We start from the raw sequence: 44,515 nt of genomic DNA on the forward strand, positions 1-44,515 counted from the left end.
TCGCTCTAGCCTTTGCTTATCATTGGCTGAAGCTTTGAATGTTCAACAGAACCTAGTCTTTATAAATACTATTTACAGGTATTTCTGATAGAAAATAGATACTAGGCATAACGCTGTAATGATAAGCCGTCAATGCGAATGTCAGGCGTTTTGCCGAGCACCAAATCGCTGATTAATTTGCCAGAGCCACACGCCATTGTCCAACCCAATGTGCCATGTCCTGTGTTCAAAAATAAATTGCGATACCGAGTCGCGCCAATGATGGGGGTGCTATCGGGGGTCATCGGACGTAGCCCTGTCCAAAAACTTGCGTTTGGCAAATCACCACCTGCGAATAAGTCCTGCGTGACCATTTCGAGTGTAGCACGGCGCTGGGGGTTTAGCGTTATATCAAAACCACTTAATTCTGCCATACCGCCCACGCGAATACGGTTGTCAAAGCGAGTAATGGCGATTTTATAGGTTTCATCCAGCACCGTTGATTGGGGCGCTAAATCAGCATTGATAATCGGCACAGTCAGTGAATAGCCTTTGACAGGGTATACAGGCAGATTAAGCTGTAGCGGTTGCAAAAGCGCCCGCGAATAACTGCCCAACGCCAATACATACTGGTCTGCCGTTAATAACTCACCATTTACCATCACCCCTTTAATTGCTCCAGCGTCGACTACCAGTTTTTTGATGGTTTGATTGTATAAAAATTTTACCCCCAGCGCTTTGGCTTGTTGCTCTAATGCTTGGCAAAACAAAAAGCAATCGCCTGTTTCATCATGCGGTAAATGCAATCCGCCAACCAGCTTATCAGTGGCATTTGCCAACGCGGGCTCAATATCAGCCAATGCCTTGCTGTTGTCAATCAGCTTAAAAGGCACGCCTGAATCCTGCAACACCTTAATATCTTGCTGTACAGCATCTAATTGGGCGGGTTTACGAAAAACTTGTAAGGTGCCTTGTGAGCGGTTTTCGTAGTGAATGCCGGTGTCTTGACGCAGCTGCTGCAGACAGTCGCGGCTGTATTCTGCCACTCGTACCATACGCTCTTTGTTGATGGCATAGCGCTTGGTATTGCAGTTTTTGAGCATTTGTAGCATCCATTGTAACTGCCACAGACTACCATCTAATTTGATGGCTAAAGGGGCGTGTTGTTGAAATAACCATTTAACCGCCTTCAATGGAATACCAGGGGCTGCCCAAGGGGTAGAGTAGCCCGGGGAGATTTGCCCAGCATTGCCAAAACTTGTTTCTTGTGCGGCACCCGCTTGGCGGTCAATCACCGTGACTTCTACCCCTTGCTTGGCTAAATAATAGGCACTTGTCACCCCAATCACGCCACTACCCAGTACCAATACGCGCATACCTACCCCCAAATATCTGCCTAATTATCAGTTAATTTTGCTAGTATAAGCAAAGTTTTGCAGTGAATTTTGCTGTTTTTATGCTAAAATTTTGCTGATATTATCGGTTTTATCATATCAATCATCAAAAAACAGGGTTTTCATTTTGCTATGCGTACTTTAGACCGTACCGACCGTTTAATCCTTGAAATCTTGCAACAGCAAGCCCGAATTTCTATCAGCGAATTGGCCGCCAGAGTTAACCTATCAACCACGCCTTGCTCAGACCGAGTTAAGCGCTTGGAGCGTGAAGGTATTATCACAGGTTATCATGCGCGGTTAAATCCCAATTTGGTCAATAAAAGCTTGTTGGTATTTTTAGAGATAAAGCTATCTACCAAGTCGGGCGATGTCTTTGAGCAAGTGAGCAAAAAACTGTCAGAAATTCCAGAGATACTGGAATGTCATTTGATTTCGGGTGAGTTTGATTTTTTGGTCAAAGCGCGGCTAAAAGAGATGAGTTCTTACCGCAAGTTACTGGGCAATATCTTAAAACAATTGCCAGCGGCGGTAGAAACCCACAGTTTGATTGTGATGGAAGAGATTAAAGAAAGCTTGCATTTGGATGTGACAATGACATAACTGTCATGCAAGCTTTACGATATCTGCTTTGCAATACATAATTTGCGACAGATAAAAAAAAGACTGCCAAATCGCAGTCTTTTTATGCTGACCCGCCTTAGAATTTTGGAAATTAGAGTTTTGGAAACTCTAGCGACCAGTGGTTGACGAGTGGATAGCGACGCTCACGCCCAAAGGCGCGGTGAGTAATCTTGGTGCCAATCGCCGCTTGACGACGTTTGTATTCATTGCGGTCTACCATGCTGAGTACTTTTTTCACCACGTCTTTATCATAACCGGCTTCTACTATCGCATCATACCCAAAGTCGCGATCGATATACAGCTCCAGCATTTTATCGAGGGTATCATAATCAGGCAGACTGTCTTGGTCTTTTTGGTCAGGTCGAAGCTCGGCAGAAGGCGGACGCGTAATCACACGCTCAGGAATCACCGGCGTTTCTTCTAGTCGGTTGCGATAGTTGGCGAGGGCATATACTTGGGTTTTATACACATCTTTTAAGACATCAAATCCGCCTGCCATATCCCCATACAATGTCGCATAGCCCACGGCCATCTCTGATTTGTTGCCAGTGGTGATGACTAGATGACCAAATTTGTTGGACAACGCCATCAAAATCATGCCACGCGCACGGGCTTGGATATTTTCTTCCGTGGTGTCGGCGGTGGTGTTGCTAAACATCGGCTCTAGCGTATGACGCATGCCTTCAACAGCGGCATGAATCGGGCACACGGTATAAGACACGTTGAGTCGGTGTGCCTGCGCCTGCGCATCTTGCAGGCTGATTTGCGAGGTGTACTCATAGGGCATCATGACCGCATAAACTTTATCTGCACCGAGCGCATCAACGGCGATACATAGCGTGAGTGCGGAGTCTATACCGCCTGACAATCCAACCAATACGCCTTTAAAGCCAGAATGATTGACATAATCACGCAAGCCGACAACCAGCGCTTGATAAGTTTCAGCGATTTGGCTGAGCGCAAGCGGTGATTTGCGCTGTTCTGATAATATCACTTGACCGCTTTGGGCATCGTGACGAGCAACCACATACAGGGTATGCTGCAAAAATCTTGGCGCTTCTTGCACGATTTTACCTTGAGCGTTGACGACCATCGAGCCGCCATCAAACACCAAGTCATCTTGACCGCCCACGCTATTGGCATACACAATCGGGATATTGTGCTCAGTGGCACGGCTTTTTAATAAAGCCTTACGTTGTTCTTGCTTGTTTTGCTCAAAGGGTGAGGCATTGAGGCTGATGATGATTTCCGCACCTTTTTCTTTGAGTGCGCGAATGGGAGCGTCTTGCCATAAGTCTTCACAGATAAGTAGTCCAATGGTCAGCCCTTGATAGTCAAACAACACTTGGTTGTGACCGGTATTAAAATAGCGGCGTTCATCAAACACCCCATAGTTTGGCAAGCATTGTTTATGATAAAAACCTTTTTGCTGACCATTGTGAATGATAGCCACTGAGTTAAACGTGCCATTGGGGTCAATGTGCGGATAACCCACTAGCATCACGATGTCTTTGACTGTGTAGAGCAATTCAAAAGCAAGTTTCACACGTGAGGCAAGACTTGGACGTAGTAACAAATCTTCAGGCGGATAACCCAGCAGTGATAACTCAGGAAAGACAATGATATTAGCCCCCTTATCACGGGCGTCTTTAGCCAGCTCTACCATTTTTTTGGCATTGTTGATGACATCACCTACAATAAATTGCTGCTGTGCCACCGCAATTTTTAGCCCCACCATAGAATCTGCTTGGCTAATTGGTTGGCTAGTCGATTGGTTTGATGGCTGAGAGGTTGACTGAGAAACTGATTGAGAAGTTGGCTGAGCAGGTTTTTGAGAAACTGGCTGTGGGTTTGCTGTTTGGTTTGGCGTAGTAGCTTCGGCGGTCATTGACTCACTCGGCAGCTGCGTTGGTACGCTATCATCTGGGGTTAAATCGAGGTGTGACATGAAAAATCCTTCAGTAAAAATTTGTTATGGGGTCGTCCCTTTAGTCATAGCCGTCTAGAACGGTAGGCAAGCATGATGCCGCTATTATAATTATTGGTGGCAACGGCGATGGCATTACAAGATAAAATTATTCTACATTATATCGCTTTATGATATGTTTACAATTGCAATCTTTAGATGCTACAACCGAAAAATGCTACAACTGGTAAAATTAGCCTAAACATAGCACGAATAACCCATCAATGCGCGATTTTTTGCAGTATAATCAAACCTTACAATGCTAATTAACAGGCAGTCATAACGCTTAATTAGCAACGATGATTCGTTCATTAGGCAATGAGGTGAAGCGATGTTTACCGCAATTTTTGTGGTTTTGGTGATTATGGGGCTTAGCTGGGTTGGGATGAAATGGATGTATCCGCGACCACCACAAGGCTATTTACAGCCGCAGCCAGGCGAGAGTACCGAGCTGCGATCGTGTGATTTTTGCCATCATACGTTAGCAGAGTGGCGAGGGATTATAGAAGGGGATAAGTTTTTTTGTAATCAAGAACACCAAGCGGATTTTCATGCTGGCAAGCACTACCAGCGCGCTCAAAATTAGTCGAATTTTATTTTACACTAAATACGTTAGGCAAAACGCGCAACGTCTTCTAACATTTTACCCACCAGGTCTTGCGCTTGGCTTTCGTTTTCTTGATAGCGTTGTAAGTTTTCTGATTTTTCAAACAACGTCAACGCGCACAGTACCAATAATTCTTCTTGGGGTAGCTGAGGCGCTTGGCGGCGTACGTCTTGCATAAACTGGTTAATATAGCTTGCCGCACGCTGCAACGCAGGCTCTTCCGATTCTGGGCAGTTGATGGTATAGCTACGACCATTGATCAGGATATCAACTTTTTTAATGCTTTGGGCAGATGCCATAAGATTTTCCTAACGTATTCAAATGTTTTAAACATCACTAAGGCTGGCTTAAATAAGGACGGGTTAGTTTTCGCTGTCAATTTTTGCCAAGCGCTCTAACACAAGCTTGGTATGCTCTGCTGCAACGCGATTTTTTTCAATCAGTTTTTGATTTTGTGCGGTAAAAATCTGTAATTGGTTTTGGGTTTGTTCGTATTCGGTACTTAGCATGTTGTGAGATTCGGCAAGTGACTGATAGCGCTGCTCGAGTGCTTGATACTCTTCGGCTTGTCTAGCAAGTTGTTGTTCCAAATTTTGCTGCAGTTCTTTGCTGGCATTGAGCTCAGCTTGTACCGCTTGCAATTGGTCTGCGGTAATGGTTGGCTGTGCTTTAATACGGGTTAACTCGCTACTGGCGAATTGATATTTATCGCGAAGCTTAGTCAATGCGGTTTGTAGCTGGGTCAGTTGGTCAATTAGGGTGCTCATGATATGATGTCTAGTCAGTAATCGAGTGAATAATCAAGTAAATCATCAAGAGCGACGTGATGGACGCTCATTGACATGAATAGCAAAAGGTTTTTTTGGTATAAATATAGCGTGAAGGCTTAAAATTTGAGTGATACTTATATTATTTTACCACTTTAATAATGCCATAGTTGACCGCATTAAGGCTAGTATTATCTCAATGTTGATATAATTTTTTGTGAAAAAAGGGTAAAGCGATGGATGATTATATTTCGGGTTGGCAGGATTGGACACAAGCATTTGAGGATTGGCATGACGTCACAATTAGTGAGTTACATGGGCTAATTTCAGGGGTGCTAAGTGTGTGTGATGCGCCAACCGAGCAAGAGTGGCAACTGCTACTGACTGAGCTGAGCTTTACCGAGCTTGAGCCAAAAGCGTTAGAGATAGTGACCGAAGAGGGCGAGGATATGGTGGCTGTATTAACCGACGATGCCGATAGCTATCAGTTTATGCCGTTGTTGCCTGATGATGACCATCCACTGTATGAGCGTTTGATGGCACTTAAAAACTGGGCAAATGGCTTTTTGACAGGCTTTGGCGTCACCGATAGTGCGCTGCGTCCGGAAGAAAATAACCTATTTAATGACTTGGCAAAAATCGGCGCGCTGCGGGTTGATGCGTATGATGAGGCACTGCAAGGGACAGACAATGCTGAAGGCGAAGTTGAATATATGGAGCTACTTGAGTTTGTGCGCATGATTCCTGTGAGTGTGTCACAAGGGCGAGTGCGTAAATCAGTCGCCAAATTGCCGCTTATCGCAGGATTTGCCATGAATCGCCCTGTGGGTAAAGCCCAAGAGATTGATGAGGAGCATTTGGATTTTATTGAGCAGCTACGGGATGATGAACTTGATTGGGAAGCAGAAAAAGATACCAATGATGATTTTGTTACCCATATGGTCATTGATGCCATGACCGGTAAAAAGCCGAATTGATGTTAATACCCTATTTCGACTAAATTTGCCCTGATAGGGTGTTTTAGTGGTTTAAAATTTGAGAAAAATGGAACGACTATGGGCTATCCATCCAACGCCGTAGACTGGTTAACAAAGCTGATTGGTTTTAACACTGTCAGTCGCTACTCCAATTTGCAATTGATTGAGTATGTGGCAGGCTATTGTGAGCAGTTGGGGTTGTCGCCACGTTTGACCTTTAATGCTGATAATACCAAAGCCAACCTCTTTGTGACTGTACCTGCGATGGGTAAGGGTGATACTGTAACGACAGGGGGGTTTGTGTTTTCGGGGCATACCGATGTGGTGCCCGTTGATGGGCAGGCATGGGATACCGATCCGTTTGTGGCGACTATTGTGGAAGATAAGCTATACGGGCGTGGGGCTTGTGATATGAAAGGCTTTATTGCTTGCGCCTTAAGCCTGTTGCCCACTGTGGTGCAAGCAAGCCGCGATAGGATGCTCGGCAAACCGATTCATCTAGCACTGTCGTATGACGAAGAAGTGGGTTGTTTGGGTGCGCCATTACTGCTTGCAGATTTAAAAGCGCAAGGGATTAAGCCAGACTACTGTATCGTCGGTGAGCCGACCATGATGAAAATGGTCACCGCGCATAAAGGCATCCAAGTGTATCGCTGCCGCGTGCATGGCAAATCAGTACATTCATCGCTGACCCCGCAAGGCGTCAATGCCATCAGCTATGCTAGTAAAATTATCAATTTTATTGATAAACTTGCCGAACAATTGCAACAACGTAACGACCAAGACATGGCGTTTGACGTACCATTTTCGACCTTGTCAGTGGGCACTATTACCGGCGGCACGGCAACCAATATCGTGCCCAACCTGTGCGAATTCACCTTTGATTATCGCAATTTGCCGCACATGAATGAAAGCCAAGTGATTGAGCCGATTCGCGCCTTTATCAAAACCCTTGAGCCTAAGATGCACGCGATTGACAGCGACACGGGCATTGAGCTAACTCGCAACGAAAATGTCCCTGCGATGACCGATAAAGATAGCCAAGCCTTGCAACAGCTCATTGAAAATTTGGTGGATGAACGGCAGCGTCACAAAGTGGCGTATGCCACCGAAGGCGGGCAGTTTACCAATGCAGGTATTCCGACGGTGATTTGCGGACCTGGCGATATTGGCAATGCCCATAAAGCCAATGAGTTTGTCAGTCTAAACCAATTAGCAAAATGCGAAAGCTTCTTACAGCAAATTCTTCAACAATGCTGTGACAGCCATTAAATTTTTTGGAAATATCATGTCAAATCAATTAACCATACAGTTGTTGCCAAAGCTTCCCCAAAGCGAATTTGCCAAACGCCGTGTCAAACTTGCTGAAGCCTTGCCAAACAATAGCATTGCGATTTTGCAAACGGCTCCCGCGCATATCCGCAACAACGATGCTGAGTACAAATACCGCGCCGACAGCAGTTTTTTTTACCTGACTGGCTTTGCCGAGCCAGAATCCGTTATGGTTTTGGAAAAAACTGACCATACCGTCAACTACACGTTATTTTTACGTGAAAAAGACAAACTACGTGAGATTTGGGATGGCAAACGCGTAGGGCTTGAAGGTGCGACTGCAGATTTTGGCGCGGATAAAGCGATTGCCATTGGCAGAATTGATGAGGTGATGCCAAATCTGATTTTTGGTAAAAAACACGTGTTTGCCCGCTTTAATAATGAGCTGATTGGCTGGCTTAATCAAGCCAAGCAACTGCAGCGTGGCGAAGGTGTGGTCGATACCGTCACCAATATTGATGGCCTTATCAATGAAATGCGGCTGATAAAAGATGAGTGTGAAATTGCACGCATGAAAGTCGCCGCCCAAATCAGTGCTTACGGGCATATTCGCGCCATGCAAAGCGTGGCACCTTTGATGCAGAAAAATCAAGGGAATGAAAGCAGACTGGAAGCTGAAGTTAATTATGCTTTTGCCCAATATGGCTGCGTACCCTCTTATAATAGTATCGTGGCTGGCGGGGACAATGCCAATATTTTGCATTATGTCGAAAACGACCAACCGCTGCACGATGGCGATTTGGTGATGATAGATGCGGGCGCCGAATACCAACATTATGCCGGTGACATCAGCCGTACTTTTCCTGTGAGTGGCAAGTTCAGTGACGTGCAAAAACAAGTGTATGATATTGTGCTAAATGCCAATATCGCCGCCATCAACAGCCTAAAAGCAGGCGAGCATGGCAAAATCCATCATGAAACTGCGCTTAAAGTACTGACCCAAGGCTTGATTGAGTTGGGGATTTTGACAGGCGATGTCGATGAGTTGATTACTGATAAAGCCTACTTGCCGTTTTATATGCATGGCACAGGGCATTGGCTTGGCTTAGATGTCCACGATGCAGGGCGCTACACTGGCGACGACGGTAAACCCAGAAAGCTTGAAAAAGGCATGGTGATTACCGTTGAGCCAGGCTTGTATTTTGCGCATGACAATGCATTGGTACCCAAGAAATATCGGGGTATAGGCATTCGGATTGAGGATGATGTGGTCATTACCGAGGGTGAGCCGCTGGTTCTTACCCGTGATGTGCCAAAAACAACGGCAGCAATTGAAGCGCTAATGCAGCAAAAAGTGCATTCATAGATATCATCCATACCTATATGGACAGCTGACCTTTGTATGATACAAACCTAGATGAGACAAACAAAAAAAGCCCAAGACAGTTGGGCTTTTTTACGGGCAATCGTTTATCGGCATTTTAGGTATCGGCTGGTGGATGTGCCAAATGTTCGATTTTATCTTCGGGTAAGTTTGTCAATAAATGAATGCGCTGAGAGAGTTGGCGCAATACTTGGCTAAAGGCAGCTTTTTCCACATCACTATCGGCTGATACACTGTCGGTATCATTGATATGCCAATGTGCGGTCAGTGGGAATTTGCCATCAATGTCCGCATGTTGCTGTAAAGAATTGCACAGCCCAATCACCAAATCAATCTTTGGCGCGTTGTCTTGTAAAAACTGCTTGACGGATTTGGGCGCTAAGCCTGTGACGTCATAACCTTCTTGTTTTAATACCTCAAGCGTGAATGGATGCGCGCTAGCGGATGGCTCAACGCCTGCGCTATAGGCTACAAAACGGTCACTGCCAATTTTATTTAAAATGGCTTCTGCCATTAGGCTACGGCTAGCATTGTGCTTGCACAAGAACAACACGTTATAAGGCTGCGTCATCAATAATTTCCTTGTCATCAATCTGCGAACGGTCAACACGTTGGGACGTGCAGTTTTTGATAATAAAATTTTACCGTTAATGGCAAAAAATTGCTATCAAAATCCTTACACTTGTGCAAGTTAAAACCGTTGACATTAACCGCTTGGTTTTGCCAGCAATTCGCAATCAAATAGGTGAAAAAATAATTTATTCCAAAAAGTAATATTTAGTATAAAAATAATTTGCGTTTAGTGAATTTTAAAAATAACTATTATAAATATCTGATTTTATTATATTTTATATAAATGAAAAAAAATAATGACTTGCTTGTATAACTTTTGGTTGGGTTTTGTGAAAAGAAAGTTTGACATTAACTATTGATTCATGAAAAATCTACATACTGCAAGATTCTCGTTGCAATTTTTTCATTTATTTACATTCGATTAGGGAGGGATTATGAGCACTAATCACAAGTCGTCTCATTCCCAGTGGAGCTCAAAGATTGGGTTTTTAATGGCTGCCGTGGGTTCTGCGGTCGGTCTTGGCAGTATTTGGAAGTTTCCTTACATGACAGGCGATAGCGGTGGCTCGGCATTTGTTATCGTGTTTATTATCAGTATCGCGCTTATTGGTTTTCCAGTGTTGGTCACTGAATGGCTGATTGGTCGCCGTGGACAAAGTAACCCAGCGGCAAGTTTTCGCAAAGCGGCGGTAGCCAATAACACGTCACCTGCTTGGAGTCTGCTTGGCTACTTTGGTATTTTAGCCGCTTTTATGATTTTGTCATTTTATAGTGTGATTGGCGGCTGGTCGCTTAATTACACCTTAAAAGCGGGTATCAATGCATTTGGTGGTCTCAATGCCGACGCCACTGGCAAAATTTTTGAGACGATGTTGGCAAATCCAACCGAAATGACGTTGTGGCACACGGCGTTTATGGGCTTGACGGCGCTAATTGTTGCAGGCGGTGTATCAGCCGGTATTGAGAAAGCATCAAAAATCATGATGCCTGCGTTAGCTTTTATCCTATTATTTATCGTGGGATATAATGCGATTAATATGGATTTTGCCAAAGGCGCAGAGTTTTTGTTTAAGTTTGACTTGCAGCGTATGCAGGAAGTTGGCGTGGGCAAAGTGCTGATGGCGGCGCTAGGACATGCGTTCTTCTGTTTGTCACTGGGCATGGCGATCATGGTGAGTTATGGTTCATACCTAAAACAAGATGTGGATTTATTGGCAACCGCGCGCACGGTGATTATTTGGGATATTATCTTCTCATTGGCGGCAGGTCTTGCGATTTTCCCAATTTTATTTAGCAATCATCTTGATCCAGCGGCAGGTCCCGGTTTGGTATTTGTGACCTTGCCAATCGCCTTTGGTCAAATGAGCCTAGGTGTAGTGGTGGGTACTTTATTCTTCTTGTTATTGACCTTTGCGGCATTGACGTCGTCGATTTCAATTCTTGAGCCCATTGTCGAGTTCTTGGAAGAAAAAACCCCAATGAGCCGTAAAATCTGCACGATAGTCGGGGCAGTGGCAACGTGGGCAGTGGGTGTACTGGCGTTATTGTCATTTAATAAATTGTCTGATTTTGCGGTATTTACTATCCACAAAAACGGTAAAGACATCCCACAAGGTATCTTTGACGCGCTAGATTATACCTCCAGTAAAATCATGCTACCTTTGATTGGTTTGGGTACCATTATCCTCATCGGCTGGTTTATCAACCAAGAATCGGTAAAACGTGAATTGGGGCTAGATGGCATGAAATGGACTATTTGGCAAATTGTGGTAAAATTTGTCGCACCGATTGGTATCATCGCTGTATTTTTAACGGAGTTACTGGGTTAATCCCAAGGGCTTTATCTCAATAGCTTTATGTAATTAATTGCTCACAATAAAAACCCCGAATTTATCGGGGTTTTTTCTTTCAATGAAACATTAATCAGTGCCATATTCTTGGCGTTTTGTGGCAAAAAAGCGCTCAAGTCGATCCATCGCTTCATGCAAATCTGATGCATTGGGCAAAAATACCACGCGAAAATGGTCAGGCGCATGCCAGTTGAAACCCGTACCTTGTACCATCAAGACTTTTTCTTGCAGTAATAATTCCATCATAAACTGCATATCATCTTCGATTGGATAAATGTCACGGTCAATTTTTGGGAAACAATAAAATGCCCCTTGTGGCATGGTACATGAGATACCTTTAATGGCATTTAGGCGCTCGATAGCGATGTTGCGCTGCTGATACAGGCGACCGGTTGGTGCGGTCAAGGCTTGCATACTTTGATAACCACCCATCGCCGTTTGAATCGCGTATTGTGAGGGGACGTTGGCACACAGCCGCATCGATGATAGCATGGTTAACCCTTCAATAAAGTCAGCCGCATGGTGTTTTTTACCCGATAACATCATCCAGCCTGAGCGAAAACCTGCGATACGGTGCGACTTTGACAAGCCATTATAGGAGATAACCAAGCAATTTTTGGCAAGGGTGCACATCGGTACATGCACGGCATCATCATACAGTACGCGGTCATAAATCTCATCCGCCATCAGCACAAGCCCGTGTTTTTCTGCCAGTGCCACGATTTTTTTTAAATTTTCGGTAGAGTAAAGCGCGCCTGTTGGGTTGTTTGGGTTGATGACCACAATGCCTTTGGTGCGTTCATTGATCTTGCTTTCGATATCGGCAATATCTGGCTGCCAGTTGTCAGCTTCATTACACAGATAATGAACCGCTTTACCCCCTGCCAAATTCGTCGCCGCTGTCCAAAGCGGGTAGTCAGGCATAGGAATCAGTACTTCATCGCCATCGTCCAGTAACGCTTGCATGGTCATCACAATCAGTTCAGAGACACCATTGCCCAGATACACATCGGCAACGTCTACCGCTTCTAACAATCCTTTGGCTTGGTAATACTGCAAAATCGCTTTGCGCGCGGCAAAAATCCCTTGAGAGTCTGAATAGCCAATCGCATTGGGCAAATTCATCGCCACATCTGATAAAATCTCTTGCGGCGCTTCAAACCCAAATGGGGCAGGGTTGCCGACATTGAGTTTGATGATTTTATGACCTTGTGTCTCCATGCGGTTGGCAGTTTGTAGCAAAGGACCGCGAATGTCATAGCACACGTTTTGCAGTTTATTGGATTTGTTCAAAGTTTTCATGGTAGATACATCACTACTAGGTTTGGGATTGGGATTAGGTTTGGAATGGTTGGGTTGAAAATTGGTAGCAGCCGGAGCGGTAGATTGAGCCGTTTGACCCTGCCACGGGTTCGCTTGATTGGCATCGCTTAATGCTTGTGCTACAGTAGTATCATTGACCGTATGCGCTGCTAACGCTTGGGTGTTGACGTTATGACTTTCCACCCTAGTACCTGATAGCAAATAGCTTTCGCTGCAGCCTAACAGACTGGCAAGCACAGGCAGTTTATTGGACACGATGCCATTGGAGCCGCGCTCCCAATTAGAAATCGCGGCACGGCTAACTTTAGCACCAGCTTGGGTCATTAAATCGGCAAGTTCAGCAGTGGTCAAACCTTTGCTTTTACGCAGCTGCGTCAAGCGTTGTCCGGCCGATAGTTTAGCGTCAGTGAGCATAGCGGGGGAATTCCGTTTGAGTATTAATAAAACATATCAATTTTTGTCAGAAATACTGACATTTTTAAGCGCAAGTGAGGCTGAATAACTGCCAATAGATAAACTACGCTTGTCAGAATAATAATGCAAGAAAAACTTACAATTTTTTAATTAACAACTTTTTAACTAACGACAAGGAGATTTACTATGGAAGATTTTTACCAGTTGTCCGCGACCGATATTCGAGGTCAGCTATTTGATTTTAACACCCTTAGAGGTAAAGTCGTATTGATTGTGAATACCGCGAGCAAATGCGGCTTTACCCCACAGTTTGAGGGGTTAGAAAAGCTATACCAAGCTTACAAAGACCAAGGATTGGTGGTGTTGGGTTTTCCCTGCAACCAATTTGGTCAGCAAGATCCTGGCAGTGAAGCGCAAATTAGTGAGTTTTGCCAAATCAATTATGGCGTGACCTTTCCGATGATGGCGAAAGTTGACGTTAATGGTAAAGACACCCATCCTGTTTATCAGTTTTTAAAATCACAGCCACAAGGCAAGGGTATGTTGGGCGACGCCATCAAATGGAACTTTACCAAGTTTTTAGTTGACCCACACGGCAGAGTCGTAGATCGTTTTGCACCGACCAAAGCCCCTCAAGACCTTGAAGCGGATATCAAAGCACTACTGGCGCAACCGTGAGAAAAGGCGGGAGAGAAAAAAATAAAAAGGATTTAATTGGGGGGATTAAATCCTTTGGGTGACAAGCGATAGAGACATTGTTATTATTGTTATCTTATTATTCTTATTGTTAGCTATGACCTTGCTGGCCATGTAGGTATGATAAGGTTTTTATGTGACAACCACATGACATGCTCAGCAAAATTTTTTAAAAATTTTAATATTTGCCAAAAAAAATCATTGACAGCAAAAATAAATTCTCTATAATACCCACCACAGACGATGGGTCGTTAGCTCAGTTGGTAGAGCGTCTGCCTTACACGCAGAATGTCGGCGGTTCGAATCCGTCACGACCCACCAATTTGACAAGTTTGGGTCATCGTCATCAGCTACCGTGCAGTGGTAGTTCAGTTGGTTAGAATACCGGCCTGTCACGCCGGGGGTCGCGGGTTCGAGTCCCGTCCGCTGCGCCACTTATTTTAGTGGAACTAAAAACGATATTTTTAAAGTTTTATGCCTCAAATCTCCCCTGATTTGAGGTTTTTTTTGGCTTTAAACATATGATAAATTATTGATTCTAAAAAATTTATTGTTTTATGTATTTCTCTCTTGATGTAATTAGGAAAATTGGTTTTACTTGTTAATTTGAAAAGATATCTATTTTTAATATTTAAGTAAAACTAACGTGAGCAAACGCTTGTGACCAAAACGTGACCATTTTGTGACCAAAAATTTTGGCTTATGGTCTGTAGAGTCATCCGCCAATTATTAAAACCAATTGTTAAAATACAAAAAGTACAGTAAAAATTAAAAGGCGGATTTCATTACAAGCTGTCAGGCAACCAAAATTCATGCAATCGAACAACAAAGTCTCGCATTTTATCGCATGAGCTATACCGCAAGATCCCCATCGCCTCACTACCAAATTGCCAATGCGTTTTCCTTAAGCCCATCATTGAAATCATCCGATTATCCAACGGGGTCGTAGCATAGATCAGGCGTCATTTAGTCAAATTAAAGCAGATATATAGGTAATGAATGTTAAATCATAAACTTTATAATTATACTAGATTGTTAAATAGAATTAACTAATACCATCTTCTCTCCTCTACTAAAATGTTACAGTATGTTAAGATATATACCCTTTATAATCAAAAACTTAGTTCTGTTTTTGTGGTATATAAGCCCTGTGAAATCTTGCTGTAATTTGAAATATTGTAAATAATTTGTTAAGGTTGCTTTCCAGTTAATCTAATGAAAAGATATCTTTATGAGTTTTGTGAAAGTCGAAAAATTTGGCCCTTTTCCTCGGGTTAATCGTCCTGTTTTTATTGCCTCCGCATTGCTGATTGTCGGATTTATTATTTTTGGTTCATTATTTGGTGAGTTGGCAGGTGAGGTTTTTAACCAACTGCAATCTTTTATTACCCACCGTTTTCGTTGGCTTTTTATCATTTTGATGAATGTCGCGGTGGTGTTTAGCCTATATATTGCCTTGAGTCGTTATGGCGATATTCGGCTTGGGCATCAAACAGAGCATCCTGAGTATAGCTTACTGTCATGGTTTGGGATGCTGTTTAGTGCCGGGATTGGGATTGGTCTGTTGTATTGGGGGACGGCAGAGCCCTTGTATCATTTTATGTCGCCTCCGATGGGGCAAGCCGAAACCGTAGAAGCGGCTAAACAAGCGATGAGTATTTCGTTTTTGCATTGGGGAATTCATGCGTGGGCGTTGTATTGTGTCGTGGCGTTGTCATTGGCGTATTTTCATTATCGTCGTGGCTTGCCGTTGTCGATTCGCTCGGTACTGTACCCATTGATTGGTCAAAAAATCTATGGCAAATGGGGGCATGTGGTCGATACCCTTGCGGTGTTTGGCACGATGTTTGGGGTGGTGACATCCTTGGGGCTGGGTGCGATGCAAATCAACGCAGGCTTTAGCAATGTGTTTGGTATTCCCAATAATATCCCGGTACAGCTTTGTTTGATTGCGATTATTACCGCGATGGCGACGTTATCAGTGATGATGGGGCTGGATAAAGGGATTAAACGCTTAAGCGATATCAATATTGTGCTGACTGTGTTGCTGCTTGGTTTTATGTTATTTTTCGGTCCGACCCAGTTTATCATCGATAGTTTTATTGAAAATATCGGCAATTATGCCAGTCAACTTATTCCACTAGGATTTTGGAGTGAGGCGTATAGCAATACGGATTGGCAGGCAAATTGGACGATTTTTTATTGGGCATGGTGGGTGAGTTGGTCGCCATTTGTGGGAATTTTTGTGGCGCGTATTTCTCGGGGTCGTACTATCAGAGAGTTTATTTTTGGGGTGTTATTTATCCCCATGCTGTTGTTGTTCTTTTGGTTTACCACCTTTGGCGGCAGCGCGGTACATATGGAATTGCTGGGCAATTATGGGTTGATAGAAGCAGTCAAAGCCGATTATGGTAGTGCGATTTTTAAACTGATTGAATATTATCCTTTAACCAAGCCTTTGACGCTGGTGATTGTGGTGATGATTATGTTGTGGTTTGTCACTTCGTCAGACTCGGCAAGCCTTGTGATTGATATGCTCACGGCAGGCGGCGATACCAATCCGCCAAAAATTCAGCGGTTATTTTGGGCATTGAGCCAAGGGGTGATTGCTGCGGTATTATTGGTGGCAGGGGGGTTATCTGCGTTGCAAGCGGTCGCTATTATTGCAGGCTTTCCGTTTGCCATCGTGGTGTTTGTGATGATGTATTGTCTATGGCGAGGGCTAACACGCGATAGATTGACCTTGTACCGTAATCAACAATGGTATATCACCGCAGAGTCTGCTGAGCATAATTCAGCGAATGAATTTATTGATGAGCATTTATTGTTAGGTCCGCCTGTCGTGGCTAAAGATGACTAATATTGTTTTTGTTGATTAACATAAATGGACGGGTGCAAGCGTCGCAAAGCTGATGTCTGTCTAGGCAGTCAACCAATGGGCTTAATTCACAGCCTAAACATGCGTTACAAACAAAAACGCTATAACAAACGCCTAATGTATGGCAATATTTGATATGCCCATAAAATTGTATGCCCATCAAATAATGAGGAAACCCCAATGAGCAAAGCTGAAAAACCTTTTATTGCGCTTAATATCGCAATCTTAACTGTATCAGACACCCGCAGTTTAGAAGAAGATACCTCTGGTAAATACCTAGCCGATAGCCTCGTTGAATCAGGGCATACCCTAGCGGAGCGAGCCATACGCACCGATGATATTTATCAAATCCGTGCGATCGTGAGTCAATGGATTGCCGACCCTGCGATTCACGCTATCATTACCACAGGCGGGACAGGTTTTTATATCCGTGACCAAATCCCTGAAGCCCTAAGCCCGCTGTTTGATAAAGAAGTACAAGGTTTTGGTGAGATGTTCCGCGCGTTATCTCGTGATGAGATCGGCATGTCAACCTTGCAATCTCGTGCCCTAGCAGGCATGGCGAATAATACGGTGATTTTTTGTTTACCTGGCTCCTCGGGTGCCTGTCGCACGGGCTGGGAAGGCATCATCAAAGAACAGCTCGACAACCGTACCCGTCCGTGTAACTTTGTGCCGCATCTGATGCGTGAAAATCCAAAACATGACCATTAAATTGGCAGGGGTGGTGATTTTGGCGGGGGGTGAATCATCTCGGATGGGTTCACCCAAGGCGCTATTAAGCTTGCCAAATGGCGAGACTTTGCTTGATTTTCATATTCGTCATGCCAAACGCTTAAATGTCCCTGTCATGGTGGCGGATAATGGTAAGCGCTTATGTCATGATACAACCGTCAAAATCATTGATGATTATCTGCCAAATCAACAAAATGGCAAAGGGGCAGGGGCGTTATCAGCCATGGCAAGTGCCATGAATCAAGTCATGTCTCCTTACCATTATTTACTGGTGATAAGCTGTGATAGTTTGGTTCATGCCCATCAAGTTTTTGATAAATTGCGTTATGCGGTAACCGATAATGAAGCGGTGATTTATTTAAAAGCTGAAAAGGATTATCCATTGTTGGGTTTGTATCGTACAGATTTATTAATAAAATTATACGATTATTTGGATAAGGGTCAGCGCGCAGTGATGAAGTTTTTGGCGGATAAAAAAATACAAACCGCTGCATTGCCAAATGAATGGATAGCTTTAGCAAATTTTAATACCAAAAATGAATTTGATTTGGCGTTGAACTCACTCAATGAAATAGGATAAATAGGTCAAATTTTGGGAAATTATTCACATTAACAGGATATAAAATAATTTCATCAATTAAGGGTAGGATTAAGGGTATGAGTTAAAATTTAGGCATGGTAATTGCATTTTTAAATTACCTTGTTTGATTATGTTGGAAAACTGCTATGCCTTCAATCAGTAGCCCTGTGAGTGTTGAACTTTTTCCCCATGACAGCGTGAAAGAAAATCGTTTTGACCTTCCTATAACCCCCAGACATGCAAAAGCTGTACAAAATCAGGGCAAAGTGTATCTTGTTGGTGCAGGTACAGGCGACCCTGAACTCTTGACCATCAAAGCTTATAAAACCATCTTGCAAGCGGATGTGATTTGTTATGACAATCTGGTGAGTGATGAGATTTTGGCACTTAACACAACGGCAGAAAAAATCTATGTCGGTAAAAAATGCCACAAGCACAGCATGTCCCAGCAAGACATCAATGGCTTATTGGTCACCCTAGCGCAACAAGGCAAAACTATTGTACGCTTAAAGTCGGGCGACCCATTTATCTTTGGACGGGGCGGTGAAGAAATGCAAACCGTGATTAGCGCTGGTGTAGCCTGTGAGTCGATTGCAGGCATTACCACCGCGCTAGCAGTCGCCAATAGCGTCAATATTCCGCTCACTCATCGTGACCATGCCCAGTCGGTGAAGTTTGTTACTGGGTTTTTAAAGACTGATACGCCTAACGAGCAATTCGCTGAACTACTTACTGATAATCAAACGGTGGTATTTTATATGGGATTAAATACTTTGCCAAATTTAACCCAAGGTCTGTTGCAAGCGGGTAAATCAGCCGATACACCATTTGCGATTATTGCCAATGTTAGTCGTCCTAACGAGCAAGTTTTGGTGGGTACGCTAGGCACTATTCAAGCATTGCAAAATGACGCTAAACTGCCATCGCCTGCGGTGATGATTATGGGCGATGTGGTATCGCTGTATCATCAATTAAATGCGCCTACTTTAACGTATGCCGCATTGTAGGGATGATAAGACTGTACAGATTGTAGCCATAATTAATCGGTTAATCAGTAATTAGTCAGAGTGAAAACTATGATGACAGAGGGGAGCTGAATGCTTACCCTCTATTTTTGTCAACACCTAAAACATAAAAAAGGCATGCGGTTTTGATGCCTTTTTTATGTTTGTGAGAATGTTGTGCGGGGTTTGGGCAAATTCAATCTGTCCTTACAGTTAATAAAGACTAAATCATTACCACGCCATTGGTCACGCTCACAGGGTAGGATTTTAATGCCACTTGCTCATCATCAATGCATTTACCTGTTGCCAAGTCAAAGCGTTGTTTGTACATGGGTGATGCGACATATCGTACCTTTTGCCCGTCAATTTCACAGCTACCGAGTAGTCCACGAGAGATAACATTGGCTTGGCTAAAAGGGTCAAAGTTGTGCATGGCAAAAACGTCATCATTTTGGGTACGAAAGATAGCCACTTGCTCACCGTTTACCAACGCACACACGCCTGTTTCGGGGATGATATCGTCAATTTTACAGATTTCGTTCATCGTAATTTTCCATTGTTTTGATTGAAAATGGCATGCTAAATTAGCGCCATTTTGCTATGGTTGACCATTAAGCAAGCTCGATGTCCGCTTGGGCTGGAGTGGTGTTGTAAGCTAATCCTTGCTTTTCCTCAGCCGTTGCAGGGCGGATTTGGTGACGCTCTTCAACAAACACCACGTTGTCATCGACTTTGTCACTGTTAATAAAGTGCTTAAAGCGTTTTAAACGTTCTGGGTCAGAAAGGGTGGTTTTCCATTCGCATTGGTACGCGTCAATATCCGCTTGCATTTGGGCTTCGAGTTCTTCGGCAATACCCAGGCTATCATTGATGACCACCTGTTGAATGTACTCAAGACCACCTTCCATTTTTTCACGCCATACCGATGTGCGTTGTAAGCGGTCGCCTGTTTTTATGTAGAACATTAAGAAACGGTCTATATATTTAACCAGCGTGGCTGTGTCCAAGTCACTGGCAAACAGCTCAGCGTGACGAGGCCGCATACCGCCATTGCCACAGACATATAGATTCCAGCCATTTTCAGTGGCAATAATACCAACGTCTTTGCCTTGGGCTTCGGCGCACTCTCGGGTACAGCCTGATACACCGAATTTGATTTTATGCGGGGCACGTAAGCCTTTATAGCGGTTTTCCAGTTCGATGGCCAAGCCAACGCTATCATCCACGCCATAGCGACACCATGTGCTACCGACGCAAGATTTGACGGTACGCAAAGACTTACCATAGGCATGCCCTGTTTCAAAACCTGCATTAATCAAGCGTTCCCAAATATCGGGCAATTGGTCACTACGTGCACCAAATAAATCCACACGTTGCCCACCAGTGATTTTGGTGTAAAGTCCAAAATCGCGTGCTACCTCACCTAAGACAATGAGTTTTTCGGCGGTAATTTCACCGCCCGCAATACGCGGCACGACTGAGTAAGTACCATCTTTTTGGATATTGCCCAAGAAAGCGTCATTGGTGTCTTGTAGCGCAACCAGTGGTTTATCTAAGATATAGTCATTCCAGCAAGACGCCAAAATCGAGCTAATGGTAGGCTTACAGATTTCACAGCCATCGCCGTGTCCGTGTCTTTCAATCATCTCTTCAAAGGTGTGGATATTGCCGACACGCACTAAGTGATACAACTCTTGGCGAGAGTAAGCGAAATGCCCGCAGATGTGATTTTTGACTTCAATACCACGTTTTTTGAGTTCAGATACTAAGGTATCTTTGACGATTTGGGCACAACCGCCACAGCCTGTACTGGCCTTAGTGCAGATCTTGATGTCTTCATAAGTCATGGCCCCATTGTCCACGGCTGCGCAGATTTGACCTTTGCTGACGTTATAACATGAGCATAGGGTAGCGGTATCGGGCAGATTCTCTACGCCCATAACAGGCTTTTCGACATTCGGTAAAATCAAACTTTCAGGTTGTAGTGGCAAATCAATACCGTTTAAAAACAACTGCAGCAGATTGCTATAATCTTCCGTATCACCGACCAGTACCGCACCCAGCAAGCGTTTGCCATCGTCCGAGGTGACTAACTTTTTATACACGCCTGTTTTGGGGTTTTGATAGACATAGCTTTGGCTGTCTTTGATTTTACCATGAGCATCACCGATACTGCCGACATCCACGCCCATCAGTTTGAGTTTGGTACTCATATCGGCACCGTCAAATAGGCTGTCATGCTCGCCTGACAGTTGAGAGGCGCACACGCTTGCCATGGTGTAGCCTGGGGCGACCAGCCCATAAATTTTGTTGTCCCATAACGCACATTCACCAATGGCATACACGTCTGGCACGCTGGTTTGGCAAGTGTCGTTGATAACGATACCGCCACGCTCACCCAGCTTGAGTCCAGAGCTGCGAGCAAGACTGTCTTGAGGGCGAATCCCTGCGCTAAACAAAATCAAGTCGGTATCGAGCAAAGTGCCGTCAGCAAACTGCATGGTTAAAAAACTGGCGTCATCGTCATGGTTGTCGATGATTTGTTGGGTGTTTTTGCCTGTCAAAACGGTGACGCCCAAGTCTTCGATTTTCTTTTTCAGCAGCTCACCACCTGCAGCGTCAAGCTGAACGCCCATCAATTGTGGGGCAAACTCGACCACATACGTGGTTAACCCCAAAGTGACCAAGGCTTTTGCGGCTTCAAGTCCGAGCAGACCCCCACCCACAACCACGCCCCGCTGTACTCGAGAATTGGCGGCGGTGGCGATGATGGCGTCTAAGTCATCAATGGTGCGATACACATGGCAGTGGGCATGGTCATTGCCCTGTACTGGGGGTACGAACGGATACGAGCCTGTTGCTAACACCAATTTTTCAAATTCTAAGGTGTTGCCCTTGCTGGTGATAAGGGTTTTGGTTTGTGCATCAAAACTTGCGACGCCTTCACCCAAATGCAAAGTAATGCCTGCTTGCTCATAGTGCGCTAAATCGACCAAGTTTAATTGACTGGCGTCTTTGTGTTCAAAGTAACTGGACAAATACACCCGATCATACGCAGGGCGACTTTCAGCACTAAACACATGGATTTGGTAGGTTTGGTGTAGGCGTTTTTCAATCGCTTTTTCGATAAAGTGGTGCCCGACCATCCCATTACCGACGACGATAAGATTTTTCATGTATTTATCCCTTCTGACGAAACATTGGCTTTTTGACTAGGATAATGACTGGCTTTTGGCGTGTATTATCCCAAGTTTTTCTATACTGTTATATAAGCAAACTTTATGCCAATATTTAAATTAACTATAAATTTCAATGGGTTAAAAAATATAGGTTAATTGTCTATTAAGAAAAATAAATCACATTGTTAGTGATTTAACGCAACCAGTAACCAAGTGAGGAGCAACAGCGCCGTTAATATCCCGCTTATCAATTGCCAAAATAGCACAGGGTGTTTGTCAATCAGCGGCTGCTTGGCTTTATCATCGGCATGGCTTTTGGGGTCAAGGTCGGTGAGAAAATCGCCAATGCTCTGATAGCGGCGGTTGCTATCTGCTTGTAGAGCACGAATCAGCACGTCATTGACCCAAAATGGTAAATCCGTGCGCACTTGTCGCACGTTTTTGAACGCCAGTTTTTGGGTGGTTTGTGCGGTCATCGCCGTGGTCAAGGTATCGACATCAAACGGCTGTAGCCCTGTCAGCATCTCATAAGTCACCACACCTAGCGAGAAAATATCGGAATACACCCCTTTTGGTGCATCGCTGAAATATTCGGGGGCAATATAATGCAAATCGCCCACAGGCGGTGTGTGACCAGTTCTTAAGAGCAACGAGCCAACCGAACCAAAGTCAATGAGCTTGATATGACCCGATGGCAGCAGCATGATATTTTCGGGCTTGATATCTTGATGGAGCAGATAATTACGGTGCATGGCTCGCAGCGCCATACCGATTTGATTGACAATAGCAAAAGTTTGGGCAACCGATAACGGCGGCTGGGTGTCGATAAATTCACGCAAGCTCATGCCTTGCAAAAATTCGGTGACATGGTACAGATACTGGCTATTCATCGGTTTGGGGTAAAATTTTAGTAAGCTTGGGTGATTGAGGCTTAACCCTATTTTTTCTTCTTTTAAAAACAGCCGTAAAAATCCGCTATCGTCTTCATAGTAGGCAGATGGCACTTTGATAATACGCTGATTATCGCCTGTGTCAGCGGTGCTATCGGTAGCCAAATACACGCTACTGCGTGGCGTGTTTTGCACCACTTTGTCAATGGTAAAATGATCAAGCTTGTCGCCGACAGTCAGCACAGGCGGAATGCGTAAACGGGTAACGGCATGACGACTGTCTGTATCTTCGGCAAGGTCAGTTTTGTCAAAATCTGCATTCGCCAAAATTCTCGCAACTTTTGGCAAGACGGCTATCATCACGCAACTGACATTGTCATTACTGCCATTTTCCAATGCCACTTGGCACAAGGTTTCTGGCAAATTTTCTAAGTCTAGGGTGGTGGAATTATCCAGCGCCAACAATTTGCCCAATGCCGATTGGGTCAGTAACAATAACTCATCATCACTGATAAATTCATATACGCCATCGGTCATTATCAAAAACACATCTTCGGGCAACACATCAATTTGGGCGAGTTGTAATTCCACATGGGCATCTGCGCCAAGTGCAGCGGCTAAGGCGCCTTTGTCTCGCCCTCGTTTGTGTCTGTGGTCTTGGGTGAGTACGCGCAGTTTGTTGTGTCGTAGCCGATAGATACGGCTGTCGCCCGTGTGGAATAACACTGCCGAGTGCTCGGATAATAAAGGCTCGGTAAACAGCAGCCCAGATAAGGTTGAGAGTAATTTTGGCAAATACCGCTGCGAGGCTGAATCAAAGCTGTCATGTTGATCACTAAAATACAAAAAATCATTGATAATATGCACGCTTTTGGTGAGCATTTGTGCCAGCATTTCGGCACTATTGTTATTCAATGAATCGCTAGTAACAGGGCTAGTAATAGGGGTTGTTACCATGTCAGCTTGATACATGGTTAATTGGTCAATCAGCGTTTCAATCACCCATTGACTGGCGAGCTTTGGCTGTCCGCAGCTGCTGACCCCGTCAGCTAAAGCGGTGACTTGCCACGCAAGCTGAGTGGCGCTGCTATCCCCTGTTGGTACCAGCGTTTTTATTGTCAAGGTGTCTTGGTTTTCCGCTTTGCGCCCTGCATGACTAGCAGCACGGGTCAGCAGTTGCGGTAAGGATTGCAAACTGGGGGGATTTTGCTGAATGGCTTTTGACATGGGTTTTTCCTTACTAGCACGGTTGCTACGCATTGTGCAAAAATGAAAAAAGGGCATACACCCTTTTTTGCCTTACTAACTAGACTTCTTTGTCCGCTGGTCGACTGTTTTTTGGTTGGATTTAAAGAGCGATTACGCTATCGCAATTCGCTCAATCGTGCCATCTTCGTGCACCTCGACCATATGTCCTTGTGGCTCGCTCAGGAAGGTCGCGCCAATAAAGGCAATCCCTGCAAAAATCGCGAGGGTAATAAAGAATCCTGTTGGCGATACCATAGAGAAAATAGTCAAAAACAATACCCCACCTACGTTACCATAGGCACCCGCCATACCAGCAATTTGTCCTGTCATACGGCGTTGAATGAGCGGAACCACTGAGTACACTGCACCGCATGCTGCTTGCACAAATACAGAAGTAAGCAGCACGATTGCCACTGCACCCGCCAATGGTAACTTGGTCATTTGCGTCATTAGCAGATAACCCACCGTTTGCCCTGCCAATGCAATCATCAATACTTTACGACGACCGACCGCATCGGACATAAAACCGCCGCCAGGACGAGCAAATAAATTCATCACCGCAAAACAGCCTGCAGTCAACCCTGCTAAAGTATGCGATACACCATAGTTGGTAATAAAAAATTGCGGCAACATCGACACCACTGCCAACTCAGAGCCAAAACATGCCAAATACGCCATGTCCAAAATCGCCACTTGTTTAAACTGATAACCATATTCTGGATTTACCGCAGGGCGAGATGTATCAAATAAATGCTTATTGACTGACCAGATTTTGATATATTGATAGACTACAAGCACCGCCACCACCGCATATGCCAGCATGGTTTGATTAGCGGTTAATAATTTTAATCCGCTAGGTGACAAACGCCACGCCAACAAAAACAAAATCGCATAAACCGGTAAAATCATCACCGCATAAAAGTAAAAGTCTGCCTTGTTTGATACTTCCAAGCCGCCTGATTTTTTTGGTTTAAAATAAGTCGCGCCTTTGGGTGTATCACTGACACCACGATAAAAAATGACCGAATAAACAATCGCAATCACGCCTGTGGTCGCAATCGCATACCGCCAACCGTCTGCACCGCCATACACTAAGGCAAGAATCGGCATCGACATTGACGCTACTGCCGCCCCAAAATTGCCCCAACCGCCGTATACCCCTTCTGCCGAGCCGACTTCATTGACAGGAAACCATTCTGAAATCAAACGAATCCCAACCACAAATCCTGCACCGACAAAACCTAGCAAAAACCGACCAATCGCCAGCATTTGGAAACTTTGAGCAAAAGCAAACACAAAACACAAAAAACCGCTAATCAACAACACAGCACTATATGAACGCTTGGGGCCGTATCTATCGACCATCGCGCCGATTAGCAAACGAGCAGGAATGGTCAAAGCCACATTGAGCATCAAGATCGCTTTGACTTGCCCATCGCTCAAATGAAAATATTGTTTGATGGTGGGCATCAATGCCACATGAGCAAACCAAATTAAAAAGGTGACGAAAAAAGCAAACCAGGTGTAATGTAACACCTTGATACGGGGTAATTTCATAGCAAACAGCGGTAAACGTTGGGACATCTGCTTCTCCTTTAAGTAAGCCTGTACGGTTCACGGTAACAAGGTAAAAGCAATATTTATGCCATTGTCATAAACTTTTGTTTTTGCAATAATTTTTTTGAATGACCCATCAATTAGCTATTTTGCTGTGAAAAAACTTTCACCGATTGGCATAAATGATAAAAATTTGATGCTGTACTGCACTATTTTGGTAAGTAATCGATAAGGTAAAAGAATAATGCAAATAAATAAGCAAAAAAATGTCTAAAAATATTTTAAAAACCCTCAAACAGTTATCTACAGTTAAAGAGGTTAAATTCAAAGAGTGGTCAACATCCATCACACTGTCCGACAAATAATAGCCAAAATTTAAAACACCATAAAAAACAGTAAAAAACAACGGTTTAAAACGGTTGGCATAGATTTTGAATTATTAAATTTTAAAGTGCTAGATTCTAAAGTATTAAATATCGGGTCGGATAAGCAAGGTCAGCCAAATAATGCAACACACACACATTCTTATCATAGGGGCAGGGATGGCAGGGACACGCTTTGCCATGCAGTATGCCAAAAGCAGACTGAGTACCCACAGCGGACTGGGGATTGACAGCCAAGGCGAACAAAGTCGAGATGAGTTTGCCATCACGCTTATCAACAGCGAGCCATATGCAGGCTATAACCGTATTATGCTATCGCCTGTATTAGCAGGGGAAAAACGCTTCGCTGAGATTTATCTATTTTCTCAAGAGGAGTACGCCAACCATAATATCACTGTAAAGACAGGCTGCACTGTTAGCGATATCAATCTTGCTGCTCATCGGGTCATCACCGACAGTGGCGAAACTATCGGCTATGACAAATTGGTGTTTGCCACAGGTTCAACGCCATTTATTTTGCCATTGCCCAACCATACCGCAAAAGGCGTCATGGGCTTTCGTACCAAAGCCGATGTGGATGCTATGCTAGATATCGCAAAAAACAATCATAATGGCAAAAAATCTCCAAAATGTCTGGTTATCGGCGGTGGATTACTCGGTCTTGAGGCTGCTAATGCTTTGGTACAACAGGGAGCGAAAGTCACTGTGGTGCATGGGGCAGGCTATTTACTCAATCGCCAACTGGATAAAACCGCTGCCGATTTACTGCAAACTTACTTTGAAAACAAAGGTATTGAGTTTGTGCTCAATGCCAACTCCCAAGCGATTTGTGTAGATAAGGATAACCAGGTTACTGGACTAACTTACACGGATAATGTCGACACATCCATCCCTGCCAAAACCATTGACAGCGATTGCATTATCATGACCGTCGGCGTGCGACCCAATATTGCCCTTGCGCAACAGGTCGGTATCAGTTGCGAGCGGGGGATTTTGGTTGATAACCAAATGCGAACCCATACCCCAGACGTGTATGCGATTGGCGAGTGTGTACAGTTTGACAACCAGCTATTTGGGCTAGTCGCACCTGTGTATGAGCAAGCCAATATTCTGCTACATACCTTAAACGAGCAGCCAGGTAGCACCTCGCCCGTGTTTAGCGTACAACCAACGGCAACCAAGCTAAAGGTCTCGGGCGTGGCGCTATTTTCGGCAGGTGATATCGATGTGAGTCACGACTGCGAGCAATTGATTTATCAAGACCCTAGCCATAGCATCTATCAAAAAATCACCGTAAAAGACAACCGTATTTTATCTGCAGTGCTATATGGTGATGTACAAGAGGGCGGTTGGTTTTTTGAACTGATTCAAAATCAACAAGATATTTCAGCCATCAAAGATAAATTACTGTTTGGCAAAGCGTTTTGTGAAGAGTTGCTGGCGGGCTGATCTGACTGGTAGAAATTAAAAATAGTAAAAGGTTAACGTGTGACAACAACTATACAACATTTAGCACCACAAAAATCTCCCCTGACCCAAGTCAAAACCACCTGTGCCTATTGCGGTGTTGGCTGTGGCGTGTTGGCGACGATTGATGAGAATACCCAACACGTCAGCATTGACGGTGATCCAAACCATCCTGCCAACTTTGGCAAATTATGCTCCAAAGGCAAAGCGTTGGGCGATACGCTTGATCGTGACCGCCGTTTGGCCCATCCGATGATTCATGGCGAGCCAGTCGATTGGGACGCCGCCACCGATTTTGTTGCTAAATCATTGCAACAGACCATTGATGAATATGGCGCCGACAGCGTTATGCTATATGTATCGGGGCAACTGCTCACCGAAGATTATTACGTGGCAAACAAATTTACTAAAGGTTTTTTGGGTACCAATAATTTGGACTCCAATTCTCGACTGTGTATGTCATCAGCGGTGGCTGGCTACAAGCGAGCATTTGGCTCGGACACTGTGCCTTGTAATTATGAAGACATCGAAAACAGCGACCTATTTATCATTATCGGTTCGAATATGGCGTGGTGTCATCCGATTTTATTTGGTCGGTTAAAATCCAGCAAACAAGCCAATCCCAATAAAAAAATCGTGGTGATTGACCCGCGAGCCACTGACAGCACCGCGATTGCCGACTTGCATTTGCCGATTCGCTCTGGCACAGATACCCATTTATTTGTCGGACTACTCAATTACTTGCACCAAAACGACTATGCCAATCACGATTATCTTAGGCATTGTGACAATCTTGCTGATGCGCTTGCAGCCAGTGACAGTTGGACGATTAAAAAAGTTGCCAAAATCTGCGGTGTCGACGAAAGTGATTTAACCAAGTTTTACCAATTGTTTGCCACTACCAAGAAAACCGTGAGTTTTTACTCAATGGGTGTCAATCAAGCCAGTAATGGCACTGATAAGGTCAATAGCATTATCAATTGCCACCTTTATACAGGCAAACTGGGTTATGAAGGGGCAGGGGCGTTCTCAATCACAGGACAGCCCAATGCCATGGGTGGGCGAGAGGTCGGGGCGTTAGCCAATCTGCTAGCCAGTCATTTTGAGCTCAAAAACAGCGACCATCGTCAAACGGTAGCCAACTTTTGGCAAGCACCGACTAGCATTAGTGGTAAAGATGGTGTCAAGGCAACCCAATGTGCCGATGCTATTTTGGAGGGGCAAATTAAAGCGATTTGGATTATGGCGACCAATCCTGTGGTCAGTCTGCCAGAAGCAGACAAATTTGCCATGGCGTTACAGCAATGCCCACTGGTCATCGTGTCTGACTGCTCAAAAGACAGCGACACGCTCGACTTTGCTCATGTGGCTTTGCCCGCGCAAGGTTGGAGTGAAAAATCAGGCACGGTCACCAACAGCGAACGCCGTATCTCTCGTCAGCGTCGCTTAGTCACCCCATTTGCTGATGCCAAGCCCGACTGGTGGATAGTCAGCCAAGTAGCACAGAAAATGGGTTTTGTGGGTTTTGATTACACCCACGACTACCAAGTGTTTGCCGAACACGCTCGGCTTAGTGGCGAGAAGAATGGCGGTGAAAAAAATACAGATAGCCGAAGTTTTAACATCAGCCATTTAGCCAATATTAGCCAAAACGAGTATGATAACTTGGCACCGTTTCAGTGGGGTCAACCGCATTATTTTGGACTACAAAAACAAGACGCACACACCACTATCGGCACAACTTATACCGATACCCAAAAACTGCATTTTGTCACCGTTAATCCTGCGGTACCCAAGTCATTGCCTGATGAGCAATATCCACTGGTGCTTAACACAGGTCGCTCGCGTGACCAATGGCATACCATGACCCGTACAGGGATTGCCCCACAGCTTAATCAGCATTTACCGCACCCACTGGTTGCGATTCACCCGAGTGACGCCAAACCTTTAGGTGTACAAAATAACGATTTTGTGCAAATTAACAGTCCCAATGGTACTATCTTAGTGCGGGCTGATGTGACTGAAAAGCAACGCCAAGGCGATGTATTTATACCTATGCACTGGAATCAGCACTTTGCCGCCAATGCGCGTGTCGGTAAGCTTATCAGCAATCATCATGACCCCTTTTCACAGCAACCGCAGCTCAAGCACCAACCTGTCAGGCTGCAAAAGCTAACCATGCAAGCATTTGGATGGTTATTGATTGATAAACATTGTGATGAAAACCTGCTAACTTGGCTCGAATCGCCAGATATGACTTATTGGGTGCGTAATCGCCAGTCAAACAGTAGCCAGTATTTTTTTGCCATTGATAATCAGTCTGCGGTCATGACCACTTGGTTTGATAAGCAATATTGGCAACAGCAGTTAAGTGTATGGCTCAATCAACCAGCGCAAGCCTACAACTTTGATATTATCCATTATCAACATATTGATACCGATAACACCAGCCAAGATTTACGCCTTGCGATATTGCAAAACGGGCAAGTCCATGCGCTAGTATTTTTGAGCACCCACGAGCATAAACTACCTACCCATAACTGGCTAGATAGCCAATTTGGCACAACGCTCAATAGCCATACGCGTAAATGGCTACTAATGGGCAAACCTGCCACGGGTTTTATTGATACAGGGCGGATTGTTTGCTCTTGTATGTCAGTGGGAGAAAATACCATTGTTGAGACGATAAAAAAATATCACTGCAAAACCGTCGTTGAGGTTGGCAAACATTGCAAAGCAGGCACCAATTGTGGCTCCTGTATAGGAGAGATTAGCAAAATTTTGGCGGGGTGAAATTGTTATAACTTGTTGAATGGATTATTGGGCGAACTTTAAGCCACTTTATAATTTCGTTTAATACTGCCTGATTTTACTTGGTTACTTATAGATAACTAGCGTTAGATATCCGAAAAAAAGGGAAATAATTGGAAAAATTAATTGATAATGATTATCATTTATATTATTATTCTTACCGCTTTGTAACGCTTCTCTTTTTTTATATATCTGAGTGATTTTATGAATACTGCCAATGCTAGTTTACCGCCGCGTGGTGCTTTGCGCTATTTAAGTCTGTGTGTATTAACCACCCTTTATTCACCGTTGGCAATAGCGAGTGAGCCAGAACCCGTCACTACTTTGCAGACTATTACTTTTAATGCCCGTCAATATATCCCAGCCAAACAGACTGAGAACGTCCGCCACGACAGCTCAGTCAAGGTACAGCAAGCTGATTTACTCAATCAATATTTACCGACGGTTGCTGGGGTGAATGTCGGTGGCACTTCGGGGATGGATCAGCATATTTATATTCGCGGTTTGGGCTCAGACAATGCAGGCAGTGCCTTAAAAATCACCGTGGATGGGGTGCGCCAACCGGAAACGCGCGGCTTTCACCATGCCGGGATTAGTGGACTTGACCCAGATTTGTATAAAACAACAGAAGTGTCAGTGGGTAATAACTCGGTGACTTTGGGCAATAATGCCATCGGTGGCGGTGTGGCGTTTACCACGGTGGATGCACAGGACTTGCTACTACCAAATCAAAAAATGGGGGCAAAGGTTAAACTTGGCTATGCCAGTAACGATCAGCAATTTCAGCGAAGCCTAACGACCTATGCCAAACCCAATGAGCAGTTGGACATGATTGTGTCTTATGGTGAGCGTGACAGCGATGGCGGCGAAGATGGCAAAAGCAACCACATCCAAGGTGATGATATTACTATCAAAAGTATACTAGCCAAAGTCAATGTGATGCCGGCAGAAGGTCACAAAATTACTGCCAGTTACCAAAGCTATGACAATGACGGCAACTATCCGTTTCGCCCCAATATCGGCTACCAAGCCAATTTACCCGCTAATATTCATCCTGGCTACACCAATAATGAAACCTATGCACTCGGCTATGAGTATAAACCGCATAGCAATTTTGAGCTAAACAGCAAAATTTATCATTTGACCAATGAATCGCTGTCGCAAGGACTGCGCGGAACTACTCCCATGCGTATAGCCACGTCAGGCAAAACCGATGGCATGACGGCAAGTATCAAACAGCAACTGACGCAACATCATGGTGACCATGCTTTGACACATACGCTCAACTATGGGGTAGAAGGCTATAAAAAATCAGCGACGTTAGAGAGTAGTGATATCACAGAAGACGCTACCAGCGTGGGGGTGTACTTACAAGACCGAATCGAATTGGGACGATTTGCGCTGACGCCTGGCGTGCGCTTTGACCATTATAAGCCATCAGAGCGCTTAAGCAGTGACGACTATAATCAAGTGTCGGGCGCATTGGCAGGGGAATTTAAACTGACGCCAAACCACAGCTTATTTGCCAGTTATACCCAATTGTTTAATGGACCACCCTTGCCAGAAACCATTCACCAATCTGGGCAAACCTTCGTCAATAAAGACATCGAAGCAGAAACAGGCGCAAACGCAGAGCTCGGTATCAGTAGCCGTTTTCAAGGGGTGTTTGACAGTCAAGACAGTATGTCTCTGACAGCCAAAGTCTTTGATACCCAGTATGACAATAAAATCGACCGCATAACAGGCATTGACTGTAGCACAGGCAACTCAGTGACAGACGGGCAATGTGCTAGCTACATCAATGCCGGCGAGACTACCGTTAAAGGCTATGAGCTGAGCGCAAAATATCGGCTAAACAATATACGATTGAATGCAGGCTATGCCCATGCCAAAAGCGAAACCGAGCAAGGATACCAACTCAACAAAGACTCAGGCGATCAGTTAAACCTTGGCTTTAATTATGACCTCAATGACCAATTCAGCCTTGGAAGTGCCATCCGCCATGTCAAAGGTTTAACGCGTCGCACCAGTGCTACTGCCGTCGCTGATTTGCCAAGTTTTACCACCTATGATGTATTTGGTAGCTATCGTCCAAGCGCGTTACCGCAATTAACCGTGGATGCTGGTGTGTATAACCTTACAGATGCTTACTACTATGAGCACGTATCCAATACCGGTGATAAAGCCATGGGACGCAATGTCAAAGTAGCGCTAAGTTATCAGTTTTAAAATCAATGGGTGATACCCATCAGCATGATGGATGGCCCATTGCGGTTTAATATTTTCATAAAATATTGCAGAAAAATTTTGCTTATGTCCAAAATCCAATTTTTTACCCGTCCTACTACCACAAGGTTTGGCGGGGTATCAAGACAATTGCCTAGGGTATTCATCGGTGTATTTTCTACGTTTACTACCATGGCTTATGCCCAGACGGATACGACTGCCAGTGCAGTGAGTACGGCGGCTTTAACTGATAATGGCAATGACCCACAGCCTGCCGTTACCACGCTTGACACTATTATCATTCGGGCAGAAGATGCCAGTCAGCAATATGCTGCTACCCAAGCGACCACTATTTTAAAATCGGATGAAAAATTGTTTGATAGTGCAAAATCGGTGAGCGTGGTCACGCAAAATCAGCTGCAACAAAAACAGGCGACCACGTTAGCCGATGCGCTCAAAGGCGTGGCAGGGGTAACGACAGGGCAGTATGGTCGTCGTGGTTGGGATGATATTGCGATTCGCGGACAATTAGCAAGCTCACAGATCCTGGTCGATGGGATGCGCACAGCGACTTCTAGCAATTTTTTAAATAGTATGGATATCTCTGGGCTAGAATCAATCGAGGTGGTCAAAGGCCCCGACAGCGTCGGCTTTGGGCAGATGATGCCAGGCGGTGTGGTTAATTTAACGACCAAAAAACCCAAAGACGAAACATTTAAAAATCTCAAACTCTCCGCAGGCAGCAACGATTTTTATCAAGCAGCCTTTGATATCAACTATGCCCCCAATGGCTCAACCGATGGGGCATTTCGTCTCAATGGTCGTGTTTCTGACCAAAATGACCCCACCGATTATGTGTATTTCAAAAATTACTATCTAGCGCCTTCTTATCGTTTTGCACTCGGTGATAACACGGATGTCACTTTGTTGGCAAGCTACCAAAAGCATGATTACATCCGCCAACAAGGGCTACCGCTACAAAATAACGCCTACAAGACATACCCATCGAGTTTATTTTTTGGTGAGCCCAATTATACTGTCCAAGATGAGCGCTATAGTCTCGGCTATCAGCTTAACCATGATTTTGACTCAGGTTGGCGTCTCAAGCAAAACTTTGCGCTGTCAAGACGTGTAGCCGATGCCGATGCGATTTTGGCAAGCGGTACACCACCGACAAGCACAGTGTAAATTATTTACAGTATCTGGGGCTATATGCCAAAGATACTATCAAAGTGAATTCTCACTGAATTATCGACTTGGCAGGGCGTCATGATTGGTCAGATGTCAAAAGCAACGATTTGAAAAAAGATACCACCGTCAAAAATTCTGACAATGCTTTCACCGGCTCAGCCTCATTGATGTATCAAGTCAATGAAAAAATTGCGCCGTATATCAGCTATGCCACCGCATTTTTGGCGACCACGGACGCGGGCAAAGATGGCGATTTACTTGACCCAGAAAAAGGCGAACAATACGAAATTGGCGTCAAACTGCAAACGCCAGACGAGCGCACCCAAGCCTCGCTGAGCTATTATGATTTGACGCGAAAAAACGTCAGCGAAAGTTATACTGATGGCACAGAGACTTATAATGTGGCGGTTGGCGAGCAACAAACCAAAGGTTTTGAGGCTGAACTGACTTCAGCAGTCAATGACAACTGGAACGTTAGCGCAGGCTATAGCTATATCCCCACCGCCAAAATCACCCAAGCGTCCAACAAATCAGATTATGTTGTCGGTCAGCGTATCAACCACATACCCAAACAAGCCTTCAATATCAGCACACAATACTATTTTGCGCCATCGCATTTGGGCTGGTATGTCGGGGCAGGGGCTCGTTATGAAGGGCAGCATCATGTTGAGCGTGGCTCATCTAAAGTCGATTTACCAAGCTATACCCTATATGATGTTGAAGCAGGCTATAGTACCAACCATTGGCAATTGGGTCTGTCGGTCAAAAACTTAACCGATAAAGCCTATTATTCAGGCACAAGCCCGAATGCCGCTATGATTATGTTTGGTGAACCCCGTACCCTGCGAGCAAATTTAACCTATAAATTTTAGGCGGCGATGTGACAAAACTTTATTTTGACAATATAAAGCTAACACAAAGCGAATATAAAGAAGCAAATTGAGGTTTTAAAGCCATTTGATTTCAAAGTTGCTTAATATTTTAAAGTGGGTTAATTAACGTGGTTTAATACAGTCGCTTGTTCAATTTAGCCTAATTTTTAATATTTTTGTTGATAATGATTATCATTTATACTAACATTTAACGTTAGTTGTTATATTTATCGTGTTATAGGAATGATTATGGATTTTGCAAATTACTGGCAATATACAGATGTAGTGACCAAGACGTTATTTTTTGTGTTAATTGCGTTATCGATGTTGTCTTGGATTACAGGCATTTTACGTATCTTAAATAGCCAAAAAATTGCCAAGACAGTGTCGCAAGATTTGACCCAGCAAATTTACCAACAGCAATCTCAACTGACCACCTTATCCCTAGACAATCAAAAATTAGTCACTGAGCAGCAGTTACTGCAACAGCTCAATCGCTACCGTTTTGCCAGTGAGCAGGGCTTAAATATCCTTGGCACGACCGCTGCCATTGCCCCTTTTATTGGGCTATTTGGTACCGTGTGGGGGATTTTTCATGCCTTGCATAGCATCGCTAAATCAGGTCAAGCAGGACTTGGTCAAGTCGCAGGGCCGGTTGGGGAGGCTTTGATTATGACTGGGCTTGGGCTTGCGGTAGCGATTCCTGCGGTCATTATGTACAATGTCATAGTACGAATCAATCGCAAAGCCATGCATCAAGCGAATGACACGGCGCATACCTTGCTTGCCAACGTGTTAATGAATTCTTCCAGCCAAGTTACGCAAACTAGTTTAGCCGCTCAACCCCATTTGCAAACCAGCTCGCAGCCCAAGCAACAAACTAACGCCGCTGACTTAATGCTGAAAAACGCCTAACTTTGACCCATCGCTAAACAGATAAATAAATAAACAGGGAATAATTTATGGCATTTCAACTCGGTGATGACGCTTCGACGGGCATGAATGAAATCAATCTGATTCCACTGATTGATATCATGCTGGTCTTGATGATTATTTTTTTGGTGACGGCAACGGTAATCAATCCCAGTGTACCGCTAAATTTGCCCAAAACCTCAGCACAAGTCAATGAAGCCCCGCCCAAAGTGATACAAGTAAGCATTGATAAAGATGGCAAGATTTTTTGGGATGATGCCGGTATCAGTTTGGCGCAATTAAACACGCGCTTTGCCGAACAAGGCAAATTAAGCGAGACACCAAGCATTCAGCTACGCGTCGATAAAGACAGTCGATATGATACCGTCGCACAAATCCTAGCAATAGCAAGCGAAAACAAGCTAACCAAGATTGCGTTTGTCAGTGAATAACCTGATTGAGAAAATTTTTATTGATAATAAGAATAATTATCATTATTATATAAGAAAATTTATCAACGAGGTGCTTATGTTTGTGTGTATCTGTAATGCCGTCAAAGAAAGTCAAATCAAAACAGCCATTGAACAAGGTCATGACAGCTTAGAAGCATTACAAGCTGAGCTTGATGTGGCTACTTGCTGTGGCGGCTGTCAGCCTATGATTGAAGGTTATCTCGAAGAGTACGCCCAGAGCATCAATAACTATACGCACCTATTTATTGAAGTTGCCTAATGTATTAACGTTGCCTAGTTTATTAAATTGCCTAATGAGCTGTTAGCGTACACACCCAAACTTATTCATTAATCTCAATGAATGAGCGACTGACAAATATTGTAAATTATTTGCTGCGATGAATTGTTTTTAACGTCACTTTAATTTAGTATTTCAGATAATACCCAACCTTTGTTTCTGTTCATTTTTCAAGGATATACCCATGAAAGGCAGCCAAGCTGTTATTGATTATCTAAACTTCTTAATTAGTGGTGAACTGGGGGCTCGTGACCAGTACTTTATTCATGCGCAAATGTATCATGAATGGCATTATCCAAAACTTCATACGCGTATGCATCATGAAATGGAAGAAGAAAGCGATCATGCGCGTGCCTTAATCAATCGGGTGTTGATGCTAGAAGGCACACCCAACATGAAAGTTGCCGATATCAACATCGGTCATGATGTGCCAAGTATGCTAAGAGCCGATCTGCAGCTTGAGTATGCGGTTCGACAACATCTTAAAGACGGCATTGCGCTTTGTGAGCAAGAGCAAGACTATGTAACTCGTGAGATTTTGGTCGCCCAATTGGTCGATACTGAAGAAGATCATGCGCATTGGTTGGAGCAGCAGTTAAGACTGATTGATATGATGGGACTAGCCAATTATCTGCAATCTCAGCTCGGTGATATCTCTGAATAAGGCGACCAAGCAATAAGGCAACTAAGGTAAACATTATGCAAGTCGATAAAGAAATTCTAAGAGCGCTAAACCAAGTTTTGGGTCAGGCACTGATTGCTATCAACCAATACTTCTTACACGCGCGTATCGCCAAAAACTGGGGATTAAGTGAACTTAACGAAAAATTGTATCATCAGTCGATTCATGAGATGAAATGGGCAGATGACCTCATTGAGCGTATCTTAATGCTAGATGGTCTACCAAACTTGCAAGAACTTGGCAAAATTTTAATCGGTGAAAATGTCGCTGAAATTTTGCGTTGTGATTTACAACTAGAGTATCAAAAAACTGACATCATCAAAAATGCGATTGCTTTATGTGAGCAGAAAAGCGATTTTGTCTCTCGCAAATTATTGATCAAACTCAAAGACGGGAGTGAAGAGCACATTGATTGGTTAGAAACGCAGATGGAACTAATGACCTCGATGGGCATCGAAAATTATACGCAAAGTTTATTAGATTCATAAAGCGTATTAGTATGTTGGAATAACTGTATGAACCGTCAATATACCCAAGCTGCGTTGATTTCTGTCATCTCTATACTGATGGCATGGCTTATCATCATCTTAGTGGCAGTACTTTATTGATTACAGTTTTAGTTGTCGTGTTTGGCATATTGGCATAGCCAAGATGATGAGTGATTTCGGCTGGCAGTGTTCATTTTGCCAGCCGTTTGGTGAGTTATTTTAAGGGACTTTTTTACCCAAGATATGTTCTACAAGATGCGTGTTAGAAACCTTCTAATACAATTTTGCCTTTTGACTTGCCTGATTCAAGCAGCTTATGCGCCTTCTTCAAGTTTGCAGCGTTAATATTGCCTAGATTTTGGTTAAGCGTACTTCTAATTTTTTGCTGGTCAACTAACTGGGCAACCTGTTGCAACAGATCACCTTGCTTTTCGATATCATCGGTTTCAAACATTGAGCGGGTGAACATCAACTCCCAATGGATAGAAATAGATTTAGTCTTAAACGGCATAATATCAAAGGTTTGTGGATCATCGATCAATCCAAGCTTACCTTGTGGTGCAATCAGAGAAACTATTTGCTTGATATAGGTGTCTGTATGATTGGTAGAGAAGACGTATTTTGGTTTTTCAATACCTAATGCCTCGATTTGTTCGTTTAAATCTTTGCTATGATCAATGACATGGTCGGCACCCAGTGATTCCACCCAAGATTTCGTTTCTTCACGTGACGCTGTGGTTATCACGGTCAGATTGGTTTTTGCTTTTAGGAGTTGGATAGCGATTGATCCTACACCGCCTGCACCACCAATAATTAAAATACTGCCAACGTCGGTTTCTGAAATTTGAAACCGATCAAACAGCATTTCCCATGCGGTGATAGCAGTTAATGGCAATGCTGCGGCTTCTGCATTAGAGACTGTAATTGGTTTAAGACTGATAATTCGTTCATCGACTGCTTGAAACTCAGCATTACTACCATCTCGGGTTAAATCGCCAGCATACCAAACACAATCTCCTACTTTAAACGAGGTAACTTTTGAGCCAATTTCAATAATTTCCCCAACGGCATCCCAACCTAAAATCCGATTATTTGCTTCAGACGAATTTTTTCTCACTTTGGTATCAACGGGATTCACAGAGATTGCCTGAACTTTTACCAGTACATCACGCTCCTTAAGTGTAGGCTTGGTTTTTTCGATATCGACCAATGAATTTTTAAAATCATCCTGGTTACTGATAACATACGATACGGCTTTCATGGATTTGTCCTTTTGTAATAGTGGATTAGTTTAATTTAATGCAGTGTTTTTAGTGTATTGCAGACAGGCTGGTTTAGGTCAGTCAGCCTAATCTGATAGAATTAATAAAAAATAGTGGATATTCTGAGGCTAGGCTAGGCTAAAGGTGCAAGGTCAAGGTCGCAAGGTTAAGGGCTCAAGGTTAAGAATGCGAGCTAAGCTCACATTTTGCGCCTGTGTTTTCGCCAAAAATAGCCCTTGGTAAAATGCTGTCATTTATTGTTATACCAGTGTACCCAATTAAGGGTAGCGAGTGCAATATCATTTACACCTTATCACTTATGCTTGTTTCTTTGTTAGGGTTAAAGCAAGGTTATGGTTAAAGCAAGGTTATGGTTAAAGCAAGCATAAATGGGTAATATCAACCTCAAATTTAAGCTGATACAGACATTCCCCACGACTTAAAGCGCAAATGTTTATGTAACCTTTATACAACAAAGCTAGGTGCTAAAGCCGTTTGACATGAATATAACAGTGGTTTAGACTCAATTTTGATGCTAGTCAATGTCGGCTAGTCAATATTGGAGTATTAGTGATGGTTAAAACCGCTTTATATGTCCGTCTTGAAGCTAAACCAGGTAAAGAACAACAAGTAGAAGATTTCCTAAAAGCTGGTCTGCCTATCGTCAATGAAGAACCCGCTACAGTTGCTTGGTTTGGTCTACGCCTTGGCCCTTCAACCTTTGGTATTTTTGATGCATTTCCTGATGAAGCAGGTCGCGAGGCTCATTTATCGGGCAAGGTTGCCGCCGCTTTGATGGCTCAAGCAGATGAACTATTTTCACAACCGCCTTCTATTGAAAAAGTAGATGTGTTGGCGAGTAAACTGCCAGCTTAGATTAAAGCCCAATTCTTTTGAGTTTAAGCTTCTTAAAGAGCTGCCTAAAATATTAACTAAAAAGCAGCTCTTTATTATATCAGTTCAATTAAATCAGTCACTTAGCTAATCTGTCATCCTCTACTATATCATTGACGTTTATTTAACTACATATATCCAATTACAATATTTTCTAAACTTGCTGATAGCAAGCCATGTGCAAATTTAGACTTTGCGCCATTTAACTACTTACCCTGTAATTAATCATATCGCTTTGTTGTTTTAATCGTTACCAAGTCTTAAATCAACTTATAAACTAGCTATCTTACTTAAAAAAACTGCTTTTCCCGATGGATTAAATTTTATTATTTACACTATCAATAAATCTACACTACAAATTAATAGACGACTGGTCTATTTTTGTGTATAGTGACGGCATGATGACAGCAAAATCCCAGTGTTGACTAGCGTTGACCAATGTTTGCATAGATATCAGTCGCGCAATCTTTTTCAATGCTGTGAGTCGATGCTACCAATCAGTGCTATTAAATAACGGATTGATTTGCTCGGCATCTTGTACATTGCGCACACGACTTACTGGTGTGCTCATGTAGCAATAACCCAAATTCTAAAAATTATCAGAGAAAATAATATGAAAATTTTACTTGTTCTGACCTCACATGACAAACTCGGCAATACTGGTAAGAAAACAGGTTTTTGGCTAGAAGAACTTGCAGCACCGTATTACACCTTTATTGATGCGGGTGTTGAAGTTACCCTAGCATCACCTCAAGGTGGGCAGCCACCGCTAGACCCAAAAAGTAACTTAGCCGATGCACAAACTGAAACCACGCATCGCTTTGAAGCAGATCCCGTGGCAATGCAAGCATTGGCACAGACCCATAAACTTAGCGAAATTTCTATCGCTGATTATGATGCCGTGTTTTACCCAGGCGGGCATGGTCCATTGTGGGATTTGGCAGAAGATCCGATTTCAATTGCTCTAATTGAACAAGCGATTGAGTCAGGAAAACCCGTTGCGACAGTTTGTCACGCCCCAGGTGTTCTTCGTCATGTAAAAACCAGTGATGGCAAGCCTTTAGTTAGCGGTAAATCTGTGACGGGTTTCACCAATACTGAAGAAGAAGCGGTAGGATTGACCGAAGTTGTACCGTTTTTAGTCGAAGATATGCTCAAAGAAAAAGGTGGTCATTATTCTAAAGCGGGTGACTGGCAAGTGTATGTCCAAGTAGATGGCTTGCTAATTACTGGACAAAATCCTGCCTCTTCTGCTGCAACCGCCAGCGCACTGCTTGAATTGTTAAATAAGGAGTAGCCCATGTCTGCATATGTGGTATTTACCCGTGAGCAAACTACGGACGCTGAGGAACTGGCGCAATATGCACAAAAAGCGCCGCTTGCTCGTGAAGGTCGTGAGCTAACACCCTTAGCTTTTTATGGTCAATTAGAAGTGCTTGAAGGCAATGAAATTGAAGGCGCTGTTATTCTACGCTTTCCTGATATGGCAGCCGCGCGAGACTGGTATCACAGTCCCATATATCAAGAAGCATTACAACATCGCCTAAAAGGGGCAAATTATCGTGCCTTTATTATTGAAGGTGTTGAAGACGCTATTTGAGAAAAAGCACTGCTATCAGATGTGCTAACTCACAAGTTAGTACATGAGTGAGACGCATTGCTATCAAGTTGATGTAATAGCAGCCCAGTAATACATAATGATTGGGCTGCTATTATAATTTTTGCAGCTATCATTGTCGTGAAGCTAAGGTAGTAAAACTAAGTTAGTGAGGTGTTAAGCCAGCAAAGCTAAGTTTTAAGACTTTCCACTTTTTAATAAAAATGCTGTCGCTTTTAGCGCTTGATGTAATGGTGTTTTATCTTTTTGCAGCTTACTTAGTAACGCCGCGCCCATCCACATTTGGTAAGTCACTTGGGCTAACGTCAAGGCATCAGTCTCTGCTTGGATAGAACCATCTTGTTTGCCCAAAACGATGACTTCAGCAATCCGCTGGATTACCTTATCGACGCCATCGGACATAATAGCGCGCATATCTTCAGATAGGTCAGCGACTTCTGCCGCAAGTTTTACAATTAAACAGCTATCTGCCCAACTACACGGCGCATTAGGATCTTCAACCCATAGGTTAAAATACCCGATTAGTTTTTGATAAGCGGATTGGTCGCTATGCCATAGTTCATCTAAACGGCGTTGGTAATTATCTACATAATACTGTACCAATTCACAGCCGAAAGACTCTTTAGATTTGAAGTAATGATAAAATGAACCTTTAGGGATGTCGCAGCTTTGTAAAATTTCTTGTAATCCCACACCGCTAAAACCTTTATGCAAAATCAGGTCAGAACTGGTGTTAAGAATGTGTAAGCGTTTTGCTTCAGACTTCTTGATAGGGGCAGACTCCATAGTTATTGTGTACGCTATTATAAAAAATAGACCAGTCGTATAGTTTTTATTATAACTTATCTACAATGAATGTAAAGACGTTTTCATTGAATGTGTTAACTATTAACATCAATAATTCAATATAAAACAAGTATTTATATAAAATTAGATAGTGATTAGGTGATTGATTCAAACAGTCAAAACCCAATCACATGAGTATGGATTTAGAAGTATGGTTTTAAAATAGGGATTGACGCTAATTGCTATTTAATCATTGCAAGCTAAAAAATAAAAAACCACTGAGGATTAATGCACCTAAGTGGTTGTTTATATGGTGGGCCCACACAGACTTGAACTGTGGACCAAAGGATTATGAGTCCTCTGCTCTAACCAACTGAGCTATAGGCCCGAAAGCGTAGTATCACAAATATTGCTAAGCAAATTTGTCAAAACTAGGCTGATTATAATACCTTAAAAAATTATTTTTGCAATGTGGAAATGGATAATTTTATGCAAAACGCTGATTAAATCAGCATAAACTTGTCTCACCGAATACGCATTATTTGTCTTGTGTCACCGCAATCATCACACCCATGTATTTATTGTCATTGCGTGAGAGCGTCTGACTATACAATGCCGAGGCGCTACCGCCATCCAAAAACAACGCATTGTCACAGCCCAATTGCGATTTGAACAAATCGGCAAACTCATAAAAGCTGACAGGCGTGTCGCTTATTACAAATTTGACGCGGCTAGGATTGCGACCACACACGCCAACACCATTGCGGTATTTTCTCGAGGTACTATTGGCATCAAATGCCGGATGGATGTTGCCATCGATGACCAGCATGGGTCCAGATTGGGTGGCGAAGGTCGGTTTTGCTCCGCTTGCCAGTTTTTTTGCCATGCTTTGACTTTCAGTGATATAAAAACCTTGACGATCTTGCCAAAATACCCCATTGGGCATTAGGTGAAAGTTGCCGCCGCCTTGCTTGAGATTTAGGGCTCGGATTTGCTTGCCATTGATGACCGTATAGCCAATCGGGGCAAAATTGCCATCGTACATCCCTGCATTCATTGCAAACAGCAAGGTTTTGGCAGGTTGCTCACTTGCCAAATAATCGCGCAGGGCAGTAAAAGTGAGTAGTAATGGGTGGCTCGTGGACGAGGGATTTTGCCACTGCAGTGAAAAATTCGCCGCGTTTTTAGCATCAAGCTCGCAGATACTATAATCGAACGGCTGGCTTTTTTGCTGACAATCTGGGATGGCTTTGACAGTAAACTGACGTGCCAAACCGATACTTGCCACCAATAATAGCGCCAAGCATAGGCTGACAACAACCGCTTGTGTTTTTGTGATATTTGAGAGCGTCATACCATTGACAGAAAATTTAAGCTATTTACTATTATACCATAGTTGCGTATCACAGAATATATCCGCGATTTATTACAAAAAACTTGTTCAACTTGATATTCTAGCAATTTCGACTTAACAGTGATGAATTAAACTAGTTTTTGCCATCAATATCATTATAATAGGCAACTAAGAACAGCATCCCCGTTTGTTCAAATCGTGATTTGACATGCCCAATGGGCAGTGTACGGGCTGTTTTTACAGTTTCTCACACTTAAAATCATAATCCCCTTCAATTTTAAAGGAATTTAACATGGCCATTGAACGTACGTTATCAATTATCAAACCCGATGCAGTCGCAGGCAACCACATTGGCGAAATCTACAGCCGTTTTGAAAAAGCAGGCTTAAAAGTTGTGGCAGCAAAAATGTTGCATTTAGATAACGAAAAAGCAGGCGGTTTCTACGCTGAGCACAAAGAACGTCCATTTTACAACGATTTAGTCTCTTTCATGACTTCAGGCCCAGTGGTGGTATCAGTACTTGAAGGGGAAAACGCAGTGGCTCACCACCGTGAAATCATGGGCGCTACCAATCCAAAAGACGCCGCTGAAGGCACGATTCGTCGTGACTTTGCTAACAGCATTGATGAAAACGCGGTTCACGGTTCAGACTCAACCACATCTGCAGCCCGTGAAATCAGCTATTTTTTCAGTGATAATGAAGTTTGCCCACGTACGCGTTAATCCTAACACAACAAAAAACGGCTTAAATCTTTAAGCCGTTTTTTTATTGGCTATCGTTTTTTTATTGCCTATCAATAGGAATGATTTATTACTCAAAATTAGAGATAAAAAATAGGATAAAAAAGCAAAGATGCAAAAATAATATTAGGTTGTGTTGAACATTTAATATACAAAAGAACATAATGAGGAAATTTTGAT

38 protein-coding genes and 3 tRNA genes are annotated in these 44,515 nt (G+C 43.5%); 27 read left to right on the forward strand and 14 right to left on the reverse strand.

All coding sequences use genetic code 11. The features are described from left to right. Positions 1 to 101 precede the first annotated feature (101 nt). A complete protein-coding gene (locus RT034_RS09945) occupies positions 102 to 1,355 on the reverse strand; it encodes a D-amino acid dehydrogenase (protein WP_313016319.1) in 1,254 nt (417 codons plus the stop codon). 150 nt (positions 1,356 to 1,505) lie between these two features. Here RT034_RS09945 and RT034_RS09950 point away from each other — a divergent pair, with 150 nt between their 5' ends. Further along, positions 1,506 to 1,976 carry a winged helix-turn-helix transcriptional regulator gene (locus RT034_RS09950; RefSeq protein ID WP_060996073.1) on the forward strand — a complete coding sequence of 157 codons (471 nt, stop codon included), beginning with the start codon at positions 1,506 to 1,508 and terminating at the stop codon, positions 1,974 to 1,976. A 112-nt stretch (positions 1,977 to 2,088) separates the two neighbouring features. On the opposite strand, the gene RT034_RS09955 is transcribed toward RT034_RS09950, so the two are convergent. Further along, on the reverse strand, positions 2,089 to 3,735 hold the full coding sequence (locus RT034_RS09955) for an NAD+ synthase (RefSeq protein ID WP_175405743.1): 1,647 nt from the start codon (positions 3,733 to 3,735) through the stop codon (positions 2,089 to 2,091). A gap of 559 nt (positions 3,736 to 4,294) precedes the next feature. Between RT034_RS09955 and RT034_RS09960 the strand changes: the two genes are divergently transcribed. Beyond that, on the forward strand, positions 4,295 to 4,549 hold the full coding sequence (locus RT034_RS09960) for a hypothetical protein (RefSeq protein WP_313016322.1): 255 nt from the start codon (positions 4,295 to 4,297) through the stop codon (positions 4,547 to 4,549). A 26-nt stretch (positions 4,550 to 4,575) separates the two neighbouring features. Here the strand turns inward: RT034_RS09960 and RT034_RS09965 are convergent, their stop codons facing one another. Together RT034_RS09965 and RT034_RS09970 are read right to left on the reverse strand one after the other, a co-directional pair. Beyond that, a complete protein-coding gene (locus RT034_RS09965) occupies positions 4,576 to 4,869 on the reverse strand; it encodes a cell division protein ZapA (RefSeq protein WP_099833526.1) in 294 nt (97 codons plus the stop codon). A 63-nt stretch (positions 4,870 to 4,932) separates the two neighbouring features. Continuing rightward, complete coding sequence (locus RT034_RS09970; RefSeq protein ID WP_313016325.1) at positions 4,933 to 5,337, reverse strand: hypothetical protein; 405 nt, start codon at positions 5,335 to 5,337, stop codon at positions 4,933 to 4,935. Between the two features lie 236 nt (positions 5,338 to 5,573). On the opposite strand from RT034_RS09970, the gene RT034_RS09975 reads away from it, so the two are divergent. From RT034_RS09975 to RT034_RS09985, 3 genes are all read left to right on the forward strand, one after another. Further along, entirely contained in the window at positions 5,574 to 6,314 is a 741-nt protein-coding gene (locus tag RT034_RS09975; protein ID WP_313016327.1) for a UPF0149 family protein, read from the forward strand. 78 nt (positions 6,315 to 6,392) lie between these two features. Continuing rightward, positions 6,393 to 7,586: an acetylornithine deacetylase gene (gene argE / locus RT034_RS09980; protein ID WP_313016329.1), complete on the forward strand. Its 1,194-nt coding sequence runs from the start codon at positions 6,393 to 6,395 to the stop codon at positions 7,584 to 7,586. 16 nt (positions 7,587 to 7,602) lie between these two features. Then, entirely contained in the window at positions 7,603 to 8,952 is a 1,350-nt protein-coding gene (locus RT034_RS09985) for an aminopeptidase P N-terminal domain-containing protein (RefSeq protein ID WP_313016330.1), read from the forward strand. A gap of 115 nt (positions 8,953 to 9,067) precedes the next feature. Here RT034_RS09985 and RT034_RS09990 read toward each other — a convergent pair whose 3' ends face one another. Next, positions 9,068 to 9,541 carry an arsenate reductase ArsC gene (locus RT034_RS09990; protein WP_313016333.1) on the reverse strand — a complete coding sequence of 158 codons (474 nt, stop codon included), beginning with the start codon at positions 9,539 to 9,541 and terminating at the stop codon, positions 9,068 to 9,070. 436 nt (positions 9,542 to 9,977) lie between these two features. Here RT034_RS09990 and RT034_RS09995 point away from each other — a divergent pair, with 436 nt between their 5' ends. Then, positions 9,978 to 11,372, forward strand: coding sequence for a sodium-dependent transporter (locus RT034_RS09995; RefSeq protein WP_095356904.1), 1,395 nt, complete (start codon positions 9,978 to 9,980; stop codon positions 11,370 to 11,372). A 90-nt stretch (positions 11,373 to 11,462) separates the two neighbouring features. On the opposite strand, the gene RT034_RS10000 is transcribed toward RT034_RS09995, so the two are convergent. Further along, positions 11,463 to 13,130: an aminotransferase class I/II-fold pyridoxal phosphate-dependent enzyme gene (locus RT034_RS10000; RefSeq protein ID WP_313016336.1), complete on the reverse strand. Its 1,668-nt coding sequence runs from the start codon at positions 13,128 to 13,130 to the stop codon at positions 11,463 to 11,465. Positions 13,131 to 13,316: 186 nt separating this feature from the next. Between RT034_RS10000 and RT034_RS10005 the strand changes: the two genes are divergently transcribed. The 7 genes from RT034_RS10005 (at position 13,317) to cobA (ending at position 19,026) form a co-directional block, all read left to right on the forward strand. Then, complete coding sequence (locus RT034_RS10005; protein ID WP_313016338.1) at positions 13,317 to 13,808, forward strand: glutathione peroxidase; 492 nt, start codon at positions 13,317 to 13,319, stop codon at positions 13,806 to 13,808. A gap of 263 nt (positions 13,809 to 14,071) precedes the next feature. After that, positions 14,072 to 14,147 (forward strand) — tRNA-Val (locus RT034_RS10010). Between the two features lie 36 nt (positions 14,148 to 14,183). Beyond that, a tRNA-Asp gene (locus tag RT034_RS10015) sits at positions 14,184 to 14,260 on the forward strand. A gap of 797 nt (positions 14,261 to 15,057) precedes the next feature. Then, positions 15,058 to 16,686, forward strand: coding sequence for a BCCT family transporter (locus RT034_RS10020; protein WP_313016340.1), 1,629 nt, complete (start codon positions 15,058 to 15,060; stop codon positions 16,684 to 16,686). 198 nt (positions 16,687 to 16,884) lie between these two features. After that, complete coding sequence (moaB, locus tag RT034_RS10025; protein ID WP_135888405.1) at positions 16,885 to 17,418, forward strand: molybdenum cofactor biosynthesis protein B; 534 nt, start codon at positions 16,885 to 16,887, stop codon at positions 17,416 to 17,418. Continuing rightward, positions 17,408 to 18,019, forward strand: coding sequence for a molybdenum cofactor guanylyltransferase (mobA, locus tag RT034_RS10030; RefSeq protein WP_312114861.1), 612 nt, complete (start codon positions 17,408 to 17,410; stop codon positions 18,017 to 18,019). The genes moaB and mobA overlap by 11 nt, the downstream gene beginning before the upstream one ends. A gap of 146 nt (positions 18,020 to 18,165) precedes the next feature. After that, positions 18,166 to 19,026 (forward strand): uroporphyrinogen-III C-methyltransferase, encoded by an 861-nt coding sequence (gene cobA / locus RT034_RS10035; protein ID WP_313016342.1) that lies wholly within the window; start codon positions 18,166 to 18,168, stop codon positions 19,024 to 19,026. Positions 19,027 to 19,246: 220 nt separating this feature from the next. Here cobA and nirD read toward each other — a convergent pair whose 3' ends face one another. From nirD to RT034_RS10055, 4 genes are all read right to left on the reverse strand, one after another. Continuing rightward, positions 19,247 to 19,567, reverse strand: coding sequence for a nitrite reductase small subunit NirD (nirD, locus tag RT034_RS10040; protein ID WP_265104040.1), 321 nt, complete (start codon positions 19,565 to 19,567; stop codon positions 19,247 to 19,249). A gap of 67 nt (positions 19,568 to 19,634) precedes the next feature. Beyond that, a complete protein-coding gene (nirB, locus tag RT034_RS10045; protein WP_313016343.1) occupies positions 19,635 to 22,199 on the reverse strand; it encodes a nitrite reductase large subunit NirB in 2,565 nt (854 codons plus the stop codon). 188 nt (positions 22,200 to 22,387) lie between these two features. Then, on the reverse strand, positions 22,388 to 24,319 hold the full coding sequence (locus tag RT034_RS10050) for a bifunctional protein-serine/threonine kinase/phosphatase (protein WP_313016345.1): 1,932 nt from the start codon (positions 24,317 to 24,319) through the stop codon (positions 22,388 to 22,390). A 132-nt stretch (positions 24,320 to 24,451) separates the two neighbouring features. Next, positions 24,452 to 25,924, reverse strand: coding sequence for an MFS transporter (locus RT034_RS10055; protein WP_313016348.1), 1,473 nt, complete (start codon positions 25,922 to 25,924; stop codon positions 24,452 to 24,454). 479 nt (positions 25,925 to 26,403) lie between these two features. On the opposite strand from RT034_RS10055, the gene RT034_RS10060 reads away from it, so the two are divergent. The 10 genes from RT034_RS10060 to bfr (RT034_RS10105) all read left to right on the forward strand — a co-directional run bounded on the left by RT034_RS10060 (position 26,404) and on the right by bfr (RT034_RS10105) (position 37,679). Beyond that, positions 26,404 to 27,729, forward strand: a complete 1,326-nt coding sequence (locus tag RT034_RS10060) for an NAD(P)/FAD-dependent oxidoreductase (protein WP_313016350.1) — start codon at positions 26,404 to 26,406, stop codon at positions 27,727 to 27,729. Between the two features lie 39 nt (positions 27,730 to 27,768). Further along, positions 27,769 to 30,540: a molybdopterin-dependent oxidoreductase gene (locus RT034_RS10065; RefSeq protein WP_313016353.1), complete on the forward strand. Its 2,772-nt coding sequence runs from the start codon at positions 27,769 to 27,771 to the stop codon at positions 30,538 to 30,540. Between the two features lie 222 nt (positions 30,541 to 30,762). Next, on the forward strand, positions 30,763 to 32,787 hold the full coding sequence (locus tag RT034_RS10070) for a TonB-dependent receptor domain-containing protein (protein WP_313016355.1): 2,025 nt from the start codon (positions 30,763 to 30,765) through the stop codon (positions 32,785 to 32,787). Between the two features lie 84 nt (positions 32,788 to 32,871). Further along, entirely contained in the window at positions 32,872 to 33,972 is a 1,101-nt protein-coding gene (locus tag RT034_RS10075; RefSeq protein WP_313016356.1) for a TonB-dependent siderophore receptor, read from the forward strand. A 68-nt stretch (positions 33,973 to 34,040) separates the two neighbouring features. Then, the gene (locus RT034_RS10080) at positions 34,041 to 34,847 is read left to right on the forward strand and encodes a TonB-dependent siderophore receptor (RefSeq protein WP_313016357.1); all 807 of its coding nucleotides are present in this window, start codon (positions 34,041 to 34,043) and stop codon (positions 34,845 to 34,847) included. Positions 34,848 to 35,096: 249 nt separating this feature from the next. Beyond that, positions 35,097 to 35,762 (forward strand): MotA/TolQ/ExbB proton channel family protein, encoded by a 666-nt coding sequence (locus tag RT034_RS10085; protein WP_313016359.1) that lies wholly within the window; start codon positions 35,097 to 35,099, stop codon positions 35,760 to 35,762. 47 nt (positions 35,763 to 35,809) lie between these two features. Then, entirely contained in the window at positions 35,810 to 36,211 is a 402-nt protein-coding gene (locus RT034_RS10090; protein ID WP_313016360.1) for an ExbD/TolR family protein, read from the forward strand. 76 nt (positions 36,212 to 36,287) lie between these two features. Beyond that, positions 36,288 to 36,491 carry a (2Fe-2S)-binding protein gene (locus tag RT034_RS10095; RefSeq protein ID WP_007116452.1) on the forward strand — a complete coding sequence of 68 codons (204 nt, stop codon included), beginning with the start codon at positions 36,288 to 36,290 and terminating at the stop codon, positions 36,489 to 36,491. A 202-nt stretch (positions 36,492 to 36,693) separates the two neighbouring features. Continuing rightward, positions 36,694 to 37,173, forward strand: a complete 480-nt coding sequence (bfr, locus tag RT034_RS10100; RefSeq protein WP_313016362.1) for a bacterioferritin — start codon at positions 36,694 to 36,696, stop codon at positions 37,171 to 37,173. A 35-nt stretch (positions 37,174 to 37,208) separates the two neighbouring features. Then, positions 37,209 to 37,679, forward strand: a complete 471-nt coding sequence (gene bfr / locus RT034_RS10105; RefSeq protein ID WP_096488544.1) for a bacterioferritin — start codon at positions 37,209 to 37,211, stop codon at positions 37,677 to 37,679. Positions 37,680 to 37,941: 262 nt separating this feature from the next. Here the strand turns inward: bfr (RT034_RS10105) and RT034_RS10110 are convergent, their stop codons facing one another. Beyond that, positions 37,942 to 38,940, reverse strand: coding sequence for a zinc-binding alcohol dehydrogenase family protein (locus RT034_RS10110; protein ID WP_313016365.1), 999 nt, complete (start codon positions 38,938 to 38,940; stop codon positions 37,942 to 37,944). A gap of 574 nt (positions 38,941 to 39,514) precedes the next feature. Here RT034_RS10110 and RT034_RS10115 point away from each other — a divergent pair. From RT034_RS10115 to RT034_RS10125, 3 genes are all read left to right on the forward strand, one after another. After that, positions 39,515 to 39,817, forward strand: a complete 303-nt coding sequence (locus tag RT034_RS10115; RefSeq protein WP_313016367.1) for a putative quinol monooxygenase — start codon at positions 39,515 to 39,517, stop codon at positions 39,815 to 39,817. Between the two features lie 631 nt (positions 39,818 to 40,448). After that, positions 40,449 to 41,132 (forward strand): type 1 glutamine amidotransferase domain-containing protein, encoded by a 684-nt coding sequence (locus RT034_RS10120; protein ID WP_050323949.1) that lies wholly within the window; start codon positions 40,449 to 40,451, stop codon positions 41,130 to 41,132. A gap of 3 nt (positions 41,133 to 41,135) precedes the next feature. Further along, positions 41,136 to 41,435 (forward strand): DUF1330 domain-containing protein, encoded by a 300-nt coding sequence (locus RT034_RS10125; RefSeq protein WP_004961451.1) that lies wholly within the window; start codon positions 41,136 to 41,138, stop codon positions 41,433 to 41,435. A 195-nt stretch (positions 41,436 to 41,630) separates the two neighbouring features. Here the strand turns inward: RT034_RS10125 and RT034_RS10130 are convergent, their stop codons facing one another. From RT034_RS10130 to RT034_RS10140, 3 genes are all read right to left on the reverse strand, one after another. Next, a complete protein-coding gene (locus tag RT034_RS10130) occupies positions 41,631 to 42,239 on the reverse strand; it encodes a TetR/AcrR family transcriptional regulator (RefSeq protein WP_313016370.1) in 609 nt (202 codons plus the stop codon). Between the two features lie 311 nt (positions 42,240 to 42,550). Next, positions 42,551 to 42,627, reverse strand: a tRNA-Ile gene (locus RT034_RS10135). A gap of 150 nt (positions 42,628 to 42,777) precedes the next feature. After that, positions 42,778 to 43,593: a phosphodiester glycosidase family protein gene (locus tag RT034_RS10140; RefSeq protein ID WP_313016372.1), complete on the reverse strand. Its 816-nt coding sequence runs from the start codon at positions 43,591 to 43,593 to the stop codon at positions 42,778 to 42,780. 292 nt (positions 43,594 to 43,885) lie between these two features. On the opposite strand from RT034_RS10140, the gene ndk reads away from it, so the two are divergent. Next, positions 43,886 to 44,317, forward strand: coding sequence for a nucleoside-diphosphate kinase (gene ndk / locus RT034_RS10145; protein WP_309596860.1), 432 nt, complete (start codon positions 43,886 to 43,888; stop codon positions 44,315 to 44,317). Positions 44,318 to 44,515 lie beyond the last annotated feature (198 nt).

This window comes from Moraxella sp. CTOTU48841 (genome assembly GCF_032061225.1).
Classification (GTDB): domain Bacteria; phylum Pseudomonadota; class Gammaproteobacteria; order Pseudomonadales; family Moraxellaceae; genus Faucicola; species Faucicola cinerea.

Excerpts from the sequence above, each read along its gene's own strand:
- nirB (WP_313016343.1), bottom strand. The coding sequence starts at position 22,199 with ATGAAAAATCTTATCGTCGTCGGTAATGGGATGGTCGGGCACCACTTT.
- ndk (WP_309596860.1), top strand. The coding sequence starts at position 43,886 with ATGGCCATTGAACGTACGTTATCAATTATCAAACCCGATGCAGTCGCA.
- RT034_RS10140 (WP_313016372.1), bottom strand. The coding sequence starts at position 43,593 with ATGACGCTCTCAAATATCACAAAAACACAAGCGGTTGTTGTCAGCCTA.
- RT034_RS09955 (WP_175405743.1), bottom strand. The coding sequence starts at position 3,735 with ATGGTGGGGCTAAAAATTGCGGTGGCACAGCAGCAATTTATTGTAGGT.
- mobA (WP_312114861.1), top strand. The coding sequence starts at position 17,408 with ATGACCATTAAATTGGCAGGGGTGGTGATTTTGGCGGGGGGTGAATCA.
- RT034_RS09985 (WP_313016330.1), top strand. The coding sequence starts at position 7,603 with ATGTCAAATCAATTAACCATACAGTTGTTGCCAAAGCTTCCCCAAAGC.
- RT034_RS10120 (WP_050323949.1), top strand. The coding sequence starts at position 40,449 with ATGAAAATTTTACTTGTTCTGACCTCACATGACAAACTCGGCAATACT.
- RT034_RS09975 (WP_313016327.1), top strand. The coding sequence starts at position 5,574 with ATGGATGATTATATTTCGGGTTGGCAGGATTGGACACAAGCATTTGAG.
- RT034_RS10005 (WP_313016338.1), top strand. The coding sequence starts at position 13,317 with ATGGAAGATTTTTACCAGTTGTCCGCGACCGATATTCGAGGTCAGCTA.
- RT034_RS10020 (WP_313016340.1), top strand. The coding sequence starts at position 15,058 with ATGAGTTTTGTGAAAGTCGAAAAATTTGGCCCTTTTCCTCGGGTTAAT.
- bfr (WP_313016362.1), top strand. The coding sequence starts at position 36,694 with ATGAAAGGCAGCCAAGCTGTTATTGATTATCTAAACTTCTTAATTAGT.
- RT034_RS09970 (WP_313016325.1), bottom strand. The coding sequence starts at position 5,337 with ATGAGCACCCTAATTGACCAACTGACCCAGCTACAAACCGCATTGACT.
- RT034_RS10075 (WP_313016356.1), top strand. The coding sequence starts at position 32,872 with ATGTCCAAAATCCAATTTTTTACCCGTCCTACTACCACAAGGTTTGGC.
- nirD (WP_265104040.1), bottom strand. The coding sequence starts at position 19,567 with ATGAACGAAATCTGTAAAATTGACGATATCATCCCCGAAACAGGCGTG.
- RT034_RS10110 (WP_313016365.1), bottom strand. The coding sequence starts at position 38,940 with ATGAAAGCCGTATCGTATGTTATCAGTAACCAGGATGATTTTAAAAAT.
- RT034_RS10125 (WP_004961451.1), top strand. The coding sequence starts at position 41,136 with ATGTCTGCATATGTGGTATTTACCCGTGAGCAAACTACGGACGCTGAG.
- bfr (WP_096488544.1), top strand. The coding sequence starts at position 37,209 with ATGCAAGTCGATAAAGAAATTCTAAGAGCGCTAAACCAAGTTTTGGGT.
- argE (WP_313016329.1), top strand. The coding sequence starts at position 6,393 with ATGGGCTATCCATCCAACGCCGTAGACTGGTTAACAAAGCTGATTGGT.
- RT034_RS10130 (WP_313016370.1), bottom strand. The coding sequence starts at position 42,239 with ATGGAGTCTGCCCCTATCAAGAAGTCTGAAGCAAAACGCTTACACATT.
- RT034_RS10055 (WP_313016348.1), bottom strand. The coding sequence starts at position 25,924 with ATGTCCCAACGTTTACCGCTGTTTGCTATGAAATTACCCCGTATCAAG.
- RT034_RS10000 (WP_313016336.1), bottom strand. The coding sequence starts at position 13,130 with ATGCTCACTGACGCTAAACTATCGGCCGGACAACGCTTGACGCAGCTG.
- RT034_RS09995 (WP_095356904.1), top strand. The coding sequence starts at position 9,978 with ATGAGCACTAATCACAAGTCGTCTCATTCCCAGTGGAGCTCAAAGATT.
- RT034_RS09945 (WP_313016319.1), bottom strand. The coding sequence starts at position 1,355 with ATGCGCGTATTGGTACTGGGTAGTGGCGTGATTGGGGTGACAAGTGCC.
- RT034_RS09990 (WP_313016333.1), bottom strand. The coding sequence starts at position 9,541 with ATGACGCAGCCTTATAACGTGTTGTTCTTGTGCAAGCACAATGCTAGC.
- RT034_RS09965 (WP_099833526.1), bottom strand. The coding sequence starts at position 4,869 with ATGGCATCTGCCCAAAGCATTAAAAAAGTTGATATCCTGATCAATGGT.
- RT034_RS10090 (WP_313016360.1), top strand. The coding sequence starts at position 35,810 with ATGGCATTTCAACTCGGTGATGACGCTTCGACGGGCATGAATGAAATC.
- RT034_RS10095 (WP_007116452.1), top strand. The coding sequence starts at position 36,288 with ATGTTTGTGTGTATCTGTAATGCCGTCAAAGAAAGTCAAATCAAAACA.
- RT034_RS10050 (WP_313016345.1), bottom strand. The coding sequence starts at position 24,319 with ATGTCAAAAGCCATTCAGCAAAATCCCCCCAGTTTGCAATCCTTACCG.
- RT034_RS09950 (WP_060996073.1), top strand. The coding sequence starts at position 1,506 with ATGCGTACTTTAGACCGTACCGACCGTTTAATCCTTGAAATCTTGCAA.
- RT034_RS10115 (WP_313016367.1), top strand. The coding sequence starts at position 39,515 with ATGGTTAAAACCGCTTTATATGTCCGTCTTGAAGCTAAACCAGGTAAA.
- RT034_RS10060 (WP_313016350.1), top strand. The coding sequence starts at position 26,404 with ATGCAACACACACACATTCTTATCATAGGGGCAGGGATGGCAGGGACA.
- moaB (WP_135888405.1), top strand. The coding sequence starts at position 16,885 with ATGAGCAAAGCTGAAAAACCTTTTATTGCGCTTAATATCGCAATCTTA.
- RT034_RS10070 (WP_313016355.1), top strand. The coding sequence starts at position 30,763 with ATGAATACTGCCAATGCTAGTTTACCGCCGCGTGGTGCTTTGCGCTAT.
- RT034_RS09960 (WP_313016322.1), top strand. The coding sequence starts at position 4,295 with ATGTTTACCGCAATTTTTGTGGTTTTGGTGATTATGGGGCTTAGCTGG.
- RT034_RS10085 (WP_313016359.1), top strand. The coding sequence starts at position 35,097 with ATGGATTTTGCAAATTACTGGCAATATACAGATGTAGTGACCAAGACG.
- cobA (WP_313016342.1), top strand. The coding sequence starts at position 18,166 with ATGCCTTCAATCAGTAGCCCTGTGAGTGTTGAACTTTTTCCCCATGAC.